General features: G+C 56.4%; 56 protein-coding genes and 1 riboswitch (2 of these 57 only partly in view). Of the genes, 12 read left to right on the plus strand and 44 right to left on the minus strand.

The annotated features are described in order from the left end of the window. The 20 genes from FLT43_RS12450 to FLT43_RS12545 form a co-directional block, all read right to left on the minus strand. A protein-coding gene (locus FLT43_RS12450; RefSeq protein ID WP_087444617.1) for a cation diffusion facilitator family transporter crosses the window boundary here: on the minus strand, positions 1-598 show its 5' portion. Its footprint begins 317 nt before the window's first position; only the first 598 of its 915 coding nucleotides appear in the window; its start codon is at positions 596-598; its stop codon lies off the left edge, out of view. A gap of 287 nt (positions 599-885) precedes the next feature. After that, complete coding sequence (locus FLT43_RS12455; RefSeq protein ID WP_087444616.1) at positions 886-1,524, minus strand: hypothetical protein; 639 nt, start codon at positions 1,522-1,524, stop codon at positions 886-888. Between the two features lie 92 nt (positions 1,525-1,616). Beyond that, a complete protein-coding gene (locus tag FLT43_RS12460; RefSeq protein WP_087444615.1) occupies positions 1,617-2,279 on the minus strand; it encodes an N-acetylmuramoyl-L-alanine amidase in 663 nt (220 codons plus the stop codon). Positions 2,280-2,373: 94 nt separating this feature from the next. Then, entirely contained in the window at positions 2,374-2,592 is a 219-nt protein-coding gene (locus tag FLT43_RS12465; protein ID WP_087444614.1) for a hypothetical protein, read from the minus strand. After that, positions 2,535-2,885 (minus strand): sigma-70 family RNA polymerase sigma factor, encoded by a 351-nt coding sequence (locus FLT43_RS12470; protein WP_244194356.1) that lies wholly within the window; start codon positions 2,883-2,885, stop codon positions 2,535-2,537. The genes FLT43_RS12465 and FLT43_RS12470 overlap by 58 nt, the downstream gene beginning before the upstream one ends. Positions 2,886-3,016: 131 nt before the next feature. Then, positions 3,017-3,433, minus strand: coding sequence for a phage holin family protein (locus FLT43_RS12475; protein ID WP_087444612.1), 417 nt, complete (start codon positions 3,431-3,433; stop codon positions 3,017-3,019). A gap of 307 nt (positions 3,434-3,740) precedes the next feature. Continuing rightward, on the minus strand, positions 3,741-3,902 hold the full coding sequence (locus FLT43_RS12480; protein ID WP_244194355.1) for a hypothetical protein: 162 nt from the start codon (positions 3,900-3,902) through the stop codon (positions 3,741-3,743). Positions 3,903-3,912: 10 nt separating this feature from the next. Next, complete coding sequence (locus FLT43_RS29330; RefSeq protein ID WP_087444611.1) at positions 3,913-5,076, minus strand: pyocin knob domain-containing protein; 1,164 nt, start codon at positions 5,074-5,076, stop codon at positions 3,913-3,915. 92 nt (positions 5,077-5,168) lie between these two features. Beyond that, complete coding sequence (locus FLT43_RS12490) at positions 5,169-5,807, minus strand: hypothetical protein (protein WP_087444610.1); 639 nt, start codon at positions 5,805-5,807, stop codon at positions 5,169-5,171. Next, a complete protein-coding gene (locus tag FLT43_RS12495) occupies positions 5,800-6,984 on the minus strand; it encodes a baseplate J/gp47 family protein (RefSeq protein WP_087444609.1) in 1,185 nt (394 codons plus the stop codon). The genes FLT43_RS12490 and FLT43_RS12495 overlap by 8 nt, the downstream gene beginning before the upstream one ends. Further along, positions 6,956-7,324: a DUF2634 domain-containing protein gene (locus FLT43_RS12500; protein ID WP_087444608.1), complete on the minus strand. Its 369-nt coding sequence runs from the start codon at positions 7,322-7,324 to the stop codon at positions 6,956-6,958. The genes FLT43_RS12495 and FLT43_RS12500 overlap by 29 nt, the downstream gene beginning before the upstream one ends. Next, positions 7,321-7,593 carry a hypothetical protein gene (locus FLT43_RS12505; protein ID WP_087444607.1) on the minus strand — a complete coding sequence of 91 codons (273 nt, stop codon included), beginning with the start codon at positions 7,591-7,593 and terminating at the stop codon, positions 7,321-7,323. Before FLT43_RS12505 ends, FLT43_RS12500 begins: the two co-directional genes overlap by 4 nt. A 49-nt stretch (positions 7,594-7,642) precedes the next feature. Next, positions 7,643-8,437, minus strand: coding sequence for a phage protein (locus FLT43_RS12510; protein ID WP_087444606.1), 795 nt, complete (start codon positions 8,435-8,437; stop codon positions 7,643-7,645). After that, a complete protein-coding gene (locus FLT43_RS12515; protein ID WP_087444605.1) occupies positions 8,421-8,741 on the minus strand; it encodes a phage baseplate plug family protein in 321 nt (106 codons plus the stop codon). Before FLT43_RS12515 ends, FLT43_RS12510 begins: the two co-directional genes overlap by 17 nt. Positions 8,742-8,801: 60 nt before the next feature. Next, positions 8,802-9,548 (minus strand): LysM peptidoglycan-binding domain-containing protein, encoded by a 747-nt coding sequence (locus FLT43_RS12520; protein ID WP_087445387.1) that lies wholly within the window; start codon positions 9,546-9,548, stop codon positions 8,802-8,804. A gap of 37 nt (positions 9,549-9,585) precedes the next feature. Beyond that, a complete protein-coding gene (locus FLT43_RS12525) occupies positions 9,586-11,337 on the minus strand; it encodes a hypothetical protein (RefSeq protein WP_087444604.1) in 1,752 nt (583 codons plus the stop codon). 164 nt (positions 11,338-11,501) lie between these two features. Beyond that, entirely contained in the window at positions 11,502-11,786 is a 285-nt protein-coding gene (locus FLT43_RS12530) for a hypothetical protein (protein WP_087444603.1), read from the minus strand. A gap of 33 nt (positions 11,787-11,819) precedes the next feature. Continuing rightward, positions 11,820-12,224, minus strand: coding sequence for a phage structural protein (locus tag FLT43_RS12535; RefSeq protein ID WP_087444602.1), 405 nt, complete (start codon positions 12,222-12,224; stop codon positions 11,820-11,822). Positions 12,225-12,348: 124 nt separating this feature from the next. Beyond that, positions 12,349-13,347: a DUF3383 family protein gene (locus tag FLT43_RS12540; RefSeq protein WP_087444601.1), complete on the minus strand. Its 999-nt coding sequence runs from the start codon at positions 13,345-13,347 to the stop codon at positions 12,349-12,351. Next, positions 13,347-13,823: a hypothetical protein gene (locus FLT43_RS12545; protein ID WP_087444600.1), complete on the minus strand. Its 477-nt coding sequence runs from the start codon at positions 13,821-13,823 to the stop codon at positions 13,347-13,349. The genes FLT43_RS12540 and FLT43_RS12545 overlap by 1 nt, the downstream gene beginning before the upstream one ends. 393 nt (positions 13,824-14,216) lie before the next feature. On the opposite strand from FLT43_RS12545, the gene FLT43_RS12550 reads away from it, so the two are divergent. Then, entirely contained in the window at positions 14,217-14,678 is a 462-nt protein-coding gene (locus FLT43_RS12550; protein WP_087444599.1) for an ArpU family phage packaging/lysis transcriptional regulator, read from the plus strand. Positions 14,679-14,765: 87 nt separating this feature from the next. Here the strand turns inward: FLT43_RS12550 and FLT43_RS12555 are convergent, their stop codons facing one another. Beyond that, positions 14,766-16,397 carry an ABC-F family ATP-binding cassette domain-containing protein gene (locus FLT43_RS12555; RefSeq protein WP_087444598.1) on the minus strand — a complete coding sequence of 544 codons (1,632 nt, stop codon included), beginning with the start codon at positions 16,395-16,397 and terminating at the stop codon, positions 14,766-14,768. A 448-nt stretch (positions 16,398-16,845) separates the two neighbouring features. Here FLT43_RS12555 and rsgA point away from each other — a divergent pair, with 448 nt between their 5' ends. Continuing rightward, a complete protein-coding gene (rsgA, locus tag FLT43_RS12560; RefSeq protein ID WP_244194354.1) occupies positions 16,846-18,012 on the plus strand; it encodes a ribosome small subunit-dependent GTPase A in 1,167 nt (388 codons plus the stop codon). Between the two features lie 159 nt (positions 18,013-18,171). Here rsgA and FLT43_RS12565 read toward each other — a convergent pair whose 3' ends face one another. After that, the gene (locus FLT43_RS12565; protein ID WP_087444597.1) at positions 18,172-19,137 is read right to left on the minus strand and encodes an MBL fold metallo-hydrolase; all 966 of its coding nucleotides are present in this window, start codon (positions 19,135-19,137) and stop codon (positions 18,172-18,174) included. Positions 19,138-19,628: 491 nt separating this feature from the next. Here FLT43_RS12565 and FLT43_RS12570 point away from each other — a divergent pair, with 491 nt between their 5' ends. Continuing rightward, on the plus strand, positions 19,629-20,780 hold the full coding sequence (locus tag FLT43_RS12570) for a virulence factor (RefSeq protein ID WP_087444596.1): 1,152 nt from the start codon (positions 19,629-19,631) through the stop codon (positions 20,778-20,780). Between the two features lie 164 nt (positions 20,781-20,944). On the opposite strand, the gene FLT43_RS12575 is transcribed toward FLT43_RS12570, so the two are convergent. The 4 genes from FLT43_RS12575 to FLT43_RS12590 form a co-directional block, all read right to left on the minus strand. Further along, the gene (locus FLT43_RS12575; protein ID WP_087444595.1) at positions 20,945-22,789 is read right to left on the minus strand and encodes an ABC transporter ATP-binding protein; all 1,845 of its coding nucleotides are present in this window, start codon (positions 22,787-22,789) and stop codon (positions 20,945-20,947) included. 1,087 nt (positions 22,790-23,876) lie between these two features. Then, complete coding sequence (locus FLT43_RS12580) at positions 23,877-24,740, minus strand: MurR/RpiR family transcriptional regulator (protein ID WP_438944422.1); 864 nt, start codon at positions 24,738-24,740, stop codon at positions 23,877-23,879. A gap of 15 nt (positions 24,741-24,755) precedes the next feature. Then, positions 24,756-25,634, minus strand: coding sequence for an ROK family protein (locus FLT43_RS12585; RefSeq protein ID WP_087444594.1), 879 nt, complete (start codon positions 25,632-25,634; stop codon positions 24,756-24,758). Between the two features lie 66 nt (positions 25,635-25,700). Further along, complete coding sequence (locus FLT43_RS12590) at positions 25,701-26,399, minus strand: N-acetylmannosamine-6-phosphate 2-epimerase (RefSeq protein ID WP_087444593.1); 699 nt, start codon at positions 26,397-26,399, stop codon at positions 25,701-25,703. 290 nt (positions 26,400-26,689) lie between these two features. After that, positions 26,690-26,876, plus strand: a riboswitch (Lysine riboswitch). A gap of 118 nt (positions 26,877-26,994) precedes the next feature. On the opposite strand from FLT43_RS12590, the gene FLT43_RS12595 reads away from it, so the two are divergent. The 6 genes from FLT43_RS12595 to FLT43_RS12620 all read left to right on the plus strand — a co-directional run bounded on the left by FLT43_RS12595 (position 26,995) and on the right by FLT43_RS12620 (position 37,392). Then, positions 26,995-28,446 carry an amino acid permease gene (locus FLT43_RS12595; protein ID WP_087444592.1) on the plus strand — a complete coding sequence of 484 codons (1,452 nt, stop codon included), beginning with the start codon at positions 26,995-26,997 and terminating at the stop codon, positions 28,444-28,446. Between the two features lie 155 nt (positions 28,447-28,601). Continuing rightward, entirely contained in the window at positions 28,602-29,975 is a 1,374-nt protein-coding gene (locus FLT43_RS12600; protein WP_087444591.1) for a cytochrome ubiquinol oxidase subunit I, read from the plus strand. Beyond that, positions 29,972-31,009, plus strand: coding sequence for a cytochrome d ubiquinol oxidase subunit II (locus tag FLT43_RS12605; protein ID WP_087444590.1), 1,038 nt, complete (start codon positions 29,972-29,974; stop codon positions 31,007-31,009). The genes FLT43_RS12600 and FLT43_RS12605 overlap by 4 nt, the downstream gene beginning before the upstream one ends. Before the next feature lie 113 nt (positions 31,010-31,122). Further along, entirely contained in the window at positions 31,123-33,612 is a 2,490-nt protein-coding gene (locus FLT43_RS12610) for a GH39 family glycosyl hydrolase (protein WP_087445384.1), read from the plus strand. A gap of 195 nt (positions 33,613-33,807) precedes the next feature. Beyond that, complete coding sequence (locus FLT43_RS12615; protein ID WP_087444589.1) at positions 33,808-35,055, plus strand: PTS sugar transporter subunit IIC; 1,248 nt, start codon at positions 33,808-33,810, stop codon at positions 35,053-35,055. A 24-nt stretch (positions 35,056-35,079) separates the two neighbouring features. Continuing rightward, the gene (locus FLT43_RS12620) at positions 35,080-37,392 is read left to right on the plus strand and encodes a beta-glucosidase family protein (protein WP_087444588.1); all 2,313 of its coding nucleotides are present in this window, start codon (positions 35,080-35,082) and stop codon (positions 37,390-37,392) included. Positions 37,393-37,458: 66 nt separating this feature from the next. Here FLT43_RS12620 and FLT43_RS12625 read toward each other — a convergent pair whose 3' ends face one another. The 9 genes from FLT43_RS12625 to FLT43_RS12665 all read right to left on the minus strand — a co-directional run bounded on the left by FLT43_RS12625 (position 37,459) and on the right by FLT43_RS12665 (position 46,055). After that, a complete protein-coding gene (locus FLT43_RS12625; protein ID WP_087444587.1) occupies positions 37,459-38,382 on the minus strand; it encodes a response regulator in 924 nt (307 codons plus the stop codon). 34 nt (positions 38,383-38,416) lie between these two features. Then, positions 38,417-39,670: an ATP-binding protein gene (locus FLT43_RS12630; protein WP_087444586.1), complete on the minus strand. Its 1,254-nt coding sequence runs from the start codon at positions 39,668-39,670 to the stop codon at positions 38,417-38,419. A gap of 95 nt (positions 39,671-39,765) precedes the next feature. Next, a complete protein-coding gene (locus FLT43_RS12635) occupies positions 39,766-40,416 on the minus strand; it encodes an amino acid ABC transporter permease (protein ID WP_087444585.1) in 651 nt (216 codons plus the stop codon). Further along, on the minus strand, positions 40,416-41,087 hold the full coding sequence (locus tag FLT43_RS12640) for an amino acid ABC transporter permease (protein ID WP_174818167.1): 672 nt from the start codon (positions 41,085-41,087) through the stop codon (positions 40,416-40,418). Before FLT43_RS12640 ends, FLT43_RS12635 begins: the two co-directional genes overlap by 1 nt. 86 nt (positions 41,088-41,173) lie before the next feature. Further along, positions 41,174-41,980 (minus strand): transporter substrate-binding domain-containing protein, encoded by an 807-nt coding sequence (locus FLT43_RS12645; protein WP_087444584.1) that lies wholly within the window; start codon positions 41,978-41,980, stop codon positions 41,174-41,176. 71 nt (positions 41,981-42,051) lie between these two features. Beyond that, complete coding sequence (locus tag FLT43_RS12650) at positions 42,052-42,780, minus strand: amino acid ABC transporter ATP-binding protein (RefSeq protein WP_087444583.1); 729 nt, start codon at positions 42,778-42,780, stop codon at positions 42,052-42,054. 218 nt (positions 42,781-42,998) lie between these two features. Next, positions 42,999-43,679: a response regulator transcription factor gene (locus tag FLT43_RS12655; protein ID WP_087444582.1), complete on the minus strand. Its 681-nt coding sequence runs from the start codon at positions 43,677-43,679 to the stop codon at positions 42,999-43,001. Beyond that, the gene (locus tag FLT43_RS12660) at positions 43,636-45,108 is read right to left on the minus strand and encodes a HAMP domain-containing sensor histidine kinase (RefSeq protein WP_087444581.1); all 1,473 of its coding nucleotides are present in this window, start codon (positions 45,106-45,108) and stop codon (positions 43,636-43,638) included. Before FLT43_RS12660 ends, FLT43_RS12655 begins: the two co-directional genes overlap by 44 nt. Continuing rightward, positions 45,105-46,055: a substrate-binding domain-containing protein gene (locus FLT43_RS12665; RefSeq protein WP_244194353.1), complete on the minus strand. Its 951-nt coding sequence runs from the start codon at positions 46,053-46,055 to the stop codon at positions 45,105-45,107. The genes FLT43_RS12660 and FLT43_RS12665 overlap by 4 nt, the downstream gene beginning before the upstream one ends. A gap of 398 nt (positions 46,056-46,453) precedes the next feature. On the opposite strand from FLT43_RS12665, the gene pgtP reads away from it, so the two are divergent. After that, positions 46,454-47,818 (plus strand): phosphoglycerate transporter PgtP, encoded by a 1,365-nt coding sequence (pgtP, locus tag FLT43_RS12670; RefSeq protein WP_087444579.1) that lies wholly within the window; start codon positions 46,454-46,456, stop codon positions 47,816-47,818. 80 nt (positions 47,819-47,898) lie between these two features. On the opposite strand, the gene FLT43_RS12675 is transcribed toward pgtP, so the two are convergent. The 4 genes from FLT43_RS12675 to FLT43_RS12690 form a co-directional block, all read right to left on the minus strand. Continuing rightward, positions 47,899-48,924, minus strand: a complete 1,026-nt coding sequence (locus tag FLT43_RS12675) for a type II TA system antitoxin MqsA family protein (protein WP_164776337.1) — start codon at positions 48,922-48,924, stop codon at positions 47,899-47,901. A 53-nt stretch (positions 48,925-48,977) separates the two neighbouring features. Continuing rightward, positions 48,978-49,319, minus strand: a complete 342-nt coding sequence (locus FLT43_RS12680; RefSeq protein ID WP_244194352.1) for a hypothetical protein — start codon at positions 49,317-49,319, stop codon at positions 48,978-48,980. A gap of 179 nt (positions 49,320-49,498) precedes the next feature. Further along, a complete protein-coding gene (locus FLT43_RS12685; protein WP_087444577.1) occupies positions 49,499-50,701 on the minus strand; it encodes a transglutaminase domain-containing protein in 1,203 nt (400 codons plus the stop codon). Positions 50,702-50,994: 293 nt separating this feature from the next. Further along, positions 50,995-51,966 carry an alpha/beta hydrolase gene (locus tag FLT43_RS12690; RefSeq protein WP_087445381.1) on the minus strand — a complete coding sequence of 324 codons (972 nt, stop codon included), beginning with the start codon at positions 51,964-51,966 and terminating at the stop codon, positions 50,995-50,997. A 433-nt stretch (positions 51,967-52,399) separates the two neighbouring features. Between FLT43_RS12690 and FLT43_RS12695 the strand changes: the two genes are divergently transcribed. Further along, positions 52,400-52,765, plus strand: a complete 366-nt coding sequence (locus FLT43_RS12695) for a FlxA-like family protein (protein WP_087444576.1) — start codon at positions 52,400-52,402, stop codon at positions 52,763-52,765. 208 nt (positions 52,766-52,973) lie between these two features. Here FLT43_RS12695 and FLT43_RS12700 read toward each other — a convergent pair whose 3' ends face one another. Beyond that, a complete protein-coding gene (locus FLT43_RS12700) occupies positions 52,974-53,627 on the minus strand; it encodes a bifunctional 4-hydroxy-2-oxoglutarate aldolase/2-dehydro-3-deoxy-phosphogluconate aldolase (RefSeq protein ID WP_087444575.1) in 654 nt (217 codons plus the stop codon). An 84-nt stretch (positions 53,628-53,711) separates the two neighbouring features. Further along, the gene (locus FLT43_RS12705) at positions 53,712-54,695 is read right to left on the minus strand and encodes an ROK family protein (RefSeq protein ID WP_087444574.1); all 984 of its coding nucleotides are present in this window, start codon (positions 54,693-54,695) and stop codon (positions 53,712-53,714) included. 374 nt (positions 54,696-55,069) lie between these two features. On the opposite strand from FLT43_RS12705, the gene FLT43_RS12710 reads away from it, so the two are divergent. Beyond that, complete coding sequence (locus tag FLT43_RS12710) at positions 55,070-55,279, plus strand: hypothetical protein (RefSeq protein ID WP_087444573.1); 210 nt, start codon at positions 55,070-55,072, stop codon at positions 55,277-55,279. Positions 55,280-55,454: 175 nt separating this feature from the next. Here FLT43_RS12710 and FLT43_RS12715 read toward each other — a convergent pair whose 3' ends face one another. The 3 genes from FLT43_RS12715 to FLT43_RS12725 all read right to left on the minus strand — a co-directional run. Then, positions 55,455-56,189, minus strand: coding sequence for a YkyA family protein (locus tag FLT43_RS12715; RefSeq protein ID WP_087444572.1), 735 nt, complete (start codon positions 56,187-56,189; stop codon positions 55,455-55,457). A 23-nt stretch (positions 56,190-56,212) separates the two neighbouring features. Beyond that, positions 56,213-57,070: a polysaccharide deacetylase family protein gene (locus FLT43_RS12720; RefSeq protein ID WP_244194351.1), complete on the minus strand. Its 858-nt coding sequence runs from the start codon at positions 57,068-57,070 to the stop codon at positions 56,213-56,215. Positions 57,071-57,365: 295 nt separating this feature from the next. Further along, positions 57,366-57,671, minus strand: partial view of a D-2-hydroxyacid dehydrogenase gene (locus FLT43_RS12725; protein WP_087444571.1) — the 3' portion only. The gene runs 684 nt beyond the window's last position; only the last 306 of its 990 coding nucleotides appear in the window; its start codon lies beyond the right edge, outside the window; it ends in the stop codon at positions 57,366-57,368.

The following is a 57,671-nucleotide window of genomic DNA, read 5'->3' on the forward strand; positions in this document are numbered from 1 at the left end:
TATTCCACGCCGTCTTGCAAATCAGGATGCCGACGGTCAGCGCCGCCAGCGGGTCAAGCCAGCTCATTCCGAATTGCGCGCCGAAGATGCCCACCGCCGCGCCAATACTGACAAAAGCGTCGGAGCGATTGTCCTGTGCCGCCGCCATAAGCGCCTGGTTGCGGATTCGCGTTGCGAGACGCTTATTGTAGGTGTATACGGCAAGCATAATAGCCGCACTGGCCAGCGCCACCCAGCCGGTGACCGGGCTCGGGCTGCTCTCTTCCCCGGCGAACCAGGATCCTGCGGTGGACAGAATGACCTGAATGCCGACCGTCGCCATGATGAAGGACGCGATCAGTGCCGCAATCGTTTCCGCCCGCAGATGCCCGTACGGATGATCCCGATCCGGCGGCTTCTGCGAGATGCGCAGACCGATAAGGACGGCCAACGACGCGATAATATCAGTCAGGTTATTCCAGCCGTCAGCCTGCAGCGCTTGCGACTGATACATCCAGCCAATCATTAGCTTGACGCCGGACAAGACAATATAAGCGGCGATGCTAATCCATGCCCCTTTTTCTCCCTGCTTCATATCCGCGTATACATCCGCACTCACGGTCAAGCCCCTCCCCCGCTATCAATCCGCCACTACGAAGAACTGTCATCGAGCTGATGGAGTTTTTCAGCGTTAATGTTGAGTTATTATCGTATCAGACGGATCCCGTGTGGGTCTACAGAAACAGTGTTGACCCCCCATACAACTCTTGAGCCGGCAACAACCTGTTGCTGCCAGGTAGAAAAGTTGGGACCATTAATGAAAGTTGCTGAGAGGCAACACCGCTTCATCCTCCTAGCTTGTACCAGATGGGGGCGGCGTATACTTGCGGGGGCTATCGCTCATCTCTAGATGAGACCATGCTTTCTTTTCAGCTCCAAAATCAATTCTTCGCTGCTCTTCGCCCCGGATGCAGGGGCCTCTTCGAGGGCGGGTTCGGGTTCGTTTGCGGGTATTATGGTTGATTCCGTTTTCTGCAAATCATTAAGTGTCTCATAATAACTCAATTCGCATACCGAGACCGTTTCAAAATATAAGAACCTCTTATCATCCTCCTGAGCATCCAGCGACTGGGCCAGAAACCACTCTTCCTCCAAATCTTTCTCGGTAAAGACACGGGAACGATATAAAGTGAGTCCAATTTCCGGGAAGAGATAGCAGAATCCAGCAGAGGCATCCCATGTTCGCGAATAGCGAGACATTCTGTCCAGCGCCTCAACCAAGTCGTCTGCCTTCGTGCGAAAAACATGGATTCCATGGCAAAGACAATGAGCGTGCTCCTTCACATCGTTTATCATTTGGAGCGCAATCAAGCGGTCATTCGAATCATATTCCGGCATGAAATACGAGGAAAAATCAAACGAAATATCATCCCGGCATTCATAGCGGGACGCATATTGGCGAATGCATTCCTCCACCTCATCCCTGCTCATTCCGAGCTTTATCGTTCCGATGCCTTGTTCCGGCTCGATCTCGATGGTATCCATAATCCACCCCTATGCGGAAGCTTCGTTTTTTCTATGTTACCATTTTCCAAAAGGTGGCGATAGATCCGGATAACCTCGCGGGACAAGAAGGGCTATGCTTTCATTTGCTTGCACAGGCGCTCGGCGACGACCGCCAGCTCGGCACGCGTTACCGGCTCATTCGGGGCAAACCCAGAACCTCGGCCCGCCATAATTCCATTGGCGATCGCATACTGGATCGACGATTCGGCCCAGTGGCCCGCATAATCCCGCTCCTCGGGCTTGCCTTGTCCTCCCCGCTGCTCCTCCACGAGCTTCATGAACTCCTGCCAGCGCGGCAGCACGCGCGACGGGCAAGCCTTCCCGCTCCATTGGCGGTGCGGAACGATACGCTCCATGGCAATGCCGTGCTTCTCCGCCAGCCAGGCGATCAGCTCCGCAGCACGCCGCCACGCCTTCGGCTCATCCATCCCCTCGTACATGCAGATCTCGACGCCAAGCGATAGCAGATTGCCGGGTCCGTTACCGTCCCCCGCATGCCATCCCTGCTCATCTTCGCGCAGATGCTGATAGATCTCACGGTCGTCGACCGTATAGTGCCAGCTCTTCTTCTCCCCGCCGCTTCCGTTCAGAATATAGCGGGAATGCGCCTCGGCGGTAGCGCCGGGAGCCGGATTGTCCGTATTATGGATCGTAATATATTGCGGCTTCATCGTCCGGTTCGGCTTGTTCGGCCGCCCGTCGGGCAGCAATCGCTGCTTAATGTCCAGACTCATCGTGTATTCATCCTCTCATTTGTATTGAAAATAAAAAAAGCCGCAACCTTCCTCGGCAGCGGCTGTCCTCACGACCATGGTTCTTCACATAGGCTTATACCTCGGCATGCTTCAGCAGATCAATCAGCTCCAGGCGAAGGCTCTGCTCCGCATCCTCCTTCGGCATGATCATGAAGCGGCACATATATTGAATGTCGGGTTCGAAATAGCGAATCAAGCGCAACAGCGCATCCTTGTCATGCTGCCGGGCCTGCTTCAGCCATTCGGCGAACTCAGCTTCTGACATAACCGGTGAAGGGATTTGCGTTTCCATTTGCTCACCGCCTGCTGGGTCAGATTCAGCTTCCTCGCAATCTGGACCTCTGTCTCGTCCGCTACATACAGCCGGTACAGGATAACCCGCCCCCTGTCGCGCGGCAGCTCCTGCAGCAATTGCCGGACGAGCAGGCGGTTGTCGGCTTGCGCCGTGAAATCGGGAGCGGCGAAGGAATCCGCCCTCCATGGGATCTCGCGGCTGCGGGCCGCCTTCGCCCGGTATTGCAGCCTCCAGGCTCTGCGGTACAATTCCTTGCGAACACGTTCCATAAGAGTCGTCTGCGGAGTCACTTCGTCATTCCTCCCCTTTTGATAGGCGCTCAAAAAGCCCTGCATTCCGCCCCTTTTCCGACGCAGAACCGACCCTTTGAACGCTCCGTTTATGTCGTGGAACCCTTGGCCTTGGCCCCAGGGAACCGCGCTTACTGCTGCTTGTCGCGAATTTCGCCCTTGCCGCGCAGCACCTCGACCGCCTGCTTAATGATCGGCGGCAGCGGCACGCCCAGGCGGCCGCCATTCTCAATGATCGACAGCAACTCATTGGCCAAATAGAAAAAAATCGTCGCGTCGCGCAGCAAATGCTGGTCCCCTAGCACGCTGTCCACCTGATGCGCCACCGCCACGACAAAAAATATAAACACCTTGCGCGCGATGCCCATCAGCCCGATGCTGCTGCGCAGCCGCCCTTCGGCCCCGGCCGCCATCACGCCCGTCACATAATCAATCGCGACGATGATAAGCAGCACTTGCAGCAAGGCCGGCCAGCCGCCGAACAAAAACGCTGCCGTCCCGCCCGCCGCCGCAAAGGCCGACTTTAAAAGCACGTCCAGTCTTTCCATGTGTGGTCCCTCCTTTGCGTGAAATAGCCCCCGGAAGGTGTCCGAGGGCGTGAAAAAAGCGCCTGTGCGGCGCTTAAGCTTGCGGCCTAATATCCGGCCGTTGACTATATACATAGGCTATGACTCTCTCGGAATCGGGAGCAGTCAAATGATAACTTGAAATAATTGTGTCCATATCCCCTTCGCCCAGGTTATAGCGAGTAACACATGCCCGGGCAAGGACGCGGATTTGGAAATCCTTCAACATCGCGACCCCCTCCCTCCTATTTAGATGAGACCAATTCGGCAATAGTCAGTTCAAGATCCGCTACTCTAGCTTTGGTTTGCTCCAACTGTTCAGATAGCGGCGGCCGATATGCTGGCGGCTGCGGCTCCGGTGCGCTCGGATAACATTGCCCGAGCGCTCTCCAGTATCAATTATGACATTGCCAGTTGCAATATCAAAATAAAGTCTGCGTCCTACTTTCATTTTTCTCCCCCTAACCAATTGCGACTATATACACTGCTTTGCCGGCGTAATCTTCATCGGTAGCAACAGGCATTAAAAAACCATCTGGCGTAATTGTGCCTTTCAAACGATTTGAATTTTGGCTGGTATCAGGCAATGTGTCTGCTTCTGTAACCAGGAAAGATTCGCCGTACGACCCATAAGAAACAGCATTAGTCCATATTTTTCCACTAGTCCGGTAAGCATCATACACAGCAGAAGGAAAAGTGTGTGACGAGATATGCACTTCAATGCGTTTGGCTCGGAATCCGAGACCTGTCACAACTACAAAATATGCCCAAAAACCGCTAGTCTCAGTCTGATTAAATGATGGATTGGAATAAGATGTTGTTACATTTATTCTCGCAACAGGCAAACCAGTATAAATCTGTCTAATTTTAGTCTCCAGGGTCGGCCATGTATCATTTGCGGATGCCGGGACTCCCTTGGCGCTGATGGCACCCGCGATACGAGTTTTCGCGTCAACGCCAGATTGAAAAAGGTCTTGCGTCCAAGCTGTCCAGCCACTGTCTGTCAGCCTGCGCATATAGAAGCGATCGGCATGTAAATCGTAAACCTTTTGCAGTACCCAGGAGCCGGGAGCATGGGTAATGACCTCAACGTAACCCCAACCATGCAGGAGCGCGGGGGCATTCCCTAGATTCGTCCCCCTGTAGAAACCCGTGTGTACGATGCTGTTCAAATCACGATTCGTAATATCAATTGCTGCACCATCATCACCAGACACCTTATGGCGCTGCCACGGTTTGGCATCAATATATGACTTCGCATTCGTTTCAGCTTGGTTCCACGCCGCCCGCTCCGCCACTGTAATATGCTTCACCGTGTCGGCCGCGTGTGCGTCCAGGTCGGCCTTCTTGGCGGCCCCGATGGACTCCGGCGAGATCTGGGTCAGGTCGATATCAGCGACCTTCTCATCCGCATACGCCTTCGCCTCTCCTAGCGCCTGCGAGATGTCCTCCTTCTCCGCCGCCTTCTCCTGCAATTCCTGCAAGGCTTCATAGGTCGTGTTCATTTGCCAGTTCATCCAGGCAGCCGGAGGCTTGTCGAGAACCTGGTAGCCTTCTTTGATTTTGGAATCCGGCGGCCGGATGCCGGGCTGCTTCCACTCCGGAAGCGGCTTCTGAAATGCCATATGGCTCCCTCCCACATCGAATATATTGAAAAAGTTTCAGAACATTTCAAGAATCTGCTTTCCTCGTACAAAAATATAGGCTAGAGCCTCTCCTACACCGGAATCGGGTAATCATGCCCCGGCGTATACACATCCCCGAGCGTGCCGCCGACGGTCATCGCTTCATCGGCCAGCCCATGCTCGCTCTGCTCCGGCTTGTCCGCCACGGACGACAACTCGAACGTCCCTGACAGATCCACCTGCGCCACGCGGACGCCGGCGGAGGTGACGCTTTGGACGAGACGGACGAACTGCGCCGGGCTCATGCCGACGCGGTTCAACTGCTCGTAAGGAACCTTGACGACCTGAATCGCCGCGGGCTCGGGATCATGGGCGTCGTTCTGCTTCTCCCGGATCGCCAGAACCGACGGATCGGCATTGAGGGCCAAGGCCAGCACGCCGATGATGGAATCGATATCCCCGCTCGCATTCATGCGGGCCAGCTTCGAACGCAGCAGGATGCGGTAAATCTCATCGGTCGCCTGCCCGCGGGGTTGGCCTAGATTGCCGCCGATGTCATCCAGCGCGGCCCCTTCCGCCTGCTCGATGCTTTTCCAGGCGGAGATGCGCTCCACCGTGGCGCGAATCTCGTTCATCTGTTCGACCCAGACGCTCACAAGCTGGGCGAAGCGGCTGTCTTCCTTGGCGATGATATCCGGCAGCAGCGCCATCACGTCATGCAGCTTATTCATCGCTTACCGCCACCTTAATCCGCTCCGGCGCCACGCGGGCTACCTCGTAGAGCGGAATATCCACGTTGCCGCTTGCCCATTCGCCCGTGCCCAGCTTCACCTTCAATTCGCTTACTTCTTCGACGCCGTCCACGTTCTGAATCGCCGCCAGCAGGCGGCTATACACGATGCGCGAGCCTTGCGGCAGGCCCGTATAATCCTGCCGATCCGCGCCGACGCCGCCGATATATTGCGCGATCGCGGTGATGATGTCGTCCTCGCCGCGAGCAGGGAACGATGGCCCCGCCTTGACGACAGCTTCCACATGCGCATCCAGCAGCTTCATGCGGCTGAAGCGGACCTCATGCTCGTTCCCGCTCACATCCCGCACCTTGACACTCTCCGTGCCATCGGTGCCGATGCCGGCCGCCTTTTTCTCGAAAAGGGTCCGTGCAATCTGCTCCGACTGCCCGCCATGCACATAGGCGCGAATCGACTTCGGCGGAACGCCTTCCGCGTTCGTCTCCATCGTATCGTTCACGCGTACGGCCGCCGACTTCACCTCCGGAAGCTGCAGCAGAGCCGATACGATCGCATCCACCGTGGCGGCATGGCTGCCATCCCGGGCCGCCCGCAGCCGATCGCGGAATTCGGTGTCATTTTCCCGCTCGCGTCCGTCGGTCATGCTATCCGGATTCGTGATCGCCGCAATCTCCTTCACCGAAGTAAGCAGCTCCGTAACCGAGCCAGCCGGAACGTTGCCGCTGCTGCCCGGCACAATCGCCGTCACCGTGACCTCACCCGTGCCGCTCTCATCCAGCGCGCAAGCCTCGTCCGTCGTGAACCAGACCCCCGACTTGGTGCCGACCTGCAATCCCGGCTGCACCGTATAATTCGCGGTTCCGGTAATCTGAATACGCCCATGCGCGGCCTGCTCCAGCTTCCGCCGCAGACCGTAGAACACGGCCAGGGCATCCAATTGGACGCCTGTCGCATATTGAATGTACGACTCGTGGTACACCTGCTCGACATCCTCCCACAGCTCCGCCAAATGCCAGGCGAACACCTGCATCATCATGCCGAGGGGCGACGTCTCCGACATATTGATATCCTGGCCCAGCCGTTTGCTGACGCCGGCCACCAGTTCCTCATAAATCTCGTGATACGTCTTACGCTTCAATCCCGCTTCTGTCAGCATAGACAAGCTCAACCTCCTCTCCGTCCGCGCTCGTCATCCAGACATGCGCCTGCACGGCGCGCGAATGCGCATCCCACTCCACGGCGACCTCTTCCACCGATTGCACGCGCGGTTCATCCGCGATGCAGCGCATGATCGCCTCGCGAATACTGTCTTCGCTTACCTGCTTGCCGACGAGCCGCTCATGATCAAGCCCCATATCCGGCGCCAAAAAATATTCGCCCAAGCGGGTGCTCAGCCGAACGCGAACCGCTTGCGCCAGTTCCTCGCGCCCGTCGATCCAGACGATATCTCCATCGGTTACCCGAATATCTCCTTCATGGAGCGCCCATGTTCTCATGACCCCGCCACCTTTCCGACAATGACGCCGCCGTTCTGGCCCGCCTCGGTGAACACGACGAGGACGCGGCTTCCCTGCTCGATCACGATGTCCGGAGCCTGCTCCACCAGCGGGAGCTGATAACGGATGAGGCCGGCTTCCCCGTCCAGCTCCACATCCGCCGTCCCCGATGCCAGGCTGACAACCGTGCCGATCTGCGCACCCGCCGTGCCGGACATCTTATGATCGATCCAGGCCTCCAGGGCGCCGACCGCCCGATTCGTTCCCAATGCGCGCCACCTCCTTCTCCAACTCCAATTTCACCAAAATGACAACCGCCTAGATTTTGACCAAATCCACCTCGGTCAAAAATTGTTCTGCCGACACCGTATGCTTGCCCCGCTTCACCTTGTACACGCCCTCGAACTCTTCGCTGACGAGCCGGATCTGCGCGCCCGCATGCAGCCGGTAGTTCAGAAGCGATGTCGCCCGGACCCCGGCCTCCTTGTTCTCCTCATAGGACTGCGGACTGCCGATCAAGCCGCTCTTCGGCGACAGCCTGACGATGGAGCCTCCGCCGCCCCCCTTGCCCTGAGCCTGAAAATAAAGCTTTCCCTGCCGCGTATAAACGCCGGTCTTGCAGGCGGAAGCCGCGCGGCGAATCGCGTCCACCGGGTCGCCCTTCATAATAAAGCCCTTCATATAGGCATAATCCGATTCCAAATCTACCGGTCCATGCGGAATCTGCGCCCGCGTCAGGAGATCGTGAATGATCTCGCTCGCCTTCGTCCCTGGGCGGTACGTATGCGCCATCTCATAGATGGAGACCGCTACGTCATCCTTCACTTGAATCGTCGTGATCCGCTCGGTCTGCTCCCGCTTCGTCCGCACCTCCACGATGCGGCCCTGGAGCACCGTGCCAAGGTCTTTGCCGTACCCCGCGTTCACGATGACGCGCATGCCGGTCCGAATATTCGCCAGCGTATGCTTGGACAAATTGTAGATCTCCACCGTCGACTCGCTCGGCTCCTTGCCGTCGTCGAAGTCGGCGATGACCTGCATCGTCAAGTCTCCGTAGGTGAAGCGGTATCCGCCGATCAGAATCTCGCAGCCCCGGTTATATAAGTATTCCATCGTCATCCCCCAAATGAAGGTGCACAGACTGCCCCAGCGTGTCCCAAGTAATCAACTCTCCCGGATTGTCGCCATACGGCACGATGACCTCCAGCGGGAAGTCGCGCGTCTCCATGCTCTCGAACAAGGGCATCCCCCACACGAGCTTCACGCCGAGCGCCAGCGGCTTATCCCCTTCGGACAGATCCACCGTAAAATAATCATGCGCCGCATTGTAGCGCACTTCGAACGTGTATGTTCGTTCCCCCAGGTCCATATCGAAGGAATAGGGAATCAGATCTTTGTCGATCCGGATAATTGCCATGCTTCTCCCCCTTTCCGGCGCCGCCACCTAAGCGGAACGGGCTCTCCCAATGGGTTCGCGTCATTTGACGCGAATAACCGTCCCTGGCGGCGGACTCATATAGGTGCTGACCCTTTTGAAATTCAGGGCGTGCAATGCCGTTACGCTGATTCCGAATTGCTTGGCGATCGACGGCCAACTGTCGCCGGGCTGAACGCGATACATCCGGATCGGATCGCCCTTCGCCTTCGTCTTGCTCTGGTTGGACAGTAATTTCTTCCCGGTCTGCAGCGCCACGATCATGCCCGCCTGCGCGATGCCCGGCATGCCGGATAGCTTCATTCCGGCCCGAATCCCCGCTTCGCTGACCTGGTAGTAGGCCGCGATATCTTTGACCGATTGGCCGGGGCGCACGACATGAACGTCCGGCTTCGGCCGGTAAGCCGTATTCCGCTTGCCGGAGCGGCTCTTCGGCTTGACGGCTGCTTTCCGCTTCGGCGGGAGCTTGTCATACGCAATCTTGACGAGATTGACCTGCTTCAAGGTCATCGCGAACGACATGCCGTTCGCGATCGAGTTATCATGCGTCGTCCGCAGACTCGTAATGACGCAATTCAGCAGCATATTGCGGCCGCTATACTGCAGCAGCTTCCCTTCATTCATCGCGGTGACGAGCCGATGCCGGTAGTTCGAGGCCTGCGGCCCGATCAGCAAGCCTTCCAAATGCAGGCTCACCGTCTCCCTCTGCACATGGTCGGTAACCATGCCGCCCTTCTCGATGTTATGGCTGCTTACCTGCACCGAGTATTCCGGTTCCTCGGAAATCACGAACAGCTCGACTCCGCCCAACTTGCTTTTCCGCGTACTAATAGGACATCATGCCTCCTTCCGCAACGACCGGCTTCGGCATTGGCTTCGGCGGCGGCAGCTTGCTCGCGATGCTCCGCTCGAACGAACGGAACGATGCGTCGAATTGCTCCCGCGCAATCCGCTTGATCTCCTCGATCATCCGCATATCGATATAGCCGTTCACATTCAGATTCATGACCACGTTGCTGTTCGCCGTGACATCGAAGCCGCTCCGGTTCCCGGCCGGAAGAGGCGGACCAGCATTTCCCTGGCTGCTATAAGGAACAGGGGCCTGTAATGGACCAGACGGGGCGAACGCGATAGAGGCATCTGCCATTGGCCGGTACGTACCCGCAGCAACCGTCGTGGCGGATATCTGGCTTTGCACGCTCAGCTTGTTCACGTCAGGCGCGGCGGCGGGCTGTTCCTCCTCTTTTGGAAGCAAAAACTTCTCTGCCGCCCACAACCCGGCATCCAAAGCAAGCCCGCCCAAAAATCCGGCCGGCGTAAAGCGCAGAAACCTCGTCGCCTTACTCACGGTACGGGCACCTTTCAGCAGCTTGCCGAACCAGCCCGTCTTCTTGGCGGCGGACGCAGCCTTGCCGACATCCGATGCGGTTGATGTCGAAGTGGCGATCTCCGCCATCGTCCCGGTGGCGGCTTGAACTGATTGCACGGTCTCCGCCGTCGTCTGGGCGGCCGTGATCGCATATTCGCCGCCATCCGATTCCTCTTTCTCTTCCTTCTTGCGGCCGAACATGTTCAAGGCGAAGTCGCCTGCTATGGCAGCTACCGTGCCCCATTTTCCGACTTTTTTCAAAAGGCCCCGCTTCGGCTTGGCAGGTGTGACCTTGCCCGACGTACTGGATGGCGCTGTGCCTTGCGGAGCCGAAGGGGGCGTCGCGGCGGTTGTTAGCGGGGCGGCCGTTCCGCCTGCAGTTGGCGGAGTAGCGGGACCGCTTTTGGTTGGCGACGCGGCCGGAGCGCCTTTGGCTGGCGGCACGCCTGTACCGCCTTTGCCCGGCGGCGCGGCGGTCCCGTCCTTGGTCGGCGCGGCAGCCTTGCCAAGCTCCTTCTGCCGCTGCGAACCTTCGCGGCCGCTTTGGCCTGAGCCGCCTCGCTTCTTCTTGCCGGACTTGCCCCCTCCCCGCTTTTTCTTGTTCTTCTTTTTGTCCCTTCCCCCGGCTTCTCCCGCGAGGCCGGACGAGATGCCTCCTCCACCCTGGCAGCAGCAGCATTTGCATTGGCTGCCGCCGGATTCTCCGGTGAACAGCTTTTTCACATAATTCACATTATCAATGACACCTTTTACTTTCTTGATGCTATCGCTCGCGGCATAGACATAATCTTGGGCGGTTTTTGCGAATTCAAGGGCTTGTTGCCAGTACGATTTCTCCTCATTCCCTGGCTTCTTGTCCTCCGCTTTCGCCGGGCCTTGCACCACGACCGTCGTGCTCTGAACCGCGGCCAGTGAAGCGGACAACTGCTGCCCCAACCCATTCGGCTGGACCGCATGCGCGAGGCTCGGCCCTCCTGAGCGGATCGAGGCCTGTCTTCGCATCATATTCGCGATCGACTTCACGTCCGACGCGATGCCGCCGGTCGCCAGGGCGGGTCCGCCCCGCTTCGGTCTGGCGGCGCGCTTCATCTCCGCGATCTGCTCCTGCATGCTATCCGTCATCATCCGGAACACGGAGCCAACCTCATCCAGCTTGCCGTTCATCGTGCGCAGCTCGCGGTGCACATTTTTGGTGATCCGATCATCCATTGACTTGCCCCCCTCCTGTCCCGTACATCCATTCCATAGCTGCGGCAGCCTCGCATAATTCCTCGATGCTCATGCCGCTCGCTTCCGCATACGTAATGCCGCCCCGGCTGTTCAGGACGACACGCCAGAACAATTGCCGGAGCGGATTGCGGGAGATGGAATGTCTATACGTCGGATGATTCGGATTCCAAGGGCGTGTCCACCATGCCCAGGAAGCGCGCGCATTCGAGCCAAAGCGGCGTCATGATGTCGGTCTTCTCTTCAAGCGCTTCCCAGCTCAGGCGCGGAGACACAATGACATGCTGGAGGAAAAAGTCCATCGACGGCTCCAGCTTCCATCCCCCGTCTGCTTTGAGCGCCACATCATAGAGCCGCATCAGGGCGCGGGCGCCCGGATGCTGCAGCACATATTCCTCTTGCTCGATCGTTACCGTCTGTTGCTTGCTCACTTCATTCACCCTTTCCGAATCCCAATATGGAAATTAGTTCACCCGATGCGTATAATCCAGCACTTGAATTTCAAATTCGCGATCCTCCAGCTCCGAGCCGTAAGCGGCAGCCGGCAGCTTTTTCACGATCGCCTGCGTGCCCCCGATCGTTTCGCCCGGCTCGTTGTTGGATTTCACCCAGATCGAGAACAGCTTCTTCTCGCGTGCCAGACGATGCAGCAGGACAATCTGCGGCGACGTCGACATCAGCGTCAGCTTAATCGTGCCGAGCGGATTATTTTTGTGCGCAATCGCCACCTCGCCGCGCGCGCCGACATGAGCCACGCTCTGCTCCTCGTCCTTTTCGCAGGAGACGAAGGTATTCTCGCCGAATCCCGTAATATACTCGCCGTTAATGACGACGGACACTTGCTTCGCATCATAAATGCCGATACTCATGAATGTGCACCTTCCTTAAATTCAATATTTTTTACCCGCAAGGATGCTTTGGGATCAAAAGCGGTTGTTCAGTCGTGTTCAAAAAGGCCGGTGTTCGGCAATCGGTCTTTCTGACCTGCCATTCCTAGAAACGGATGACGCCGTTCACCTTCACCTGATGCACCGCTCCGGCAATCTCGAACCAGAACGAGCCGCCGCGGTATTCGCGGTTCGCGCGATCGCCCGGATCGACCTGGTTGCGAAGCAGGAAGGAGGTGCCGAACAGCGGCTCGCCGCTGTCATCCGCGGCAATGATGCCCATACGGAACGACTCCAGCAGCACATTGATCACCGTGCTCTCGATTTGCGCGATGCCTGCGTCCGTATATGGAATTTTGCTGGATTGATTGAGCAGATGCTGAATCTGCATTTCCATGCGGGCACGAACATAGTCGCGCGCCATAATGACATCGATATATTCGCCTGACAGCGTCTTGCCTTCGGACGTGCGGGCTTCACCCTGCTTGTTCACATACGTAATCGCGCCGCCGTCATGAATCTCCATCAATTCCCCGGCGGTCAGCTTCAATGGAGCGATGCCGGTGCAGGTCTTGAATTTCCAGGTCACGGAACCGACATCCGCGGAGCCTACCGAGCCGACGAGCGCGGCATCCGGGTAGGCGCTGGCATCGGTATGATAGAACGCGACCGTGCGATTGAACCCGGCGGCCTTCAACGCTTGCAGCTTCGTCTTGTCGGACACCCGCGTCACGAACAGGCGGTAGTCCTCCTTCTCCAGCTCCTGAGCCAACGCCGTAACCGTTGCTTCGCTGTTGTCAGGGGAGAGCAGATAGTACCAGCCCATATCCATAACGGAACGGAGGCGCTCCTCCGCGTTTTCCTGCTCATCGCATGCCGCAATCGCGATGCGGGCCGGAGAACGGTCCCCTTGGCCGAACAGAGCCGCGGCCATCTTGTACTCCGCCGTCGATTCGGCGAAGTCCGCCTGAACGGCCTTCAGATCGCCGTACTCCTTATAAGCCGATCCTCCCGCCTTCTTGCCGAGAATGAGCGGCATGCCGAAGGACAACCGTCCTGTCGGCTTTTGCAAATCAATCGTCACTTGAACATCCTGGATCGTCATTATTCCTTCATCTCCTTCAATGTCATATGAACCTTCTCAATATGGCCGGGACTTGTCCGGGCGAACGAATCCCGCATGCGCAACCGAACGCGAATCTCCAGTCCGTGAACCGGTTCCGCCACCCATTGCGCGTCGCTGACATGAACCAGCGCGGCCGACAGGCCTTCCAGCTTGTCTGCGCCTTCAGTCCAGAGCCAGCCGATCGCTTGGCGGCATTGCTCCATCGCCGTCCACGGATCGGGCGAACACCAGACCAGCTGCCATTCCATCTCGACCAGCCTGGTCAACGGCCCGGTCATATCCCGGTGCCGCTGCGAACGATCCGCATAGGGCACGGACACGCGATACAGCAGCCTGGCCCCGTCTGGCGCCTGCTCTTCCGCGGACGCCTGCAGCGGCAGCGGTTCGAGCGGAAGTCCCGCGGACTCCGCCAGCGGCTGCAGCCACTGCTCGAAATAATCGCGATACACAATCAAGCCGTCTCTCCCCCCTCTCATCGGCAATAAAAAAACCGGCAGCAATGCCGGCATTATTGCGGAGCGAGGAGCAGAACAAGGGAAAATTCGGTGCCTCTGGCTTCTTTGCCCGCACCTGTCGTCCGCCGATTGCGTGTCCCTTCTGCTCAACTCGTCCACAATAGCATTATAATACGGGGAACACATGTTTGTTTTATCGTATTTTTATAGAATAGCAACAGTATTTATAAAACGTTATTTTAAATAAATTAACGAACATTTGTTCTTGTTTTGTGGTATAATGAGTATATTCTCATCTATTCATGGGTCTGACGGCAGGAGGCGCAGAATCGGCAGGCTCATTTTCATAAGACAAGGATATATCGCAACCGATTATGGAGGAGGACAATCTATATGGAAGACCGGCAATTCACTATCCCTTCGTTCGATTCCTTCGATCCGAAGGCGGCCAAGCGGTTCATGGAGGAGACTTTTGCGAAATACCGGATGTGTAAAGTAATGCGGTATGCGGTGCGGGAAGCGGCGGTCACGATGAAATATGAAGCGAAGGAGCACGGCGCGACGAACCGGGTCGGCGATCCGACCGGCAGTATCGCTGCGCATAATGCGGACAAGGCGAACGAATGTCTCGCCTTCTGCGAAGTGATCGAATCGCTCGTCGACCAACTGGAGCCGGACGAGCAGCTCCTCATTCGCGAGCGCTATATGAAAGGGGCGCGCGTCACGGACACGAACGTGTACAGCTTCGCCTTCGATCCGCCAATCAGCGCGGTCACGTACGGCCATATCCGCAAGCGGGCGTTCCAGAAGCTGCTGCACGCGTTCCAGTATGTGTTCCCGGGTCATAGCGGATAAAGGCTCGCCAGGGGAAGAATACAACAACAAATAAGCCCGGACCGCCTGGTTTCCCAGGTCGTCCGGGCCTTTCTTTTTCATGGAGGCTTACTTCTTGCTCTCCTTCGGATACATCTGCTCGCGCAAGCCTTTGATCTCGTCGCTGTCGAGGTACTCGTCGAACGTCGTCACGCGGTCGATGATGCCATTCGGCGTAATCTCGACGATGCGGTTCGCGATCGTCTGCACGAATTGATGGTCATGCGACGTGAACAGCATCGTGCCGTCGAAGTCGATCAGACCGTTGTTGAGCGCGGTGATGGATTCCAGATCCAAGTGGTTCGTCGGCTCGTCAAGGATGAGCACGTTCGCGCCCGCCATCATCATTTTCGAGAGCATGCAGCGCACCTTCTCGCCCCCGGACAGGACGCTCGCCTTCTTCAATGCCTCTTCGCCGGAGAAGAGCATGCGGCCCAGGAAGCCGCGCAGGAACGTCTCGTCCTGATCCTTCGAATATTGGCGCAGCCAATCGACCAGGTTGTCTTCCACCCCGTCGAAATAAGCCGAGTTATCCTTCGGGAAATACGCTTGCGACGTCGTCACGCCCCAGCTGAACGTGCCGGCATCCGGCTCCAGCTCGCCCATCAAAATCTGGAACAGCGTCGTCTTCGCCAAGCCGTTCGGTCCGACGAACGCGATCTTGTCGCCTTTGTTCACGACGAGATGCAGATTATCGAGCACCTTCTCGCCATCAACCGTCTTGGTGAGGCCTTCGATCGTGAGCAATTGCTTGCCTGCTTCCCGTTCGGACTTGAAGTTGATGAACGGATATTTCCGGTTCGACGGACGGATGTCGTCGAGCGTGATCTTGTCGAGCATTTTTTTGCGGGCGGTCGCCTGCTTAGACTTGGACGCGTTCGCGCTGAAGCGCTGAATGAACGTCTGCAGCTCTTTGATCTTCTCTTCCTTCTTCTTGTTCTGGTCGCGCGCCATCTTCAACGCCAGCTGGCTCGACTCATACCAGAAATCGTAGTTCCCCGCATACAGCTGAATCTTGCCGAAGTCGATATCGGCGATATTCGTGCACACCTTGTTCAAGAAGTGACGATCGTGGGATACGACGATGACGGTGCCTTCATAATCCATCAGAAAATGCTCCAGCCAGTTGATCGACTCCAGATCCAGATGGTTCGTCGGCTCGTCAAGCAGCAGGATGTTCGGGCGTCCGAACAGGGCCTGCGCCAGCAGGACGCGGACCTTCTGGTTGCCGTCCAGCTCCGACATTTTGTCGTCGTGGAGATTCTTCGGAATGCCCAGCCCGATAAGCAGTTCGGCCGCATCCGCTTCAGCTTCCCAGCCGTTCAGCTCGGCGAATTCGCCTTCCAGCTCGCCCGCGCGCATGCCGTCCTCTTCGCTGAAGTCGGCCTTCGCGTAGAGCGCGTCTTTCTCCTTCATAATGCTGTACAGCCGCTGGTGACCCATAATTACAGTCTCCAGCACCGCAAATTCATCGTATTCATAATGGTTCTGCTTCAATACGGACATGCGGTCTCCCGGAGTAATGTGAACCTCCCCGTTGGTAGGCTCGATTTCGCCGGATAATATTTTAAGAAATGTCGATTTACCTGCTCCGTTCGCGCCGATAAGACCGTAGCAATTGCCCGGAGTGAACTTGATGTTCACATCCTCGAACAAAGGCCGCTTGCCGTATCGGAGCGTAACGCCGGTCGTACTAATCATGGCATTCCCGTCCTTTAACACGCGATTTATCATTCAAATGATTATTATAGCACACTATGGCCGGTTATGCCCGCTTCCTGCGCAATGACGCCCCTGGTATCTGAATCTGACGAATTGTCCTCCCGTACCCTTCGCCGTTCCCGAGATGTTCGGATAAATATGCCAGGGGACTATATCGGCGGCTTTTTTTCCTATATAATGTATCTATCTGTAAAAGAAAGCGAGGGATGTTATATGGTGAATCCATCTGTATATAACGTTCGGGAGGAACGAGCAAGCGCCCGGCGCTTCGGCATGATTCAACTCTAACCCCAAGCGTCGGCCCGCCTGATACCGTGCTCCCGAACTTGCTGCCGCTACGTCGTTTGTCCCTTCATGGGGACATCGTTGGTACTGCAACGCAAGTTCATTTTATGCGGCATCGACCGCACCGAAGGAGATATCAGGCTTGAACGAAACCGACAGCTATTGCAACATCCATAATGACCGCAATCAACAACGAAACGAAATGAATGGAACTGCCATGGGCAGCGATGCGCTGGCCGGACTCGGCTGGGACAGCCGCTGGGCCGAGACGTGGAGCCACTGGTTGAACGGGCTCAACGAAGCCGCTCAGCGCCGCTATGCGGGCGGACTGGTGCCAGCGCGCGTCTTGCTCGCGCACAAGCATCTGTACCGCATCGCCGGCCCCGACGGCAGCGAATGGCTCGCCGAGGTATCCGGCCAGGCGCGCAACCAGATGACGGCCCCGGCCGATTGGCCGGCCGTCGGCGATTGGGTTGCCGCTGCGCCGCGGCCCGCGGAAGGCCGCGCGACGATCGCGGGCGTGCTGCCGCGACGCAGCCTCTTCGCGCGCAAGGTCGCCGGCAGCCGCCCGGAGGCGCAGGTCGTGGCCGCGAACGCCGATGTGGCGCTGCTCGTCACATCGATGACCTCCGACTTCGAGCCGCGCCGGCTGGAGCGCTTCGCCGCGCTCGCCTGGGATAGCGGCGCCGTGCCTTGCATCGTGCTCACGAAGGCCGATGCGGCCGACGATGCGGACGCCTTCATCACGCAGGCCGAGCTCGCCGCCCCGGGCACCGACGTGTTCACGGTGTCCGCGCTGACCGGCGCCGGCTTGGAACGTCTGCGCGCCCGGCTTGCCCCGGGCACGACGGTCGTGCTCGTCGGCTCGTCCGGCGTGGGCAAGTCGACGCTCGCCAATGCGCTTGCCGGCGGCGAACGGATGGCCACGCAGGAGGTGCGCGCCAGCGACAACAAAGGGCGGCACACGACGACGCACCGCGAGCTGCTGCCGCTCGAAGGCGGGGCGTGGCTCATTGACACGCCCGGCATGCGCGAGGTCGGCATGACCGCCGCCGACCATGACGGCTTGTCCTCGGCCTTCGAGGACATCGAGACCTTGGCGGCCGCCTGCCGCTTCCACGACTGCGCGCACGGCGACGAGCCGGGCTGCGCGGTGAACGCTGTGATCGCCTCCGGCGAGCTGGCAGCGGGCCGCCTCGCCAGCTACCGGAAGCTGCTGCGGGAAGAGGCCCGGATGCGCCGGGAGGAGACAATCCGCTTGCGTCGCCTGGAGATGAAGGGCGCGAGGAAGCCGGACAAGCGTCGCTAGGCGGGAGCGCCTCGTCCGTCCGCGGAGCGGCCCGTCCGTACTGCGGGCGGCTTCGCCTTCCCGCTCGCTGGACGGGCAATGCCCGCTCCAAGATCAACAAAGCCATCTGCCCCAGGCGCAGCGCCTTGGCAAATGGCTTTTTTTGCATGAATTGCACTTCTATTCTCCTCCGCGCCACGTCTCCCCGAGCGCCAGCAGCCTTACTTGCGACTCATCAAGGCTCCGCCGCAGCCGCTCCGCTTCCAGCCGATCGAGCGCTTCCTTCGGCGTGTCATCGGCCAGCTTGAAGGCGCCGTAGTGCATCGGGATCATCAGCTTCGCGCCGACATCCTCGAATGCCTGCAGCGCTTCCTCCGGGGTCACATGCTGACGGGACATGAACCACTCCGGCTCGTAGGCGCCAATCGGCATCAGCGCGACATCGATAGCGAAGCGGCGGCCAATCTCCCGGAAGCCCCGGAAATATCCGCTGTCCCCGGCAAAATAAACCGTCTCCTTCGCAGGCGGCCGCTCTCCCGTCCCCACGGCTTCGAAATCCAGCTGTTCCAGCACATACCCGCCCCAGTGTGAGCGGTTCATATCTGCAAGCGTCCGCCGCGTCCAATGCTGGGCCGGCACGAAGGTCACCCGCACGGAGCCGATCATGAGCTCCATCCACCATTCGAGCTCGACCGTCTGCGGGAAGCCTTTGCGCACCATCTTCGCCTTGAGCCCTCCCGGCACGACCAGCAGCGTGCGCGGGCTTACCAGCTTGCGAAGCGAGCCCATATGCAAATGATCATAATGGGAGTGCGAGATGAGAATGACATCAACCGGCGGCATCTGATCAATTGGAATGCCGGGAGGAGACAATCGCTTCTCCATCGCCATGCTCTCCGCCCATACCGGATCCGTGACGATATTCAATCCTCCCATTTGCAGCAGGAAGGTGGAATGCCCGATCCAGGTGATGGCCAGGGCGCCATCATTGTTATGAAGTCTGGCGAGATCCGGCTTCACTTGCGGAACGACATAAGAATAATCTTTCTGCTTCAGCCGCACTTTGCGTTCGGCGCGCCAACGCCGGAATTGCTTCCAAGCTTTTTCTGTCGAGACATTGTCCATATTCGTGTAATAGCGCTTCATGGCACCACCTCATTTGCACACCAAGTATTCGTAAGCCTTGCCGTTCGGACGTGCAGCAGCAAGGAAGGGGCCGGGCAAGAAAAATTCCATTCTCGTACTAGAATAACAAATCGGTCCGGCGAACTCCAATTCACCCCGCGGCCTTGCTGCCGGTCAGCGTTCCTTAACCGGATCGGCCGCCCCCGCTTCCATGCGCGCCGCACGCGGCCAGGCGCTGTCTGCCTCTATCGTATGCGCGCGCCGCAGTGCGGTCTATTCCCGTCCTGCAAAAACAGCGAATGCCCACGGCGGCACGGCGGTCACCGCATGCCGGTTGCCGCATGCCGATGCCGCATGCCGATGCCGCCGAGCGCCTATCTCTATTTTTAACTCAAAGCGGCCCGTTCCAACCTCCCGTTCTCACAAAATACTTGTCTAAGGACCCGGATTGTTCCCGGCTATGCCTTCATGTACAATGGAGACATACCAGAATGATACAGGAGGTGCCGTCAATGCAATTGATCACAATCGAACCGACGCCGAGTCCGAATTCCATGAAGCTTCATCTGGATGAGACGCTGCCGGCGGGCGTACGGCGAACCTACTCTGAAGATAATCGCCGCTCCGCGCCGCCGATCATCGGGCAGCTGCTCGATATCGACGGCGTGAAGAGCGTCTTTCATACCGCGGACTTCATCGCGCTGGATCGTTATCCGAATGCCGATTGGGCCCGCATCCTGGCCGACGTGCGCGACATTTTCGGACAGCCGCAGGAAGAGAGCGGACAGGGCGAGGAATGGTCGGCCTGGACCTCCTTCGGAGAGGCGCAGGTCTATGTTCAATATTTCCGCGGCATTCCGATGCAGATTCGGGTGCAGGCGGACAACCGTGAGGAGCGCGTCGGTCTGTCCGAGCGCTTCGTGAAGGCCGTTACCGAGGTCGCCAGCGCCACCTTGATCAAGGAACGCAAGCTGAGCGACTACGGCATTCGCTACGGCGAGCTGGCGGATATCGCGCGCGAGGTGGAGCAGGAGCTTGAAGCCGCGTATCCGGAGGAGCGGCTCGCTTCGCTCGTGCGTCAGGCGATCGAGAAGGCCAAGAGCGATGAGCCGTTCATCGAGGAGCGCCGCGAGCTCACGGAGGAAGAGCTGGCCGCGCGCCTGAAGGACAGCGATTGGCGCGTGCGCTATGCGGCGCTGGATCGGATGGAGCCGGAGGCCAGCCGACTGCCGCTGCTCGCGGAGACGCTCCGCGACCCGCAGAGCCAGATTCGACGCCTGACGGTCGTCTATCTGGGCGAGATCAAGACGGCAGAATGCCTGCCGCTGCTGTTCGAAGCGCTGCGCGATGCCTCAGTCAGCGTCCGCCGCACAGCAGGGGACACCTTGTCCGATATCGGCGATCCGGCGGCGATCGAGCCGATGATCGAAGCGTTGCAGGACAAGAACAAGCTGGTCCGCTGGCGCGCGGCCCGCTTCCTCTACGAAGCGGGAGACGAACGGGCCGTGCCGGCGCTAGAGGAAGCGGCGAACGACAGCGAGTTCGAGGTCGCGCTGCAGGCGCGTATGGCGCTGGAACGAATCCGCTCCGGCGAGGAAGCGGTCGGCACCGTCTGGCAGCAGATGGCCCGCCTGCGCGAGCAATCCGAAGCCGAACGGGCCTGACACGAAGCAGGGCTGCAGCGGTTCAGCAGACAAAGGAATAACGGAACGGCGGGGTATCTCCCTTTCAGGTGACGATACGCCTGCCTGCCCGCAGTACAAGACGGTACCCGTTCTGGATACCGTCTTTTGGTTCATTTCCCGGCTCTACAGCCCCTCTAATCGGCTCAATGTCCCGGCGACGGAGCCACTGCCGCCTCTTCCGGATGCAGCGTCGCGTGGAACTGCGTCGTGTACAGCGAGGCATAGCGCCCATCCAGCTTCAGCAGCGCTTCATGCCGTCCCCGCTCCACAATCTCGCCCTCTTCCATGACCAAGATCTGGTCGGCGGAGAGGACCGTAGACAAGCGGTGAGCGATGACGATGGTCGTCCGCCCCTGCATCAGCTCAGACAGAGCCGCCTGCACATACGCCTCCGATTCGGAGTCCAGATGGGATGTCGCCTCATCGAGAATGAGGATGCGCGGATTTTTGAGAATCGCCCGCGCAATCGCCAGCCGCTGCCGTTCCCCGCCGGAGAGACGATGCCCCCGCTCGCCGACGACGGTATCATAGCCTTGGGGCAGGCCGGCAATCATATCGTGAATATAAGCCTTGCGGCAAGCCTCCTCCAGCTCGTCCTGGGTCGCGCTGTCCTTGGCGATACGCAGGTTATCGGCCACCGTCGCGTGGAACATGAACGACTCCTGGGTGACGTACGCGACCTGGGCGCGCAGCGACTCCAGCGACACGTCCCGCACGTCATAGCCGTCGATGAAGACCATGCCTGAGGTCGCGTCATACAGGCGGCCGATCAGGTTGATCAGCGTCGATTTGCCGGCGCCGCTCGGTCCGACAAGGGCGACCACTTCCCCAGGCTCCGCGTGGAAGCTGATGCCGCGAAGCACCTCTCCTCCGCTGCCATAGCGGAAGGTGACATCGGCGAATTCCACCGCGCCTTGAACCGCGCCAAGCGTTTTCGCATTTGGCCGGTCCCTCACCTCCGGCTCCATATCCATATATTCAAAAATACGCTGGAAGACCCCCATCGCGGTAACAACCTCGACGTGCAGATTCAGCAAGGTGCCGAAGGGCTGATACAGCCGGGACAGATAGGCCGCGAAGGCGACAATCGCGCCGATCGTCATCGGGCCGTAGATGACCTGATAGCCGCCATACATATAGATCAGCGCCGTGCCGAGCGGCCCCAGCGTCGAGACGAACATGAAGAACCAGCGTCCGGCCAGGTTGAGCCTCACTTCCAGCTCTTTCACCTTGTTGTTCTGCTCCTCGAACCGGGCTTGCAGCGCAGCTTCGCGCCCGAAGATGCGGGACAGCAATGCGCCCGAGACGCCGAACACTTCCCCCAATTGCGCGGACATGTCGGCCCGCACCTTCTGGGTCTCCGAGCGCAGCCGCTTGCGGTAACCTGATACCTTGCGCACCGGGATCATCGACAACGGCAGGATGACGATCGCCATCAGCGCCAGCTTCCAGTCAAGGGTGAACAGGATGCCAATTGTCGTGCAGATGATAACGATCTGCGTGAGCGAAGATACGGCGACGTTCGTGACGACATTTTGAATCGCGGCCACATCATCGGTCACCCGCTGGATGACCTCGCCGGAGCGGGCCGCAGTGAAGAAGCCGACCGATTGCAGCTGCAGGTTACGGAACAGCCCCTGCCGCAGATCGGACATAATATGCTGGGTCACGAGCGTATTGAGATGGCTCTGCAGCACGCCGAGCATCCCGCTTGCGATCGGCAGCCCGACGAGCAGCGCGGCACAGGTCAGCAGCAGCGCCACATCCTTGTTCGGGATGGCGATGTCGATAATGCGCTGCATGACGAGCGGCGGCAGCAGGCCGATAATGGCGCCGGAGAGCGCCAGAAAAACAATCCAGAAAAGCCGGAACAGATACGGTCGGAACAAGGCCCCGATCCGCTTGAAGGACACGTCCTTCACCGAGACGCGCGGCTGCCCCTTCGCATCCCGAATGGGGACCGAGCGGTTGCCCCAGCCTTGGTACATTCAGATTCCCCCTCATCATCCGGCTTCTCTCCCCATTTACGCCGATATATGTCTTGCCTTACACTGTCACCATTGTAGTACTGTGATGTTGATTCTATTATAATCGCAATTATGTCGTTAGGAAGACATTGTCTGGAGAAAAAACGGGGGTAATCCACGTGACTCGCTGCACAGCTCTCGAAAATCCTGCGATAACACAGGATTCTTCACCGGCCCTCTCTCTGAAAAAAGAAATCCTGCTAAAGTGCAGCAATTCGCGGCGCCATGGCTTGATATGGAGGGGAACCGGGTGAAAAGCTGCATTCTGGCAGGAATTTTGTTAAAAAGTCGAAAAACCAAGAGAAAAACCTGCGCTTTTGCAGTAATTAGGCCGCAAGAGACACCGAGCAGTTCGTTTTCTGCGCTGATGAGATATTGGTCATAAGAGACAAAGAGCAGTTCGTTTTCTGCGCTGATGGGATATTGGTCATAAGAGACAAAGAGCAGTTCGTTCCCTGAGCTGATGGGATATTGGTCATAAGAGGCTAGGGGGATGGATCTATAGACTTATGTACTGCACGCCGCGTCGTCCCGCTCAACGACAGTATTGATTTATCAATTTGCCTGGGAACCTCGGCTTACCGGGTTTGCTCCGTACAGGTTTTGCATATACTTCTGCCCATTGCATCTTTCGTAGCAATTCTGCTCTATGCAGGCATTTCAAGTAAGGCTTTAGTATAAGCAGAACTTGCAGACTAAGGTGGACTTGCATGCTAAACAGGTTAAGTAGCTTCACAGACTAGCAAACTAAGCAGGTAAGCTGACGAAGCAAACTAAGCAGGCTAAGCTGACGAAGCAGCTTTGCAAGTTAAACAGTGTGCAGGTCTTACAAGCTAAGCAGCCTATCTACTTAACCTTCACCCCAGCTAGCCGCGCACCACGCGTGCAAAAAAGAGAGCAGTCCGCGACTGCTCTCCGGCTGAGGCCATCAAAATCCATAATGGCGTTCCATACGGGAAAGAAAGCAAAGGGGCCCCCAGAAAACGCGCCAGCATCGCTTGTCAAGGTTGCCAGCCCCCACGGATGCTATCCCCTTAACCTGTCTGCCCTACAGCAGCTTCTCAATGACGGCGTTCGCCGTGCTCTCCTTGTTGTCGATCGATTCCTGGTACGTGCGCTTAAAATACTCGACATACAGCACATCCAGCAAGTACAGCTGCGCGATCTTCGCGGACAAGGAGCCGCCCTGGAGCGGGCCCTCATTCGCTCCGCAGAGGAGCGTAACGTCCGAGTGCAGCGTCAACGGAGATTTGACGAAGCGGGTGATCGAGATGATCTTGGCCCCCTTCTCCTTCGCTTTCTTCGCGGCCTCGATCGTGTCCTTGGTCGAGCCCGAGTACGAGAACATGACCGCCACGTCGCGCTCGGTCATGAGGGCGGCCGACATCATCTGAAGATGGGAGTCGAAGGAGCATTCCGTCTTTCTCGTGATGCGCATAAATTTGTTCTTCGCTTCGAGTGCGGTAATCAAGGACGTGCCCACGCCAAAAAAATGAATGCGTTCCGCCTGAATCATATAGCCGATCGCCTTCTCGATATCGTCCGCCTTGAGGAGGTCATACGTCTCGTTGATCGCATTGACATTCGTGGTCAATACTTTGGATGCCACCTGCTCGATCGTGTCGTCCATCCCGATCTGCTCGGTCAGCTGCGGGATTTCATTTTCCGCCGTAATGCTGTGCGCCAATGCGATCTTGAACTCCTGATAGCCCTTGAAAGTAAGCGACTTGCAGAACCGGAAAATGCTCGATTCCCCAACGTCGCAGGCATCGGCCAGATCAGTGATGGACATATAGATGACGCTTCTCGTATGCTCCAATATATAATCCGCTACTTTGCGCTCGGTGTTCGTGAAGGAATTATACATGGAATGAATGCGGGTCAGAATACTTATATTACGCAGTGCATCCACCCCCCTAGTGTATATTTACGGCAAAAAACGCGATGCGGCGCCCAACAGCCCCGCCTTGTTCCCGAGCGAAGCCTTGACGATGCGAACCCCGGCGAAGCTGGCCATAATGAACTCCTTCGTCCGCGCTTCCGCCTGACGGACCAGCTCGTCCCGCTCCATGACGCCGCCGCCGATCACGATGGCGGAAGGATTGAAGATATGGACGATGGACGCCAGCCCGGCCGCGACTTCCGTGATCCAGCCGTCAACGACACGCCGCAGCGGCTCGTTGCCCTTGTCTATTTTATCAAATAATATCCGCCCGTTGATACATTCCGGATCAACCTGCCGCGCCATATGGACGAGTGCCGTCGTCGAGGCGAATTTCTCGTAATACGGCTTGAATTCCGGATCGCGGCCTTCCGCCCAAGCATGCGTCATCATATGGCCGAACTCGGCGGCCACGCCGTTCGCCCCCCGGTAAATGCCGCCATTCATGACGATCGCGCCGCCGATGCCTGTGCCATAGGTCAGACACAGGAAGTCGGCATAGGAGCGGCCGGCGCCGAAGCGGCCCTCGCCCAATGCAGCCGCATTAACATCATTCTCAACCCGGACCGGCTTGCCGAACCGCTCCGTCAGCCTGTCCGCGATGCGCATCCCCGTGTACCCCGGAATATTTTCATTGGCGTAGACGATCACCCCCGCATCCGCATCGACCTGTCCCGCCGTGCTGACGGCAATCGCATCATAGCCGCTGTACTCCTCCAGATGAGCTATAAGCTTCCCGATGACATGCTCGCCGCCGCGCTTGCTCTCGGTCTCGTATTCCTGGAACCGCTCAATCCGTCCCGACTCGTCGCACAGGCCGATCTTGGTCGTCGTCCCGCCAATATCCGCCGCCACAATTTTCATAACGAACGCCCTGCCCTTCTATATGCGCTGTGTAGAACACAATCAGAGCATCATGACTAGACGATGCTATTCAGCCCGCTCAATGGCCTGTACGAAGCGCTTCGTAATCTCCATCGGTCTCGTAATCGCCGAGCCGACGACGGCTGTATGCACGCCGAGATCGAATGCCCGCTTCAGCTCCTCCGGCGTCGAGATGCCGCCTTCCGCGATGACCGGGACGGGGGAAGCGGCCGCAAGCTTCTCCAGCAGCTCGAAGTCCGGCAGCGCCTTGCCCCGGGTCGCTTCCGTATAGCCGCTCAGCGTCGTGCCGATGCAGTCGAAGCCCAGCTCGATCGCGGTCATGGCCTCCTCGTAGGTGGAGCAATCCGCCATAAACAATTGATCCAGATACTTCGCTTTTAACTGCGGGAACTGCTCGGCAATCGTCGTTCCGTCCGGCCGCACCCGATCCGTCGCGTCAATGGCGATAATATCGACGCCTTCGCGATAGAGCAGTCCGACTTCCCGGTCCGTCGGCGTAATGAACACATCCGAGCCTTCATAGTCCTGCTTGATAATGCCGATGATCGGCAGCTTCACCTGCTTCTTCATCTCCTGAATATCTTCGACGCTGTTCGCGCGGATTCCCGCCGCTCCGCCCAGGAAGGCGGCATACGCCATTCTCCCCATGATGAACGGGCTGTGCAGCGGTTCATCCGGCAGCGCCTGGCAAGACACGATCAGCTTTCCTTTGACCTGTTCAAATACAGTGGCATTTCGGTTCATCTGTATGCATCTCCACGTAAGTAATGTATTTCTTCACTCCGAAGTTATCCTTACTATATCACCGTACGGACCATACAGTAAATTATTTTCTTTTTATGTTTTACTTTTGAAAAAAATTTCTTCCCATTATAACTCCATGGACATGGTCACGTGTGTGAGCTCCGGAATGGCTTCCGTCACATTATGCAAACTTTCGGGAACATTTGTCATTGATTCCCCCCGGGGCATTCTTTATACTTAACGAATATAACGTGCCATTGTGCACATCATGCAAATCCTCATCCTATCCGAGATGAGGTAGAGGTTGCGGTTGTTAGTAGTAGCTCTGCGGAGGCGGGAAGCGCCGAGGAGGCAGAGGGAAAGGAACCACCGCCGAAGTCTGCGGGCATCTTCCAGCACGCGGGCTGGGGCTGTTGCCGAAAGGCGCAGCACTGTCATACGGGACTACCCGTTCCCGTATGGTGCGCTATCTTTTAAGGAAGGGTATGATGGGGACGGTCTAACCGTCGGACGTGATACGCTCGAACGGTTTTTTGTCATGTCGCCGCTCCTTCCGACCACTGTTCAATTACCAAGGAAGCGAGGGTTTTCAACAATGAAGGCAACAGAAGATAATCGGCAGTCCGGGCTGCGCCGCAGCCTGAAGACCCGTCATATTACGATGATCGCGCTTGGGGGCTCCATCGGCACAGGGCTGTTCCTGGCCAGCGGCGGAGCCATCGCCCAAGCGGGACCGGGCGGCGCGCTCGCCGCCTATATTGCCGTCGGCATCATGGTCTACTTCCTGATGACCAGTCTGGGGGAGCTGGCAACCTATATGCCGGATCCCGGATCGTTCAGCACCTATGCGACGCGCTTCGTCGATCCGTCGTTCGGGTTCGCGCTGGGCTGGAATTTCTGGTTCAACTGGGCGATTACGATCGCTTCGGAGCTGGTGGCCGCTACGCTCATCATCAAGTACTGGTTCCCTGACAGCAATTCATTTATATGGAGTCTGCTCTTCCTCAGCGTCATCTTCTTGCTGAATTTTTTGTCCGTCAAAGGCTATGGGGAGTCCGAATATTGGTTCGCTATCATTAAAATCGCAACGGTTGTTATATTCCTCGTCGTCGGCGTGCTCATGATCTTCGGCATCCTGGGCAGCGAACGCGTCGGCTTTGAAAATTTCCGGATCGGAGACGGTCCGTTCCACGGCGGATTTTTCGCGCTGCTCGGCGTCTTCATGGCGGCAGGATACTCGTTCCAGGGCACCGAGCTCGTCGGGGTCGCCGCCGGCGAGAGCGAGAACCCGCGCGAGAGCGTGCCGCGCGCCATCCGGCAGGTATTCTGGCGGATCCTGCTGTTCTACGTGTGCGCCATCTTCGTTATCGCGCTGCTGATTCCGTACACGCATCCGAGCTTGCTGGCCAGCGATGTGGACAGCATCAACACGAGCCCGTTCACGCTCGTCTTCGAGAAGGCCGGATTCGCGTTCGCAGCCGCGATTATGAATGCCGTCATTCTGACCTCCGTGCTGTCAGCCGGCAACTCGGGCATGTATGCCTCGACGCGCGTTCTCTGGGTTCTCGCGAAGGAAGGCAAGGCGCCCAAGTTCTTGAGCAAGCTGAACAAACGCGGCGTTCCGATCAATGCGCTCATCATCACGACGATTATCGGCATGCTCGCCTTCCTGGCCACCTTCTTCGGGGACGGCGTCGTCTATATTTGGCTTTTGAACGCCTCCGGCATGTGCGGCTTCATCGCTTGGCTCGGCATCGCGGTCAGCCATTACCGCTTCCGGCGGGCCTTCGTGAAGCAAGGCCACGATCTGAAGGAATTGCCTTATAAGGCGAGATTCTTCCCGTTCGGCCCGCTGTTCGCCTTCGCGCTCTGTATGATCGTCATTGTCGGACAGAACTATCAGGCCTTCACCGGGGAAGGCATCGACTGGAAGGGATTATTGATGACCTATATCGGTCTTCCGATCTTCCTCTCCGTCTGGCTCGGTTACAAATGGAAGCACCGGACGAAAATGATTCCGCTGGACGAATGCAAATTCGACACCTGATCCGAATCATACGAGGATACGGCCCGCTTGCGCGTGGGGATTTTCCCTCCCGCGCAAGCGGGCTTTTTCGGCTTCCGCGAATTGGGTAATCATGCATATTCCGCACCTATTTTCCACACACTAAGCGGAAATGACAGCAGAAGAGGTGTGTTTGTATGGATTCCGTTACGATGACCCGCTCCCTGTTCGGCACGTCGATGGCTTTCCACATTATATTCGCGACGCTGGGGGTCGGCATGTCGCTCATGATCGTGTTCGCGGAGATTATGTACTGGCGCAAGAAGGATTCGGATTATGCGATCATGGCGAAGCGCTGGACCAAAACATTAGGCATCCTGCTCGGCGTCGCCATTCCATCAGGCACCATCGTCGGCGTCATGCTCGCTCTCCTGTGGCCGGGCTTCATGGAAATCGTCGGCCATGTCATCGCGCTTCCGTTCCAGATTGAGATCTGGGCTTTTTTCTTCGAGGCTTTGTTTATGGCCATCTACTTCTACGCAGCGGATCGCTTGACCCATGGCATGCGCATCTTGAGCGTCTTCTTCGTCATGGTCGGAGCCAGCGCCTCCGCCGCGCTGATCACGGCCGCACAGGCATGGATGAATACGCCGGCCGGCTTCCGCATCGTCGACGGGAAGATTACCGACGTCGATCCGTGGGCGGCTTTCTTCAATCCTTCGTATGCGACCTCGGCGCTGCACGTGCTGAGCACGGCCTATATGACCGGCGCCTTCTTCGTCGTGACGGTCGCGGCCTGGCGCCTGCTCAAGCGCAATGTGACGGAGCGGGAAGCAGCTTATCACCGCAAGGGGCTTATGCTCGGCCTCGTCATCGGGCTCGTCATGACGCTCGCCACCGCGCTGAACGGCCATGCCGCCGCCCAATCGATGTACCGCCACAATCCAGAGAAGCTGGCTGCGGCCGAGGCGCTGTTCGAGACGACGACCCATGCTCCGCTCGTCCTCGGCGGCATTCCCGATCCCGAGACGCGGACGATCAAGTATGGCATCGAATTCCCGGGCATGCTCAGCTTCCTCGCCTCGAACCGGTTCGATGCCGAGGTGAAGGGGCTCAATGAGATTCCGCGCGAGGATTGGCCGCCGCTCTTCGTCCACACCTTGTTCAATCTAATGGTCGTCATCGGCTTCGGCCTGCTCGGGCTGGCGCTTGTCGTCGTGCTGTGGCGCGCGTTCACGCGCAAGTCGCCGCGCCCGTATCCGCGCTGGCTCCGCTATGTGCTGGCCGTCACCGGACCGCTGTCGCTGCTGTCCATCGAGATCGGCTGGATTTTCAGCTGCTCCGCGCGCCAGCCGTGGACCATCTACCGCATCCAACGCACGTCGGAAGCGGCACTGCAGAGCGACAATATGGGCTCGTTGTTCCTCCTCTTCGTCGGCATCTATGTGCTGCTGCTCGTGCTGACGGCGCTCGTGCTCCGCTTCTACTTCCGGCGGCATCCCGTCTCCGCGGAGCTGCAGGAGCCGACGCCGGATCATGACCGTCCGCATACGGAGGAGGCATTCACATGACCGACGCCACAATCGCCATTTCGATCTTGTGGGTGTTCCTGTTCGTCTACAGCCTGCTCGGCTCCGTCGATTTCGGGGCCGGCTTCTGGTCGATGATCTACGGCCGCCGCAGCGAGGACGGCCGGGCCGCCGAGCTGGCCAACCGGTATTTATCTCCTTCGTGGAAGGTTACCAACACGTTCCTGGTCCTGTTCGTCGTCGCGCTCGTCGGATTTTTCCCCGGGGCGACGCTCGGGCTCGCTTCCGTGCTGCTCGTCCCGGTCTGTCTCGTGCTCGTGCTGCTCACGCTGCGCAGCGCCTTCCTCGTGTACGGATATTCCGTCCATCGGTACGGACGCACGATCAGCATCATCTCGGGCGTGACCGGGCTGCTCATCCCGGGGCTGCTCGTCTCGGTCCTCCCCGTGACGCTCGGCGGCTTCATTATGGAGACTCCGGACGGCGGGCTGATGCTCGACTTCGGGAAGCTGCTGGCCAGCCCGACGCTGTATGCCCACCTCGCCTTCGGCTACGCGACAGAGCTGTTCTTCTCGGCTCTGTTCCTGGCCGATTACTCCCGCGAGGCGCGCGATATCGCGACCTACCGCATCTACCGGCGCTGGGCCGTCATCTTCGGCCCCTTCAGCCTGCTGACCGCGCTCGCCGTCACGCTTACCGTGCAGCCGGAGGCTGCGTGGATCGTGGCGGGCTTCCGTGAGCAGCGGGTCGGCTTCACGCTGTCCGCCGCCGCCTTCGTCATTGGCTATGCGTGTCTGTTCGTCCCGCGCCAAGACGGCTGGAAGGGGCATTCCCGAGCCGCCGTCGTGCTCGTTATTTTGCAGTACGCCTTCGCCAGCTACGCGTACGGGAGAGCCCATCTGCCTTACATTATTTATCCGCAGCTGACGATTGAAGCGAGCATCACGAATCCTGCGATCTTCCGCTCGCTGCTCATCAGCTATATCGTCAGCGCCCTGCTGCTCGTTCCGGTCTTTTATTTGTTCTGGAAGCTGTTTTTGAAGGACCGGCGCTACTTCGAGAACAAGCCGGAATGACAGAAGCGGTATGGGCGTGGTACAGTGAAAGGGCGCATAAAGGAGCAATGGGGGCGCGCGTCCGTGGATCAGGCTGGGAGCTGGCGGATGCCGCGCTTGCGAGGAGGAATTCCATGAAATACTTGTACGAGTTCATCGAACACCAGGATGACATGCCGTTCCGCATGTTCGTCAACAGCGTGGATCATATTCAATTCCATTGGCACAAAGAGGTGGAGTTGATCTGCGTCCTGCAGGGGAGCGTGCGGATCTATGTCGGCCAGCACAATCATGATTATCATCCCGGCGATTTCCTGTTCATCAACAGCTTGTCTGCGCACAAAATCGAAAAGACGGGTCAGGACAATGTATTGTTGGCCCTGCAATTCAGTCCGGAACTGCTCGAGCGGCCCATGCATATTCATTGCAGCTCGCTTGACCGCGGGGCCGACGGCAAGCCTGCGCATGACAAGCTTCGTCATTACTTGGCTCGAATGGCGTGGGAGTTGAACAAAAAGCCGCCCGGCTACCGTTCTTGCGCTGTAGGGCTGCTGCATATGCTGATCGGGCATCTGGTGCGTTCCTTCCCGCACGAGGCGCTTCCGGATGGCGAACCTGGCGCCGAGCCAGGCAACGATTATGAGCTCAGACGGTTGAACCGGGTGCTTCAATATATTGATAAGCATTACAGCAAAAAGATTACGCTGCAGGACATCGCGCGGCAAGAACATTTAAGCCTGCACTATTTTTCCCATTTTTTCAAAGACAAGATCGGCATCCCGTTCCAAAAATACTTGACGCTTGTCCGCTTGGAGAAATCAGTCGAGCTGCTCGCCGGCACCAATAAAAACGTAACCCAAATCGCTTCGGAATGCGGCTTCGCTAATGTGAAAGCCTTCAACACCTATTTCAAGGAAAAGTACGGCACCACCCCGACGGGCTACCGGGAGAAGCAGGAGCGGGACACACTCAAAAAAAGCAGCCGCTGGAATGTGAACACGAGCGCAATCCATGGCGCTTATTACGATATCGACACGATCCAGGCAATGGATTCCTTATACGCTTATCTGGAGCGCGGCTACGAGCTGCCGCTCAGCTCCCCGCTGGCCAGCGACAGCATCACCATCGATATTCACGCCGATGATCCGGTTCATCCCTACGAGCCCAACTGGAGGATGCTCACCACGGCAGGGCGGGCGATTGAGGGACTCCGCGCCGATTGGCAGGAACAGTTCCGGGAGATGCAGTCCAGGCTGAAGTTCCGTTACATTCGCTTTCACGGAATTTTCAACGACGAGATGATGATCTATAACGAGGCGGAAGACGGCATGCCCGTCTATAACTGGTCTTACGTGGATCGGCTTTACGACTTTCTGTTAAGCGCCGGAACAAGGCCTTTTGTCGAGCTGAGCTTTATGCCTTCACTGCTGCGCCGTTCCGACGAGACCATTTTTTGGTGGAAGGGAAATATCTCGCCCCCTCGCGACATGGAGAAATGGACGGAGCTGGTGCGCCAGTTCGTGCGCCATTGCGTAAACCGGTACGGGCTGGAGGAGGTGAAGCAATGGTATTTTGAAGTATGGAACGAGCCGGACCTGGAGGGGATCTGCTGGGCGGGAACCCGGGAGGAGTACTTTCGTTTTTACCAAGCTACGGCCGGAGCGATCAAATCGGTGGATTCCGAACTGAGAACGGGCGGTCCGGCGCTGGGTTACGGATCGATATGGAACGACACATGGACGGAAGACTTTTTCAACTATTGCAAGACCTCCCAAGCGCCGCTTGATTTCTTCTCGTTCCACGTCTATTCCGAGTACCCGTTCACCAAGTATGAAGAGCGGCTGACTACAATCATGCCGCCTGATTTTTACGGCAGGACGATCGAGCGAGTCCGCGGCAAGCTGCAGGCCGCCCAGCTCCCCGTGATGCCGGAACTTCATGTTACGGAGTGGAATTTCTCGCTCTACGACCGGAATTATATTCACGACACGATGTTCATGGCCCCGTTTATTTTGCGGCATGCGCTGCAGTCCCAGGGGAGTCTCCATTCGCTCGGCTTTTGGTCGTTCACGGACGTGTTCGAGGAGAGCCAGGCCGTTCCCGCCATCTTGCACGGCGGCTTCGGCTTATTCAACCGCAATGGATTAAGGAAGCCCGCCTATTACGCGTTCGAGCTTCTCGCCAAGCTGACAGGAAATCTGCTCCGGCAGGGCGAAGGGTATGCCATTGCCACATCGGGCGAAGACTATTCGATTCTGCTGTACCATTACGTTCATGTCGATCCTTTGTTCGCGAGCGGCGATTGGTCCGGGCTGACGGAGCGGGACAGATATAGGGTATTTGAGGAAAAAGGGGATCTTGAAGTCGCGCTTCATCTCGACGGGCTATCAGGGGATTATAAGGCGACAACGTACCGGCTCGACCGCGATCATGGCTCGCTGTTCGACGAGTGGGCGCGCATGGGGGCTCCCGGTACGCCGGGCGAGGAGGAGATCGATTATTTACGGCGGAGAACCGGGCCGGCCGTCACGGTGGAGTTCCTCGAAGCCGTCTCCTCCTTCGATCGCCGCTTCGTGATTCCGCCGCATGGCGTACAGCTTGTTACCTTGCAGCGCCAATATTGAAGATGCAGACACCCTTTTTGACATAAAGGGTGTTTTTTTGCTGTATCGGGGCGCGTTCTCCTCTTCCCGTTCCGATTCACTGCGGCAAGAAGAACAAAAAACAACCACAGGGTCGGCAACAAAGGCCAAGAAAACGCATTCATTTTCATCTACACTGAGTGTGCACGAATGAATCAACATAAGGAGGAACGGCCTATGGATCGGTTTATGAAGTGGATGAATGAACGTTTTGCCCCCAAATTAGATACATTCACGAAAAATGTATGGGTTGCCTCGATCCAGGACTCGATCATGATTGCTCTGCCGATGGTGTTTATCGGCTCTCTGATTACACTGCTGTCGATCCTGAACGATTTTATCCCGGGAATGCCGGATTTGTCGCCGGTCTCGACCTTCAGCTTCGGCCTGCTGGGGCTATTCATCGCTTTTCTCACTCCATATAAAGTGATGGAGCAGAAAGAACGCCATAAAATCAAACTGATTGCGGGCTGTACCGGACTAGCCTTCTACCTGATGCTGCTGAAGCCGACGTTCGGGGAAGACGGAACGATCAGCTTCATCCTGGAGCGGTTCGGCCCGAGCGGCATGTTCACTTCGCTCATCGTCGGCGTGCTTGTCGCGGTTGTCTTCAGCGCGTTTCACAAGTTCTCTTTTTTCAAAAAAGATACGAGTCTTCCGGAATTCATCGTCGATTGGTTCGACTTTCTCGTGCCGATTGCCTTGATCTTGGGTGCCGGATGGGTCCTGACGTATCCGCTGCAGTTCGACATCTTCGTCTTGATCTTGAATGTGTTCGAACCGCTGAACCAGATTAGCCAGAGCTTGCTCGGGTTCGTGCTGTTCAATTTCATCGGAGTGTTCCTGTATTCCTTCGGAGTCAGCCCGTGGGTGCTGATGCCGATATTTTTCGCCATCTGGCTGCCGGCCATTGAAGCCAACGCCGCCGCTGTCGCCCAGGGCATGGAGCCAATGAATATCAACACCTTCGAGACCTTCTTCTCCGGTTGGGTCGGCGTAGGCGGCATGGGCGCCACGCTGCCGCTGGTCATCTGGTTCCTCTTCGCCAAATCGAAGCGGCTGAGCGCCATCGGCAAGACGACGCTGGTGCCTTCGCTGTTCAATATCAATGAGCCGGTCATCTATGGTGCCCCTATCGCGTTCAATCCGATCTTGATGATCCCGATGTGGATTAACGGATTGATTGTTCCGATTATCGTCTATGTCGCGCTGGATCTTGGTCTTGCCGCCATTCCAAGCCAACTGTTCCAGATGTGGTATACCCCGCTTGGCATCTCGACTTACATCGTGTCGGGACTTGGCGGATTGCTCTTGTTGGCAGTGGTCCTGCTTATCATGTTCGCCGTCTGGTTCCCTTTCTTCAAAGCGTATGACATGCAGGAATGCCGCAAAGAACAACTAGCGCAAACGAAAAAAGAGATATGACAGCATGATACAGGAGGTCTGACAATGAAAACAGTAACTGAATCGGATATGATACTGACGCAATTGACGCTGGAAGAAAAAGCGTCGCTATGCGCGGGATTGAACATGTGGATGACCAAAAGCGTCGATCGGCTGAATATTCCTGCGATCGCCATGTATGACGGCACGAACGGAATCCGAAAAACAGCCAGCATGGAAGAACTCGGAATCTTCGGGGACAATGTGCCGGCTACGTGCTACCCGACGGGTTCGGCGATCGGCTCATCGTGGAACGTAGAGCTGCTGCGCGAACTCGGCGTCGCGCTTGGCAAGGAAGGAAGAGAGCTCGATGTCGAAATATTGCTCGGACCGGGCATCAATATGAAGCGAACTCCGCTCGGCGGGCGCAACTTCGAATATTATTCGGAGGATCCATGCCTGACAGGAGAACTGGGCGCCGCCTTCGTGGACGGGCTGCAAAGCCAGGGCGTGGCAGCATCCGTCAAGCACTTCGCATGCAACAATCAGGAGTACGAGAAGATGATCACCAGTTCGGAGGTTGATGAGCGCACGCTGCGTGAAATCTATCTCAGCGCGTTCGAACGAATTGTAAAAAAGGCGAATCCGTGGACGATCATGTGCTCTTACAACCTGCTCAATGGCGAGTACACCAGTGAGAACGAGTTCTTGCTGAAGAAAATTCTGCGGGAAGAATGGGGATATGACGGCGTCGTCCTCTCCGACTGGACCGCCGTTGACAATCGTGTCAAGGGCATCAAAGCAGGTCTTGATCTGGAGATGCCGGGCCCGGCCCACTACAATACGAAGGCCATCGTCGAGGCGGTGCAATCCGGAGAATTAGAAGAGCGGCAATTGGACACGTGCGTAAGAAGAATTCTGGAGCTGGTTCGCCGGACGAGAGAGCATCGGGGGGTAGAGCTCCCATCCGCCGAAGAGCGGCATAAGCTGGCCCGCCGTGCGGCCGCCGAGAGCATGGTTCTGCTGAAAAACGATAAGGGGCTGCTCCCGCTACAGCCTGAACGCCTGTCATCCGTCGCCGTCATCGGCCGATTCGCAAAGCAGCCAAGAATCCAAGGGGCGGGAAGCGCCAAGGTGACACCGACGCAGGTCGATATCCCTTGGGATGAGATGCAAGACATCGCCGGAGAGCGCCTTGAGCTTCGCTATGCGGAAGGCTATGCTCAAGATAGCCCGCCCGATACGATTGACGAATGCTTGATCGAGGAGAGCGTCGCATTGGCCAGACGTTCGGATGTAGCAATCATCTTTGCCGGACAACCTGAATCCTCTGAATCGGAAGGGCTCGACATCGCCTCGATCGACTTGCCGTGCCATCAGAGTAAGCTGATTCAAGCGGTAGCCGATGCCCAACCGAATTGTATCGTCGTTCTTAGCAGCGGTACCGCCCTCGTCATGCGCCCTTGGATTGATCAAGTATCTTGCGTGATTCAGGGCTGGCTGTCCGGGCAAGGCGGAGGCCGAGCCATCGCCGAAATTCTGTTCGGCCTCGTCAATCCGTCGGGCAAGCTGTCGGAGACATTCCCAGTCAAGCTGTCGGACACCCCTTCGTATCTGTACCCGCGCGGCGAGAACGGCAAGCTGTTTTATAGGGAAGGGCTGTTCACCGGATACCGATATTATGATCGGAAGCAGTTGGAGCCTCAGTTCCCGTTCGGCCACGGCTTGTCCTATACGACATTCGAGTACGTGTCGCTCGAGGCGGTTCAGACGGGAGACGAAGTGCATGTCACCTGCGCTATTCGCAATACAGGCACCCGAAGCGGCAAGGAAATCATCCAGTTGTATGTGAATGACGAGGAATGCCTGTGGCAGCGTCCAGACAAAGAATTGAAGGCTTTTGCGAAGGTAAACCTGGAGCCGGGAGAAACGAAAATGGTTCATTTTACGTTAGACCGGCGGGACTTTTCGTATTACAACACCAAGCAGCAGCGCTGGGTAGCCGATATGGGCTTTTTCAATATCCTCGCGGGAAGCTCCTCCCGTGATATCCGGCTTCGCTGCCGGCTGCACTGTGATTTCGGCACGCAGCAAGCCGTACAATTTCACACCTTCAGCCTGCTCAGCGATTGGCTGCGCTATTCCCATTCGCGGGCGGTGCTGGAGGAATACCTGGCGGATATGAATCGGCATGCGGAAGAGGCCGTCATCTTGAACGAGGAGTTCATCGGATTCTGGAATGATTTCCCGTTAATTAAAATTATTCAAATGTTCGGCCAGCAATGGCTTCAAGACACATCGCCTCATCTCGTCATCGAGGAGATGCTGGAGCGCGTAGCGCGCTGCCAACCTGCTGATGAGGAATTGCCGGAGCGCTAGTAAGCGATGCAGCTCCTTCCGGGCCTATGCCTTGGAAGGAGCTGTCTTGCTGTGCAGGAGGATGGTTCACAGGCCGGGGGCTGAGGACTCGATATAAAACACGTACAAAAATTTTCTCAGATTAATTTTGGAAGCGGATGACTTGTTCTGTTCCTCCAGCTCCCGCATGCGCAGGCGCACTTCCTGAAAATCGAATAAACGGGATGCGAAGTATTCGAAGGTCGGGTTGCCGTAATCGCTCAAGCCTAGCGACGCCAAATTGGTAAGCGCTTGCAATGTTAAGCGGCGGATACGCTGCTCGATCGCGCGCACGTCCTTCTGCAGGTGGGCATCGGAACCAGCCTCCTTGCCGCTGCGGAGCGCCACCTGTTCGTAGATGGTCTTGAGCGGGGGCAGATCCGGCAGGATGCTATGCCCTTGCTCCTGTTCCTTGAGCCAGGTCATAATCCGAATCAGATCGGGAGCGCCCGCTTCACCGGCAATCCCCAATTGCAGCAGCAAGGACCGGGCCTGTTGTTCGATCGGTTTTTCCTTGTTGAGAGGAATGCCCGGCGCGGCATCCGCGGTCCCGGACCTTTCCAGCGTGCGAAGCGAATTGCGGATCGTCTGCATCGACTTCTCCAGCAGCAGATGATCGGAGACGCGCCGCAGCACGGCCAACACCTCCAGACGGTTAATCGGCTTTTGGATAAACGTATCGACGCCTTGCTGGTAAGCCTCGCCAATCATTTCCTTATTCTCCACCTGGGAGATCATAATGAATCTGCCGCTGTACTTTTCATCACGCAGCGCTTTGACGGTCTCAATCCCGTCGCGCCCCGGCATGAGCAGGTCGAGGATGACAATGTCCGCCTCCCGGACAGCGGACGCGGAAGCATAGGAACCGTCCCCCGCTTCGCCGACGACCTCTCCCAGGCCGCTCTCGTCGACGATGCGCGATAACATTTTGCGGACGGCAGGGTCGTCTTCAACCAGATAAAATTTCAACAACGTTGACAGCCTCCCTTTCGATCGATCAACCTCTTCAAGTCAGCCGCTCCACAGGAATCCGGATCTCGAAGCATGTGTTCCCGGGAGCGCTGCGGACACGGATGTCTCCATCAAGCAAACGCACGATATCGGCGGCGTGCGACAGTCCGATGCCTGTGGAAGAGTTCCCTTCGGCATCGAATTTGGTCGTGAATCCGGGATGAAAGATCAAATCGAGTTCATCGGCGGATATGCCCGGGCCGTCGTCCATGACGGAGAACAAGATGGATTGGTCGCGGAGATCGACGTGCACCCGGATGCGGCCTTGATGCGGCAGCGCTTCTACGGCATTCGATACGATGTTGTTGAGTACGGAGAGAAGCGGATAAATTTCGGTGGTGGACAGATTGATGTCGCATTCGGCCTGGATGTCTGCGCTTTTGCCGAGCAGCAAGCCATAATTCGCATTGGCCCGCGTCACCATGGCGCATAGTTCGGCAATCGAGATGCGCTTGGACAGCATCCGTTCCTGCTGGATAATTTTGAATAAGCCGGATAAAATCCGTTCCGAATCCTTTTTCACCTCATGCACATGCTCCGCGATATGAAGCGCCTGTGCCGCGCCCGGGTGAGATTCGGTTTTGAGCGTTCGGTACAACCGGTAGCTTTCCCGCGTAATTTCTTCAATATGGGACATTGACTTGCGAAGATAGATGGCCTCTTCGAACAGATCCGAATTAATGAGCATTAACCGCTCTAACTCCTTCTGCCTCTGTTCTCCCAATGCCCGAACTTGACGAATCGCCAGCATATTGCATAAGCCTACGGCAAAAAAGCTGCGCAGTAAGCCAACGAGAATGATCAGCATTGCCTCATGAACCGTCATGTTCGGCGGCGTGCCGGCAGCGAACCGAACGAGCAATTCCGCCCCATTCGATACGATATCCGCCAACGCGCCGAATATGGCGACTTTGACATGATATTCTACGTTGGCTTTCAATTTGAGCAGGAAGATCATCGCCGCGAAGGTGACATAATAAAAAAATACGGGCATATGCTGCATCAATCCTTCGTCTATCGGGATGCCATGCAGCAGCGTTCCTAACATGATGCGGAAGACAACGACGAAGGCGCCCACGGCGATGCCGGTCGCAAGCACAGGCACAGAGAACCATAGCAGTCCGAAAAAATAGGCCATAATTCCGAGCGAGAAGCGAAAATCGCCGCCAAACGGGGTGATCTTCATTTCGCCCAGCAATCCCGTCGATAAGAGAATGATGCTCCAAATGAGCAGCCTGTGATCTCGCACGCTGATCGTATCGCCCCTTTCCTCCCGATGCCCTCAACGTCCTCCCTCTTATCGTACAGGAAAAGAGCCCATTTTGTCTCGCAAAATATCCATTTTCAGGAACGTCTGCTTTCCAGCTTTAGTGAAGCGATCGACAGCACGTAATTGACCACGAAGTACAGCAGCGCCGCAAACACGAACGTCGGAATGACGTAGTTGACATTCTGGCCGTTAATGATATTGACATGATTCATCAGCTCCGGCAGCGCAATGACGACCGCCAGCGACGTGTCCTTCAGCAGAGAGATGAATTGGCTCACCATGGGCGGCACCATGCGGCGCAGCGCGATCGGGAGCACGATATGCCTCAGCGTCTGCACCTGCGTCAAGCCGGAAGAACGCCCTGCTTCAATCAGGCCCTTCTCGACGGAATTCAGTCCGCCCCGCACGATCTCGGAGATCATCGCGGACTCGAAAATAACAAGCGCAATGACCGCGGCGGTAAATTTGTCAAGCTTAATGCCGAGCTGGGGCAGGGCGAAATAGGTAAAAAAGATAATCAGCAGCAGCGGCAGGTTGCGAATCATCTCGACGAGGACCGCGAATAATTTGCCCAGCACCGGCACCTTGGCGTACCGGACCGTGCCGACCAGGACGCTGATGACAAAGCTGAGTGCAATCGAGATCAGAGCCACCTCGATCGTAATGAGAAAGCCCTGCAGCAGAAATTGAATATTGACGGGGGACAGCGCTCCGAGAAAGTCCATTAGGCCTCAACTCCTTTGCCGGTCTGATACTTCTGTTCCAGGAAACGAATGCCGAAGCTCAGCGGAATCGTCAAAAGCAAGTAAAACGCCGCGGCAAAAATGTACGTGCTGAACGTGTCGAAGGTGTCGGAATTAATCAGATCGGCTTGGTACATCAAGTCCGAGGCCGACAGCACGGTCAAGATAGAAGAATTTTTTACTAGGTTCAAAAATTGGTTGCCCAACGGCGGAATGACTAATTTGATCGCCTGCGGCAGGATGACATGCCGCAATGCTTGAATATAGGTCAGCCCGGAGGAGCGTGCCGCTTCCATCTGTCCGGCGGGAACCGCCTGGATGCCGGCGCGAATCACCTCCGCGATAAAGGCAGAGGTATATACCGTCAAGGCGGTTAGTCCGGCCGCAAACGGCACCAGAAGGGCGCCCGTCAACAGCGGCAAGCCAACGAGAACAAAAATGGCGATCAGCATCAGCGGGATATTGCGAAGAAACTCGACATATGCGGTGCCGAACCATTGCAGCGGCTTGATGGGGGTAATGCGGAATACGGCAATTACGGCGCCGAGGATAAAGCTCGCGAACAGTGAAATGACGCTGACTGCAACGGTCCCCCCCAATCCGATTAAGTAACGGTCGAGATGCTCGGTAAGGACGTTAAATTGAATCAACATAGTTTCCCCCTTCCAGGATGGGTCAGCTTCGGTCACGGTTTTCTAAAAAGGGGGCGAGCGCCTGCTCCCCCCTCACTGCACTTGGTTTAGTTCGGTTTTTTGCCGATCCATTTCTCAAAGATCCGGTCATATTCGCCACTGTCCTTCAGTTCCTTCAAGGTCTCATTGACCACTTTGACGAACTCTTCATCGCCTTTCCGGATTCCGATGCCATAAGGCTCATCCGTGAAGGTCTCATCCAGGACGCGGAAGTTGGTGTCCTGCTGCGCCATCCCGTACAGCAACGCATTGTCGGTCGTCAGGGCGTGGCCTTGGCCCGCTTTCAAGGCCGTAAACGCCTCGGCATAGTTCTCGAATTCAAGGATCTGCGCATCCGGCGCCGATTCGCGAATATTTTTGGCGGATGTCGATCCTTTGGCGGTCAACACTTTCGACTCCTTGGTCAGATCTTTGATGGAGTTGAGCGGGCTGTCAACGGGAACGAGCAGCGATTGGCCAGCCGTAAAATAAACGTCCGAAAAATCGATTTCCTTTTTCCGATCATCCGTAATCGTCATCGTTGCGATAATGAAGTCAATGTCGCCATTCTTCAGCATCGGAATGCGCGTTTTGGACGTCACTTCCATCAGCTCGATCGCGTTTTCGTCGCCGAGCACCTTTTTCGCGATCTGCTTCGCGATGTCGATATCGAGACCCTGCACTTCCCCGGTGCCCGGATCCTTCAGCCCGAACAGATTCAGATCGTACTTCACCCCGGCAACGATTTTGCCTCTCTTTTTAATCTGGTCGATCGTTCCTTCGCTTCCGGCGGATGTTTGGGAGCATGCGGATAAAGCGCTTACAAGTAATGCGGCGGCTACGGCCGCCCCGATAACTTTAAACCAACGTTTCATTAAGAACACTCCTTTTTTATTCGATTCGATGCCGAGCTGCTATCTGGGTAACTTCGTGATCAAAAGCAGCCTTAGTGGTTTAATATCCGGCTGAGGAATACTCTCGCCCTCTCCTCCCGCGGGCTGGTAAAAAAGTCGGCCGGCTCCGCCTCTTCAATAATCCGTCCTTGATCCATAAACACGATGCGATCCGCCACTTCTCTCGCGAAGCCCATCTCATGGGTGACGACGACCATCGTCATTCCTTCCTTGGCCAGCGTTCTCATGACATCGAGCACTTCTCCGATCGTCTCCGGATCGAGCGCCGAGGTAGGCTCATCGAACAGCATAATTTTCGGCTTCATCGCCAATCCCCGCGCGATCGCGACGCGCTGCTGCTGGCCTCCCGACAGCTGTGACGGGTAAGCCTTCGCTTTATCGGCAATGCCCACCTTCTCCAGGTTCAACATCGCCGCCTGCTCGGCTTCTTGCCTCGACATGCCGGCGACTTGTATCGGAGCGAGCGTTATGTTTTCCAGCACGGTCTTATGAGGGTACAGGTTGAAATGCTGGAACACCATCCCGATATTCCGACGCAATTGATTGATGTCGGTCGACTTATCATTGACCCGGACACCATCCACGATCAGCTCGCCGTCCGTAACCGCTTCCAAGCGGTTGATGCAGCGCACCATCGTGCTCTTCCCGGAGCCGCTCGGTCCGATGACGACGACCACTTCCCCCTGCTTAATCGACAAGTTAATATCCTTCAACACGTGGAATTTGCCGTAATGCTTGTTAATTTGATGGAATTGAATCATTGCTTTCCCCCCTTTGCGCCGGAATGAAATCGGTGATAACAAACAGGTTAATAGGAAAACAACGGAAAACTACCGAATCCGACAAAATTAAAATAATAAAATTTATAGGGAAATGCGCAGCATATCGATCGCGGACCTGCTCTCCCAAGGCCGGGCACAAAAAAATCACCTTCAAGCCAGCGGCTTTCAAGGTGATTTTCTTCAACCTGTTCACAACGCTACAATTCCGGTCCGCCCTGCAGAAGATGATGCTTCATGGCATACTCGACAAGCTGGCTTCGGCGCGTTACATTCAGCTTATTCATCATTCTCGTCTTATGCGTATCGACGGTCTTGATGCTGACCATCAATTCCCGGGCGGTCTCCACCAGGGTATAGCCTCTGGCGAGAAAGCGGAGCACTTCGATCTCCCGCGGGCTCAACAGCCGGTAAGGATCGCCGGCTTCCGAATTATGCGCCGTTTTTTTCAGCATCGACGACAGCAGTATCCGCGTTTCCTGCGGCCGCAGGTAGACATATCCGCTCATCACCGAATCAATGGCTGTGTACAGCTCTTCATCCACCGCCGCCTTCGGAATATAGCCGGATGCTCCCGCCCGCATGATCGATGTGACATAATCTTCATCTTCATGCATGGTGAGGACGATGACTTTCGCCTGCTCATGGCGCTGCTTGATCTCGGCAAGCACCTGGATGCCGTCCAGGCGCGGCATGCTGATGTCGAGCAGCAACAGATGCGGCTGGACTTCCTCATACAGCCGCAGGGCCTCCACGCCATCGGCGGCTTCGCCCACCACCTGGAAGGAAGGCTTTTTGTGCAATAGCAGCTTCAAGCCTGCCCGGAGCAACGCGTGGTCATCCGCGATCATGATCTTGACGGTCTGAATGGTCTGTTCCATCACTGTCCCCTTTGTCCAGCGCTAGCGGGATGGACGCCCGAAGCTCGGTCCCGCCGGCACTCATCGTTGTCACATGGAAGGAACCGCCAAGGAGCTCGGCTCTTTCCTTCATGCCGTATATTCCGATCCGCTGCTGCTCGCGCGCCCGTACGAAATCTTCCGGATCGATGCCGTGACCATTGTCCTGAATCGTCAACTGAATGCGAGAATCGGAGACGTCCATCCTGATCTCAATCCGGCTCGCCGCCGCATGCTTCACGACATTGGTCAAGCTCTCCTGCAAAATCCGGTACAAGGCGACCGCGATATGACTGCCGATGGCGATATCCGCGTCGGGAACGGACAGGAGCACCGCAATCTTGTGCTTCTCTTCGAATTTTTGCGCATATTTCTTGATGGCCGGAATCAAACCCAGCTCGTCCAAAATCGGCGGTCTTAACTCTACCGCCAAATCCCGGATCTCCCGCAAAATCCCGGCCGCCATATCGCGGCTGGCATACAGCAGCTCCCGCTGCTCGGCATCCTTCGCTTCATTGGCCAGCACGCGCATCGTCACCATCAGCGACGTGAGCGCCTGGCTCGTCTCATCATGCAGCTCGCGCGAGATTCTCTTTCTCTCATCCTCCTGCGCGGACAGCAGCTTCAAGATCAGCGTATCCCGCAGCCGATCTTTGTGCTGCAGCTCGATCAGCAGCTTTTCGACTTCAATGTTGGAGTCAATCAGGTTATTTGCCATTTCATTGAACGCCTGCGCCAGCTTCCCTACCTCATCATCGCTCGTCACCTGCGCCCGCAAAGACAGCTTCCCGGCCGATATCCCGGTCGCCACGGCAACGAGATCGTTGATCGGCTTCGTAATGAAGCGGGTAACATAATACGTAATGCCGGCCGTGGCCGCGCACACCACTAATGCCGCGACAATCAGTTCCCCGATTTTCATAAAAATATAGGCCCGGGCCTGCGTCTCCTCCATGCCAACCCGTACGAATCCTACATCTCCCCCCTCGATGGGGACCAGGATGTCATGAATGCGGCCTTCATCCGTTAGCAGCGTAGCGGCCTGCTGCCCGTTCGAGCCATCGGGCAAGTGCGCGGTCCGGATGCCTCGCGGGAGTTGTCCGGAGAACGTGTCCCCGACCAGACCGTTGTTACTGTTGAGGACCAGGATATAGCGAACATCTTCGTTCGTCTTCTGTGCCTGGGAGATGAGCAAGTGAAGCAAAAATTGATCATCCGTTAAAATGTAATCCGAGCTTAAAGCCGCAATATTGTGCGCGATATTGGCGCCGCGCTTCTTCAGTTCCTCTGCCATCATGCTCGTCAGCGAGTCCCAGATGATCGAGCCGAGGACCAGTGCAAGAAAGATCAGGGCGGCGAAGATGGTGCCGAATATTTTCTGGTTAATCCGAAGCCTGCCCATCCATCTCATAGGCGGGGGCCTCGCGACGCAGGCTTGTCCCTGTAAGCGGTCTCATAGAGCCGCGGATCGAAGGGAACGAAGCGATCGATGAATAGCCCATCCAGTGCAGGCTTCATCGCTTCCTGCTCATGCATGGACAGAAAAATTTCTTGCAACATCCGCTTTTCTTCCTCCGGCAAGCTGCTGCTGATGACGACGGGACTGGTGCCTGCCGGCTTCGATTTGGCGATAATATACAAGGAATCAGCCAAGTCCGGGTTTTTCCGCTTGGCCTGCTCGTAGACCAGGCTGTTCACCGCCGCGGCATCCACGACCCGGTCAATGATGGCTTTGAGCGAGCTGTCATGATTGTAGGTATACACAGAGCGTCCGAAAAAATGCTCCGGCGTTTCCCCGATTTCCGCTAGCCGCTCACTAATGAAAAAATAACTGGAATAGCTGGCAGGGTCGGTAATGGCGATGCTTTTCCCCTTCAAATCGTTAATATCGGTCATCCCGCTATCGCGATTGACGACCAGATAACCATAATAATAGGGCACTCCCATTCGCTCCTGCATCGCAATCGCTTCAAGCCCCTCGGCTTGCTTTTGCTTATAGGTCAGATAGGCCCCTGACGACAGCAGAGCGAGATCCGCCCCGCCATTCATCATTAACATGGTGATTTCATTGTAGCTCTTGCGCTGAATCAGTATCGCGGGCCGGTTCAGCTTCTCTCCCACATAATCGGCAATCGCTTGATAATAATTGATGGTATCCGTCGGTGACAGCACACTGGAAATCGCCACTCGAACCGGTGAAGGCGAATCGTCCCGGGAATCGAGCGGCGCATTTTCCGTCTCGGCAAACACAATGTCATAGCTGGCACTCCCGGCCGTACACCCCGATATCATCGCGGCCAGCAGCATCAGAAGCAGCATCCTTCTCACGCCTGGCAGCCTGATCCTCATTCTATTCATGATGCGTGTAGGCTCCCTCCCTCGAAGGCGCCCATCTCGGAGGCGCTTTTTTGCATCCCCAAGTATAGCATGAAAAGCATGCCCTCTCTATATACGATGCCCTTTCCAATAGATTTTAAGAGTTTATGCCTACTCATCCCGGGCGGTGTAGGATTTTTTCCGACATCACTCTCGATAACTCCTACAAAAAATCAGAACTTTGCTGATAGTATCGCAGCTTGCCTAAGCCCGATAATGAAAAGCGAGGAAAGCAAACAGAAAGACAGGGGGGGTGGAATAAGACAGTGAACAGCCAATAGACAGCACGCTAATGAAACCGGTTCCCCAAACCGTTGAAATGCATCGTGCCCACCGTAATCATATTTTATTATCAACAGCTAAGAATCGAGGTTGATCGCATGATTTCCTTTTTGAAGCCTAGAGTAAGCGCTGCCAAGGTTCCGCCCGAGCAAGTCCAAAAAACGTATAAGCGCTTCCGGGTCCAATCCTTGCTTGGTGTTTTCTTCGGCTACATGGCCTATTACATCGTTCGCAACAATTTTGCCTTATCGACGCCTCATCTTCAAAACGACCTCCACCTCAGCGCGACGGAAGTCGGTCTGCTGAGCAGCTGCATGCTCATTGCCTATGGAATCAGTAAAGGCCTGATGAGCAGCCTTGCGGATAAAGCCGATCCGAAAAGGTATATGGCGTTAGGCCTTCTCATGTGCGCGTTGGTCAATATTATGCTGGGCTTCTCTACGGCATTCTGGATGTTCGCCGGGCTCGTCATCTTGAACGGCATCTTTCAGGGAATGGGAGTCGGCCCCAGCTTCATCACGATCGCGAACTGGTTCCCGCGCAGACAGAGAGGCGTCGTCGGCGCCATCTGGAACATCTCGCATAATATCGGCGGCGGGATCGTTGCCCCTGTCGTTGGCGTCGGCTTCGCCATGCTTGGCCAGGAGCACTGGCAAGCGGCAAGCTATCAAGTGCCGGCGGCGGTTGCCATCGTGTTCGCCTTGATCGTATTGGCACTGACGAAGGGCTCTCCGGTCAATGAAGGCTTGCCGCCATTGAATGAAATGGTTCAAGATGACTCCGATCCGGCGATGAATGTCAAATCGGATTCCAAGCCGCCGGAAGATATGACCGTCTGGCAAATTTTCAAAAGTTATGTCTTGTTCAATAAAAACGCGTGGTTCGTCTCGTTCGTCGATGTATTCGTATACATGGTGCGCTTCGGTATTATCAGTTGGCTGCCGATCTATCTTTTGAATGTGAAAAATTTCACCAAAGCAGAGATGAGCGTCGCCTTTCTGTTTTTCGAATGGGCGGCCATCCCTTCCACGCTTCTGGTCGGGTACGTATCGGACCGGTTCTTCAAGGGGTACCGCATGCCGCCGGCTATCATTGCCATGGTCTTGATTTTCTTCTGCATCATCGGCTACTGGCAGAGCGGGTCGCTGGTGGTCACGACCATCTTCGCGGCCATCATCGGATGTCTGATTTACATTCCGCAGTTCCTCGCTTCCGTGCAGACGTTGGAGGTCGTGCCCCCCTTTGCCGTTGGATCGGCGGTAGGTTTGCGCGGATTTATGAGCTATATTTTGGGCGCTTCCTTAGGGACTACCCTCTTCGGGTTCATGGTGGACCGGGTGGGCTGGAACGGCGGCTTCTATGTATTGCTGACCGCCGTAGTTTGCTGCATTATTTTCTGTATTCTGACCCATATGGGGGCCAAGGAAATGGAGCGTAACAAGCAGCAAGCTGTGAAATCGTAAGTTCAGTTCAGAGAAGCTCCTCCCGGGCAGATGCCCGACAGGAGCTTCTTGTCGTGCGGGCGGTGCTTGTGTCAAGAATGTTATTGGAGCTGGATGGTTTCAGCATAACTGTAGGGTATCAACTCATCATTCTGTGTTTCCTTCCAAGCCAATGTATCATGAGCAAAATCACTGATTTTACCTGAACCATAATATTCAAAATATTTTTGTACAAAACTTATCACTTCATGTTCTTGCGAAGTGAATAATTCATGTTCAAATTCCTCTAGCGAGGTAATTGTTATTCTGGTGAATCCATCCCGTTCCTCTTCCGTAGAAATCGAAATTTGATTCAATCCTTCAAGACATCCCAACACCATTTCATAATCTTTGGGGACAGGGCCGAATGGCTTGTGTATATACGGTACACCACTGATCGACATTCGATTTCGTTTGTACATCAAAAAGTCAGCATACCATAGAAGCTTCATCAGCTTGGTTTTTAAAACTCCCTCCTGCCCGAAGTAGAAAATCATATGAAAAAACTTCTTCATATTGACCGCAGAAAATCCATTATTGACGGTGTTTTGGAAGGGTTTATATATCATTTCGAAGAGTTGCGAAGACATTCGTTCCAATTCATTTTCGGAAAAAAGCTGTGTAAACTTTTTCTCCACGGCATGCTGTTCTTCAGAAGTGAGCCTTACCTTGTTTTCTTCGTAGAACTTCAATATGGACTCTGGATTATTCTTTAGTAACTTCAGAACATGAATTTGGGTTGTTGAGGGCGAAGAACTTCCGCTTTCATACCTTTTTATCGTAGCAATTCCCATGTTCAAGATTTTTGAAAAGAGCGATTGAGTCAGGCCGAACTGCTGGCGTAACTCTTTAATCGACTCCGCATTGATCGAATGTTTATTTTCATATGCCTGGCTTAATTTTTTCAAGGTTTCCGTGCCCAATTTCTCATCGGTAACGTCATTTCCGCATATGTTACATTTCATATACTGCTCAATAATATCAAATGGCTCCTTCCGGAATGTATACCTTGCTTCTCTTTCAAGAACCTCGACCTCACGTTCACATTGGCAATGATCGCAGAATCTGATTCTATTGTCATATTTCATAAGTGGCCCTCCATCATGTAATCGCTTCTTGACGAGCGTAATCTCCACCCGCCCTAAGGTTCATCTTCGTGGAAGGATAGACATACGCATCCACGTCTTTCGGTTTCATCTTTCAGCTTAATATAAGCCATAATTCCGTTAATTTCGTTTTTGAAGACCCATATTACTAGACCACTAGCTATATCCCCATAATCAAGACTTGGTCCAGAATGATAATGGGTAGGTTCAAGGTCCAATACACATTCCCAAGCCTCTTCAACATCTGTAAGCCCTAGGTCTGCAAGATGCTGAAGATACGACACGCCGTTCCGAGTCCGTGCTACAAAATGTCTCCGACCTGTACGAATAAATTCCTTCATCTTAGTTAAAAACTGTTCCTTAGATAAATCACTCACTCACGACGGCCCTCCTTATAACCTCCCCAATGAAGTATCATTTGATACCAAAATTTTATCACAAACTCCCTAAAGTATCAATTGATACAAAAAAATTTATACATTATATATAATAAATAGGCCCCGGTTCCGCCTGCACGGAACCGGGGCCTTATAGAGAGGAAGAGGACTACCGTAAGTTAGGGCGAAGCCGGAATCGTAATCTCCACGATCCGATCCTCGCTGTTCGTCAGCGACGAGACGCGGTATTCCAGCGAAGCGGGAAGACCGAGCATCGCTACCATGTCATGCAGATCCGATCGGAGCTGCAGCTCGTCGCCTTCATACCGAAGCTGCATCCGCTCGCTGCCGGACTCGAGGGCCGTCTGGAACCGCTCGGCCAGGGTGGAGGCGTCATGAACGGCGCGTTCGGCCAGGAGCACGTCCGGGCTCCATACCTTCTCCAGTTGGCGGGCGAAGCTGCTCAGCGCGCCGCCCTCCGCCTTCATCTGATCGACGGCCAACGCATAGGCCCGGTCGGCGGCCGGAGCCTGCTCCGCCGTCCAGATATGATCGCCCCGCATCTCTTCATCGGTGCGCAAATAATACGTATACCGAATCTGGCCGTCCCGGTTAGGCAGCGGGTCGTCCCAAGTCGCATCCAAGTGGTACCATGAACCGTCCAGCTGCACCAGATTCCAAGCATGCAGCGTGCCGCCCGCCTCGCCTTCGATAATTTGGCCCGGAATGCCCGCTTCAATCAGCATGGCATGTACCAGCAGCGCGTAGCCCTGGCACACGGTCTTGCCCTCGGTCAGCGCTTCGTACGCCGTGAACTTGGTCATTCCCTCGTCGTAGGTGAGATGGCTTACGACATAGTCGTGTATCGCTTTCACCTTCTGATGCGGCGAATCATCCGGGGCCGTAATCTCCTGCACAATCTCATGGGCGCGGTTCAAGACGAACTGCGTTTGTTCCCGCGTTTCTCTATATTCGACATATACGGTGACGAGCGCATAATCGACGCTCCCTTTCCATTGGAACGAATACTTGCTTACGTTGTACCTGATAAATGGATCAGAATGAAGCGCGGCCGACAACGCTTCCGTCACCTGCGCCGTCAGCGTGTCCGTACTGCCTTCATAACGGAAAGAGGAGATACCCTCCCGCTCCGTGAACCGTTCCTCGAACCATTTCGTCATCGCCTTCGCATCATTCAGCACGACTTCGAAGGGACGGGCTTCCACCGTCGGCCACAGGGCTAGTCCGGCCACTACGCTGACGATGAAGCAGCCCAAGAGCAGAATACGCAATACGGAGAACGAGGAGCGCCGTCTTGGCCGCTTCCGGATAGCCGTTCCCTCATCGTATTCCCCGCCCAATCGCACGTCTGCATCAACCAATCCGCAACCCACCTTTCCATCCGGCGGTGTTGTCCGCCTTTGGTGGTTCGTATCGTACCATATGGGTTTTGCAGATGCTGTCTAGTTATGGAAGGCGCTCCGCCGTTCCCGTTCTCTGACGATTCTATTCCGCTCGACAGTGTCCATCAGCAACAGTGCGGGTTCCGGCTTGTTCCGCCTGGACATCCCTTTCCCCCCTTCCTGGAAAAAGACGAGCCGTAGCGAATCGATGCGGCATTTGCCTATAAAAAAATGCGCAACCAGCCTAAAAAAACGGTTGCGCATCATCGGATTCAAGTTAATAATGTCTGCCGCGCCGCAGGCGCCCGCTCCGGATAAGAACAAGGCATCTCGGCCGACAGCCCCAGATGCCAGCGGAAGAACGGGAGCACCTCCGGCCAGAAGCGGGGATCCTGCTCCGAGCAGCTATGCCCCGGACTGTCGACGAAGACGTGCTGCTGCGGATACGCCAGCCGGGTCAGAATCCCTTCCAGTTCCCCGGCCGGGATGAAGCCGTCCCCCCGGGAATGCACCATCAACACCGGCACCCGGCCTTCCGTCCGGCCCTCGTTGTCGGACAGCGAGCGGGCCAGATCCAGCTCTTCATAGACCGACACGGGAATCTGGGAGCGGTACAGCCAGATACGCGGAATAACCGTAGCGAGCGGATAAGACGGCAGCCGCCGGCGGCGCAGCTCCGCAGCGACCAGGGTCAATGGGCGCGCAGGCATGGAATCTGTCACCAGCGCCTGCACATCGAGTCCGCTATCGAGCGCCATGACGGCGCCGAAGCCGCCCAACGAATGGCCGAGCACCCCGATTCGCTCCGGCTCGACGTCGGAACGGGTGCGCACATATCGAACCGCGGCGAGCAGGTCATCGCGGAACAAAAGCGGCGAAGGGGCCTTGACCGCCCCGCTGTCTCCATGGCTGCTGACATCATACAGCAGCAGATTGAAGCCGGCATCCGCCAGCGGATAAGCGTAGCGGAGCACGCGCTCGCGGTTCGAGCCCCATCCGTGGCACAGGATGATGACCGGAGCACGCTTCGCCGGCGTGTTCCCCTTGCCCCAGACGAACCAGCCATGCAGCGTGGCGCATCCGTCGAAGGAGACGCGCTCGAACGGGCGCTCCGGCTCATTCCGCACCGGCAATTGCCGTGGAGACTGGCTCTTCACCGCCAGCGTCCAGGTTCCTCCGGCGAGGCAGCCCAGCGCGGCCATCGCCCCCATGCTGTAGGACCACAGATCAGTCATCTCTGTCATATTCATATCGCCTCACTTTCCGGTTCATCCATCCCATCGGTGCCGCAGCCGTCGTTGCATGTCCGGCATGCATTGGGAGCGGCGATGTGCAGGATCGTTTGTTGAAAATCTTCTTATATCAGCAGCCGCCACAATGGCTATCCTTCCCGAAATCAATTTACTTTTATTGTATACCATATGTCCAAATTTTCCTAGATTTACGGCTCAAGATGCCATAAAAGCAAGCTTGCAAAGGGATCAACCGCTGCCTTCCGGAAAACATCCATTTGCTGCGGTTCGTTTCCACGAACTCCAACATCCTAAATTTTGCCGTAACTGTTCAAATATTGCGATAGAAAACCGATAACTTCAGTATTATGGCGAGATGCCCGTGCTGCCCGCCAAGCGGCCCCGGCACGCATCTACCCCTTGAGGGAGAAAGGAAGGATTGAATATGAATGTATCTGCGGTATCTGCAGGCGGCCTAGCCAGCACTGGCAGCGGTGCAGCCAGCGGCATCGACCGGCAAATTGAAAGGCTCAATAAACGAAAAGCCGTCATTGCGGAGAAAATGTTGGCCGTCGCTACGGGCGACGATGAACAAAAGGTGAAGGACGAAAAAATAAAGGCGCTCAAGATGGAGATGCAAGTCATTGACATGCAAATTCAGCAGCTGCTGAAGAAAAAAATGGAGATGGAGAAGAAAAAACAAGACCCGACCCAAGCAGACGAGGGGGATATCGGGCCTTCGATTAGCGAACTGATTCAACCGGACAATAAGCCGCAGGGCGATTCTGTTTTTATTGATTTGAAGCTCTAGTCCGGGGGTTCCTCCCCGCAATAGGAAGCTCCCTTCGCGCGCTCCGGCATCTCGCTTGCGGTTCATCGCAGCGCCCCATGCCGGAGCCCCCGAAGGGGCGATCTCTCCTCCGCTGCCGTCTTCGCCCTTGTGCGGGGACTCGACTCTCCTTTGGCAGCAGCGTCTCTCTCGAATCAGCTAGCAGCAGCAGTTCTGCCGCATGGTTCCGCTATCCCAAGGTCCGGGCAAGCCGGACGAAGCGGGCGGCATGTTCTGCCATCCCCGCGTAATTGCCGGAACGGATGTCCTCGCCCCGGACGAGCTTCGAGCCAAGCCCGAATGCCGAGGCGCCAGCCGCGGCATAAGCTTCCATCGTCGACAGATCGACGCCGCCAGTCGCCATAATCGGAATATGGGCCAGCGGACCGCGAATCTCGCGGATATAATTCGGCCCCAGCGTGCCAAGCGGGAACAGCTTGACCGCCTTGGCCCCGGCATTCCACGCCCGCACGATCTCCGTCGGGGTCAGCACACCGGGCCATACATCGACGCCGCGCGCAGCAGCATAGTCGATGACGGCCTCGTCCAGATTCGGCGAGATGAGGAACTCCGCTCCCGCCGCCAATGCCTCTCGGGCCATATCGGCATCCAGCACCGTACCTGCGCCGATGAAGGCGCGCCCCTCGAACCGATTCCGCCACCGGCGAATGATATCCGGAGCGCCTTCGGTATTCATGGTGACCTCCATGAACCGGATCCCGCCGGTTACCAGCGCTTCCCCTGCCTGATCGGCAGCTTCTCCGGTAAAGCCGCGGAATATGGCGACAATCCTTTCCTGCAGCATGAGTGAGGTTAGATCTTCCTTGCGAGCCGGATACTCCATCCTTCCGCCTCCTTCCCGGCACTTCTTATCGTGACAGCCGATAGGGCTGTTCGTTCGCTTCGCATGGAGGCGAGGCTCCAATCGTTATATGATCCCCTCGCCCGTCTGCCGCAGCTTCTCGGCCCGGCGCTTGGCGAAGGCCGCGCTGCCGATGACGCCTCCGTCATCGATTAATTCGCCCTGGCGAATCGTGAGCCGCTCCAGATAGCCGTGATAGACGGAGCGGGACAGCGTCTCCCGCACCGGCTTCAACAGCCGGTCGCCGGCCATGGCGCCGCCGCCGCCGATGACGATGACATCCGGGCTCAGCAGCGAGATGGAATATGACAGTCCAGTTCCGAGCACCTGGCCGGTATATTCCATAATCTCGATGGCGAGCGCATCTCCTTCGTCATATGCCTGCGAGACATCGGCCGCAGACAGTTCTCCCCGCTCGTACGGGCCGCGCAGCAGGCTCTCGCGTCCTCCCTCCAGCGCTTGCTTCGCTTGGCGCACGATGCCTGTCGCGGAGACCACCGTCTCCAGGCACCCGGTCAGCCCGCATCCGCACGGGGTCGTCTCGCCCGGAATGGCGACATGGCCCAGTTCTCCCGCCATGAAGCCGCTTCCGTAATAGAGCTCCCCTTGCACGACGGTAGCTGCCGCCAATCCGGTCCCGATGGTGACGCCATGCACGACGCCCGCGCCCCGGCCGGCTCCGCTCATCGCCTCGCCATAGACGTACATCCGGACATCGTTATCGATGAATACCGGCACGCCGACCTTAGCGCTAAGCCGTCCGGAGACATCTACATTATTCCATTTCAGATTGGACGCGAAGATGCTCACGCCGCGCTCCGGATCGATGAACCCCGGGATTCCGGCGCCGACAGCCAGGAGAAGGCTGCGATCCGCGTCGAACTGAACGAACAGCTCATCAATCATATTGGCGATCTTGTCCAACACATGGTCGACGCCAAGCGCCGATTCCGTAGGCCGCTTCAGCTTTCCAACCATTTCATACCGCTCATTTACCAGGCCGCACACGATATTCGTGCCGCCGACATCGATCCCTACCATATATTGCATCCTGGTCTCCTGCCCTTCCTTCTTGTTCGATAGCTCTGTTTGATCCGTATTATAGCACGAGAGGCGCCGATCTTTTGCGTGAATACATCACCGGATTACAAATTTCCCGCAAACGATGAGGGAGGGCTTCAGCCGGCAAGCCCGGTTCAAAGGCGCAACCGGTGCCTGCAGCTGCCTTCGACGGCGGAACTGCAGCATTTTCCTCCAATTTGCCTCAAAATCGCCTTAATCTTGGAATCATAATAGAAGACGCGGGGACAGCAAATCGTTATAATGATACTGTGATGTATATCACTACATATGGAAGGCTAGATTTGGTTATAGATGTGCAATCAGGAGCAACGCTCAACCATCGGTTCAAGAGGTGATTATTCATGACATACGTCGATATCAGTTCCATAAGCCCGCAGTTGTTCGTGACGGTGCTGTTTTTTCTGCTCATCGTGTGTCCGCTCGTCAGTCTGGGGATCGTCCGTCTCTTTCAGCAGCGTGTGAAGATCGGCATCACCTACATTGCTTCCGCCATCGTCTCTTACGTCGTCTTTCTAATCGCTGCCGAATTTGTGCACAAGACATGGGGGTAACGGGGCACCCCGTCATACCGTTCGTCCGGAGCATCCTTGCGGATAAGGATGCTTTTTTTGATCCAATCGCCACATCAATGGGACAGGCAAGAACCTGTTGCAACGGCACAAAGCCCCCGCCGCCAATTCCCCCGCCTGCAGGGCGGAGAAAAAGCGATGAGGGCTAAGCATTACATCATTCGCTGCCGTCGTTCTCGATGGGCGGAATTTCTAATTCGGGATCGACGGAGTCATTATCTTCCTTCGGCTGCTCAGGCTTCTTCACCTGCAAGCCCGCCTTCTCGTAGAAGGCCGATTTGAGCGTATTGAACTGCGTCGTGTAATCGTTGAACTGCGTCTTCAATTCTTCGACCTGGCGGTAAGCTTCATTCCGCTCCGCGACCGCCTTATTGATCGACTTCAGCTTCGTATCCTCCGACTTCAGCTGCTCGTACAGCGACTGCTCATGTTCAATCCACTTCTCGTAGCTCTCGAAGAGCGACTTGAACGTGTCATACCGCTTCACATACGCTTGATAGGCTTCTTCCGCCGGCTTCTTCAGCTCCTCTTCCTTCAGATTCGCGATGATGCCGTCCATCTCGCCAATCTGATCGCGCGCCTCGTCCAACTGGGCCTTCATCTGCTCCAGCACCTGCTTGCGCTCGGCGAGCGCCTGATTCGTATTGTCGATCAGCGTCTGCACGTTACGGTTATCCTGCTTGCCTTGATTAATAATGGAAATGTATTGCTTCTCATCTTTATCTTCAAGGGTTTTCAGCGAGCTCATCGCGGCCGGCACGTTCACTTCCGTCGACGAAGCCTTCTCGAACCGGTCGAAAATTTGCGTCGTCGGCGATGCGCCGCATCCTGATATCGCCACGGCGATGGACAATATAGCCGCCGCTGCCCCCCATGTTCTCAATCCTGCCACTCTTCGTACCTCCCTAGTTCCTGCTACAGACGCTTGTCATGATGGAAATTGCAGGCAAAGTGGGCGTTCGGATCATAGACCTCGAACTCATACCCTTTGCTCTGGATATACTCGATAATTGACGGCAAAGCAGCCAGTGTCTGTTCGCGATCATGCATCAGGATGACCTCCACGTCCTCCGTCAGTCCGGCCTTGACCTGCTCCAGAATCCGATTCGGCTGCCCGACATATTGCCAGTCCAGCGAATCGAGCGTCCAGTCCCACATCTTGAATCCGGCCTGCGCGATATCGCCGCGGAATGATTTCCCAATCTGCGGAGCGCTGCCGTATGGAGCCCGGATAAGCGTCGGTGTCACGCCGGTCAGATCGTTGACGATGCCTTGGGCTTCCTGGAATTCCTTGATGAAATTCCCTGAACCGCCGCTCTTATACAACTTGTTGTAATCATGGGACATGCTGTGAAGGCCCGGATAATGGCCGTCTTCCACGATACGCTTCACCGCGTCGGGATAGGTTCTCATATTGTCGCCAAGCATGAAGAACGTTGCCTTGATACCGTTTTTGTCCAACAGATCCAGCATGTCGTTCGAATACTTGCTTGGTCCGTCATCGAATGTAAGATAGGCGACCTTGCGGGTCATGCCGTTATATTCCTTCGGCACTTCCTTCTCGACCGCTGCCGAGGCGAATGCGGCTACTTCCGTGACAACCAGTTCACTGCCGGTCGCCGACGCGGTGCCGGTGCCTATCAGACTCTTGGCGACCGAATAAGCACCATAGCAAATGCCAATAACGAGCAGCAACAATACCGTCCGCCCGATCCATCTCTTCTTGCTCTTCCGCTTCCGTGTGTTTCTCGACATCACGTTTCGATCATTCATGCTCAATCTCCACTTCCTTCTCCTTCTTTCGACACTACTATAATACAAGTCTAGCATTTTGACATTACAGAAACATGACAAAAAGGGAAAATAAGCGGGATTAATATAAACAATGTTGTTACCATTACATAGAAAAGATATGGTAGGAATCGAGAGTCGTTCGGATAGAAAAACGAGGACAATCTAGTAAAAGAAAGGAAGCGCCCCAACTATTTATATTCATGGCATGCCAAAAAAATGACCCGGGAACGAAGCCCGGGTCATTCCTGAGCGGCGTCTTCATCGCCGCCTTCTCCTAGCGATGGATGACATGCTGTGGAGAGCCTATCAGATAGGCACGAATATTATCGGCAGCGATCGCGAGCAGGCGTTGGCGGGCTGCTTGCGAAGCCCAGGCCATATGGGGCGTGACGATAAGCCGCTGATGGGGCATGAGCAGCGGATGCGATGCCGAAGGCGGCTCCTCCGCGAGCACATCCAGCAGGACGCCGCAGAGCCGCCCTTCCCGCAGCGCGCCGGCCACCTCCTGCTCATGCAGCAGCCCGCCGCGGGACGTATTAATGAGCACCGCCGTCCGCTTCATCTTCCCGATGAAGGTCCG

Origin of the sequence: Paenibacillus thiaminolyticus (assembly GCF_007066085.1) — a bacterium.
GTDB lineage: Bacteria > Bacillota > Bacilli > Paenibacillales > Paenibacillaceae > Paenibacillus_B > Paenibacillus_B thiaminolyticus.

What these genes read in the sequence shown, in the direction of transcription:
- FLT43_RS12495 (WP_087444609.1), bottom strand. Translation starts at nt 6,984, where the DNA reads ATGCTGACAGAAGCGGGATTGAAGCGTAAGACGTATCACGAGATTTAT.
- FLT43_RS12570 (WP_087444596.1), top strand. Translation starts at nt 19,629, where the DNA reads ATGCAATTGATCACAATCGAACCGACGCCGAGTCCGAATTCCATGAAG.
- FLT43_RS12645 (WP_087444584.1), bottom strand. Translation starts at nt 41,980, where the DNA reads ATGAAACGTTGGTTTAAAGTTATCGGGGCGGCCGTAGCCGCCGCATTA.
- FLT43_RS12600 (WP_087444591.1), top strand. Translation starts at nt 28,602, where the DNA reads ATGGATTCCGTTACGATGACCCGCTCCCTGTTCGGCACGTCGATGGCT.
- FLT43_RS12515 (WP_087444605.1), bottom strand. Translation starts at nt 8,741, where the DNA reads ATGGCAATTATCCGGATCGACAAAGATCTGATTCCCTATTCCTTCGAT.
- FLT43_RS12655 (WP_087444582.1), bottom strand. Translation starts at nt 43,679, where the DNA reads ATGGAACAGACCATTCAGACCGTCAAGATCATGATCGCGGATGACCAC.
- FLT43_RS12455 (WP_087444616.1), bottom strand. Translation starts at nt 1,524, where the DNA reads ATGGATACCATCGAGATCGAGCCGGAACAAGGCATCGGAACGATAAAG.
- FLT43_RS12640 (WP_174818167.1), bottom strand. Translation starts at nt 41,087, where the DNA reads ATGTTGATTCAATTTAACGTCCTTACCGAGCATCTCGACCGTTACTTA.
- FLT43_RS12550 (WP_087444599.1), top strand. Translation starts at nt 14,217, where the DNA reads ATGGAAGACCGGCAATTCACTATCCCTTCGTTCGATTCCTTCGATCCG.
- FLT43_RS12585 (WP_087444594.1), bottom strand. Translation starts at nt 25,634, where the DNA reads ATGAAAATTGTGGCGGCGGATATTGGCGGGACGACGACCAAGATCGGC.
- FLT43_RS12540 (WP_087444601.1), bottom strand. Translation starts at nt 13,347, where the DNA reads ATGACGATCCAGGATGTTCAAGTGACGATTGATTTGCAAAAGCCGACA.
- FLT43_RS12480 (WP_244194355.1), bottom strand. Translation starts at nt 3,902, where the DNA reads ATGAAAGTAGGACGCAGACTTTATTTTGATATTGCAACTGGCAATGTC.
- FLT43_RS12605 (WP_087444590.1), top strand. Translation starts at nt 29,972, where the DNA reads ATGACCGACGCCACAATCGCCATTTCGATCTTGTGGGTGTTCCTGTTC.
- FLT43_RS12675 (WP_164776337.1), bottom strand. Translation starts at nt 48,924, where the DNA reads ATGAAATATGACAATAGAATCAGATTCTGCGATCATTGCCAATGTGAA.
- FLT43_RS12475 (WP_087444612.1), bottom strand. Translation starts at nt 3,433, where the DNA reads ATGGAAAGACTGGACGTGCTTTTAAAGTCGGCCTTTGCGGCGGCGGGC.
- FLT43_RS12575 (WP_087444595.1), bottom strand. Translation starts at nt 22,789, where the DNA reads ATGTACCAAGGCTGGGGCAACCGCTCGGTCCCCATTCGGGATGCGAAG.
- FLT43_RS12710 (WP_087444573.1), top strand. Translation starts at nt 55,070, where the DNA reads ATGACATACGTCGATATCAGTTCCATAAGCCCGCAGTTGTTCGTGACG.
- FLT43_RS29330 (WP_087444611.1), bottom strand. Translation starts at nt 5,076, where the DNA reads ATGGCATTTCAGAAGCCGCTTCCGGAGTGGAAGCAGCCCGGCATCCGG.
- FLT43_RS12525 (WP_087444604.1), bottom strand. Translation starts at nt 11,337, where the DNA reads ATGGATGATCGGATCACCAAAAATGTGCACCGCGAGCTGCGCACGATG.
- FLT43_RS12650 (WP_087444583.1), bottom strand. Translation starts at nt 42,780, where the DNA reads ATGATTCAATTCCATCAAATTAACAAGCATTACGGCAAATTCCACGTG.
- FLT43_RS12610 (WP_087445384.1), top strand. Translation starts at nt 31,123, where the DNA reads ATGAAATACTTGTACGAGTTCATCGAACACCAGGATGACATGCCGTTC.
- FLT43_RS12690 (WP_087445381.1), bottom strand. Translation starts at nt 51,966, where the DNA reads ATGACAGAGATGACTGATCTGTGGTCCTACAGCATGGGGGCGATGGCC.
- FLT43_RS12660 (WP_087444581.1), bottom strand. Translation starts at nt 45,108, where the DNA reads ATGAGATGGATGGGCAGGCTTCGGATTAACCAGAAAATATTCGGCACC.
- pgtP (WP_087444579.1), top strand. Translation starts at nt 46,454, where the DNA reads ATGATTTCCTTTTTGAAGCCTAGAGTAAGCGCTGCCAAGGTTCCGCCC.
- FLT43_RS12615 (WP_087444589.1), top strand. Translation starts at nt 33,808, where the DNA reads ATGGATCGGTTTATGAAGTGGATGAATGAACGTTTTGCCCCCAAATTA.
- FLT43_RS12490 (WP_087444610.1), bottom strand. Translation starts at nt 5,807, where the DNA reads ATGAATAAGCTGCATGACGTGATGGCGCTGCTGCCGGATATCATCGCC.
- FLT43_RS12590 (WP_087444593.1), bottom strand. Translation starts at nt 26,399, where the DNA reads ATGAACCGAAATGCCACTGTATTTGAACAGGTCAAAGGAAAGCTGATC.
- FLT43_RS12500 (WP_087444608.1), bottom strand. Translation starts at nt 7,324, where the DNA reads ATGAGAACATGGGCGCTCCATGAAGGAGATATTCGGGTAACCGATGGA.
- FLT43_RS12555 (WP_087444598.1), bottom strand. Translation starts at nt 16,397, where the DNA reads ATGATTAGTACGACCGGCGTTACGCTCCGATACGGCAAGCGGCCTTTG.
- FLT43_RS12565 (WP_087444597.1), bottom strand. Translation starts at nt 19,137, where the DNA reads ATGAAGCGCTATTACACGAATATGGACAATGTCTCGACAGAAAAAGCT.
- FLT43_RS12620 (WP_087444588.1), top strand. Translation starts at nt 35,080, where the DNA reads ATGAAAACAGTAACTGAATCGGATATGATACTGACGCAATTGACGCTG.
- FLT43_RS12720 (WP_244194351.1), bottom strand. Translation starts at nt 57,070, where the DNA reads ATGAATGATCGAAACGTGATGTCGAGAAACACACGGAAGCGGAAGAGC.
- FLT43_RS12460 (WP_087444615.1), bottom strand. Translation starts at nt 2,279, where the DNA reads ATGAGTCTGGACATTAAGCAGCGATTGCTGCCCGACGGGCGGCCGAAC.
- FLT43_RS12635 (WP_087444585.1), bottom strand. Translation starts at nt 40,416, where the DNA reads ATGGACTTTCTCGGAGCGCTGTCCCCCGTCAATATTCAATTTCTGCTG.
- FLT43_RS12700 (WP_087444575.1), bottom strand. Translation starts at nt 53,627, where the DNA reads ATGGAGTATCCGGCTCGCAAGGAAGATCTAACCTCACTCATGCTGCAG.
- FLT43_RS12535 (WP_087444602.1), bottom strand. Translation starts at nt 12,224, where the DNA reads ATGAGTATCGGCATTTATGATGCGAAGCAAGTGTCCGTCGTCATTAAC.
- FLT43_RS12465 (WP_087444614.1), bottom strand. Translation starts at nt 2,592, where the DNA reads ATGGAAACGCAAATCCCTTCACCGGTTATGTCAGAAGCTGAGTTCGCC.
- FLT43_RS12595 (WP_087444592.1), top strand. Translation starts at nt 26,995, where the DNA reads ATGAAGGCAACAGAAGATAATCGGCAGTCCGGGCTGCGCCGCAGCCTG.
- FLT43_RS12665 (WP_244194353.1), bottom strand. Translation starts at nt 46,055, where the DNA reads ATGAATAGAATGAGGATCAGGCTGCCAGGCGTGAGAAGGATGCTGCTT.
- FLT43_RS12695 (WP_087444576.1), top strand. Translation starts at nt 52,400, where the DNA reads ATGAATGTATCTGCGGTATCTGCAGGCGGCCTAGCCAGCACTGGCAGC.
- FLT43_RS12705 (WP_087444574.1), bottom strand. Translation starts at nt 54,695, where the DNA reads ATGCAATATATGGTAGGGATCGATGTCGGCGGCACGAATATCGTGTGC.
- FLT43_RS12510 (WP_087444606.1), bottom strand. Translation starts at nt 8,437, where the DNA reads ATGGAATACTTATATAACCGGGGCTGCGAGATTCTGATCGGCGGATAC.